At 48.0% G+C, this 57,671-nt stretch carries 47 protein-coding genes (1 of these 47 only partly in view); 36 read left to right on the top strand and 11 right to left on the bottom strand.

Translation table 11 applies throughout. The features are described 5' to 3' along the window. Positions 1–413: 413 nt before the first annotated feature. The 8 genes from H8K36_RS19515 (at position 414) to H8K36_RS16230 (ending at position 9,922) form a co-directional block, all read left to right on the top strand. Positions 414–3,116, top strand: a complete 2,703-nt coding sequence (locus H8K36_RS19515; RefSeq protein ID WP_186917565.1) for a TonB-dependent receptor — start codon at positions 414–416, stop codon at positions 3,114–3,116. Between the two features lie 159 nt (positions 3,117–3,275). Beyond that, complete coding sequence (locus H8K36_RS16260; protein WP_186917564.1) at positions 3,276–4,790, top strand: tryptophan halogenase family protein; 1,515 nt, start codon at positions 3,276–3,278, stop codon at positions 4,788–4,790. Positions 4,791–5,009: 219 nt separating this feature from the next. Beyond that, entirely contained in the window at positions 5,010–5,375 is a 366-nt protein-coding gene (locus tag H8K36_RS16255) for an HPF/RaiA family ribosome-associated protein (RefSeq protein WP_186917563.1), read from the top strand. A 62-nt stretch (positions 5,376–5,437) separates the two neighbouring features. Continuing rightward, positions 5,438–5,944, top strand: a complete 507-nt coding sequence (locus tag H8K36_RS16250) for a tellurite resistance TerB family protein (protein WP_222611252.1) — start codon at positions 5,438–5,440, stop codon at positions 5,942–5,944. 74 nt (positions 5,945–6,018) lie between these two features. Continuing rightward, complete coding sequence (locus H8K36_RS16245) at positions 6,019–6,597, top strand: DUF2062 domain-containing protein (RefSeq protein WP_186917562.1); 579 nt, start codon at positions 6,019–6,021, stop codon at positions 6,595–6,597. Positions 6,598–6,655: 58 nt separating this feature from the next. Beyond that, positions 6,656–7,576: a transcriptional activator NhaR gene (gene nhaR, locus H8K36_RS16240; RefSeq protein ID WP_329604234.1), complete on the top strand. Its 921-nt coding sequence runs from the start codon at positions 6,656–6,658 to the stop codon at positions 7,574–7,576. A 111-nt stretch (positions 7,577–7,687) separates the two neighbouring features. Continuing rightward, complete coding sequence (locus tag H8K36_RS16235; RefSeq protein ID WP_186917560.1) at positions 7,688–9,589, top strand: M28 family peptidase; 1,902 nt, start codon at positions 7,688–7,690, stop codon at positions 9,587–9,589. A gap of 147 nt (positions 9,590–9,736) precedes the next feature. Next, positions 9,737–9,922 carry a hypothetical protein gene (locus tag H8K36_RS16230; RefSeq protein ID WP_186917559.1) on the top strand — a complete coding sequence of 62 codons (186 nt, stop codon included), beginning with the start codon at positions 9,737–9,739 and terminating at the stop codon, positions 9,920–9,922. 53 nt (positions 9,923–9,975) lie between these two features. On the opposite strand, the gene H8K36_RS16225 is transcribed toward H8K36_RS16230, so the two are convergent. Continuing rightward, positions 9,976–11,013, bottom strand: a complete 1,038-nt coding sequence (locus H8K36_RS16225; protein WP_186917558.1) for an OmpA family protein — start codon at positions 11,011–11,013, stop codon at positions 9,976–9,978. A 123-nt stretch (positions 11,014–11,136) separates the two neighbouring features. Here H8K36_RS16225 and H8K36_RS16220 point away from each other — a divergent pair, with 123 nt between their 5' ends. Next, positions 11,137–11,844, top strand: coding sequence for a DNA alkylation repair protein (locus H8K36_RS16220; protein ID WP_222611251.1), 708 nt, complete (start codon positions 11,137–11,139; stop codon positions 11,842–11,844). A gap of 91 nt (positions 11,845–11,935) precedes the next feature. Beyond that, entirely contained in the window at positions 11,936–12,388 is a 453-nt protein-coding gene (locus H8K36_RS16215; RefSeq protein ID WP_186917557.1) for a hypothetical protein, read from the top strand. On the opposite strand, the gene H8K36_RS16210 is transcribed toward H8K36_RS16215, so the two are convergent. Beyond that, complete coding sequence (locus H8K36_RS16210) at positions 12,381–13,115, bottom strand: DUF6445 family protein (protein WP_186917556.1); 735 nt, start codon at positions 13,113–13,115, stop codon at positions 12,381–12,383. The two genes, H8K36_RS16215 and H8K36_RS16210, sit on opposite strands and share 8 nt — an antisense overlap. A gap of 37 nt (positions 13,116–13,152) precedes the next feature. Further along, positions 13,153–14,061, bottom strand: a complete 909-nt coding sequence (locus H8K36_RS16205; protein ID WP_186917555.1) for a glycoside hydrolase family 16 protein — start codon at positions 14,059–14,061, stop codon at positions 13,153–13,155. 643 nt (positions 14,062–14,704) lie between these two features. On the opposite strand from H8K36_RS16205, the gene H8K36_RS16200 reads away from it, so the two are divergent. From H8K36_RS16200 to H8K36_RS16140, 13 genes are all read left to right on the top strand, one after another. Beyond that, a complete protein-coding gene (locus tag H8K36_RS16200; protein ID WP_186917600.1) occupies positions 14,705–15,922 on the top strand; it encodes an ABC transporter substrate-binding protein in 1,218 nt (405 codons plus the stop codon). 21 nt (positions 15,923–15,943) lie between these two features. Then, entirely contained in the window at positions 15,944–16,822 is an 879-nt protein-coding gene (locus H8K36_RS16195; RefSeq protein WP_186917554.1) for a carbohydrate ABC transporter permease, read from the top strand. After that, positions 16,819–17,703 (top strand): carbohydrate ABC transporter permease, encoded by an 885-nt coding sequence (locus tag H8K36_RS16190; protein ID WP_186917553.1) that lies wholly within the window; start codon positions 16,819–16,821, stop codon positions 17,701–17,703. Before H8K36_RS16195 ends, H8K36_RS16190 begins: the two co-directional genes overlap by 4 nt. A gap of 333 nt (positions 17,704–18,036) precedes the next feature. Continuing rightward, on the top strand, positions 18,037–19,113 hold the full coding sequence (locus H8K36_RS16185; RefSeq protein WP_186917552.1) for an ABC transporter ATP-binding protein: 1,077 nt from the start codon (positions 18,037–18,039) through the stop codon (positions 19,111–19,113). 23 nt (positions 19,114–19,136) lie between these two features. Next, a complete protein-coding gene (locus H8K36_RS16180; RefSeq protein ID WP_186917551.1) occupies positions 19,137–20,645 on the top strand; it encodes a tryptophan halogenase family protein in 1,509 nt (502 codons plus the stop codon). Between the two features lie 167 nt (positions 20,646–20,812). Beyond that, positions 20,813–21,847 carry a LacI family DNA-binding transcriptional regulator gene (locus H8K36_RS16175; RefSeq protein WP_186917550.1) on the top strand — a complete coding sequence of 345 codons (1,035 nt, stop codon included), beginning with the start codon at positions 20,813–20,815 and terminating at the stop codon, positions 21,845–21,847. 154 nt (positions 21,848–22,001) lie between these two features. Further along, positions 22,002–23,444 (top strand): glycoside hydrolase family 5 protein, encoded by a 1,443-nt coding sequence (locus H8K36_RS16170; protein WP_230404716.1) that lies wholly within the window; start codon positions 22,002–22,004, stop codon positions 23,442–23,444. A 65-nt stretch (positions 23,445–23,509) separates the two neighbouring features. Next, positions 23,510–24,871: a GH1 family beta-glucosidase gene (locus H8K36_RS16165; RefSeq protein ID WP_222611249.1), complete on the top strand. Its 1,362-nt coding sequence runs from the start codon at positions 23,510–23,512 to the stop codon at positions 24,869–24,871. A 595-nt stretch (positions 24,872–25,466) separates the two neighbouring features. Then, a complete protein-coding gene (locus tag H8K36_RS16160) occupies positions 25,467–28,010 on the top strand; it encodes a glycoside hydrolase family 3 protein (protein ID WP_186917549.1) in 2,544 nt (847 codons plus the stop codon). Between the two features lie 159 nt (positions 28,011–28,169). Further along, entirely contained in the window at positions 28,170–29,489 is a 1,320-nt protein-coding gene (locus H8K36_RS16155) for a sugar MFS transporter (RefSeq protein ID WP_186917548.1), read from the top strand. 40 nt (positions 29,490–29,529) lie between these two features. Further along, on the top strand, positions 29,530–30,870 hold the full coding sequence (locus H8K36_RS16150; protein WP_186917547.1) for a GH1 family beta-glucosidase: 1,341 nt from the start codon (positions 29,530–29,532) through the stop codon (positions 30,868–30,870). A gap of 168 nt (positions 30,871–31,038) precedes the next feature. Next, a complete protein-coding gene (locus H8K36_RS16145) occupies positions 31,039–31,638 on the top strand; it encodes a DUF3267 domain-containing protein (protein WP_186917546.1) in 600 nt (199 codons plus the stop codon). A gap of 254 nt (positions 31,639–31,892) precedes the next feature. Beyond that, positions 31,893–32,060 carry a family 1 glycosylhydrolase gene (locus H8K36_RS16140; protein ID WP_186917545.1) on the top strand — a complete coding sequence of 56 codons (168 nt, stop codon included), beginning with the start codon at positions 31,893–31,895 and terminating at the stop codon, positions 32,058–32,060. A gap of 63 nt (positions 32,061–32,123) precedes the next feature. On the opposite strand, the gene H8K36_RS19405 is transcribed toward H8K36_RS16140, so the two are convergent. The 3 genes from H8K36_RS19405 to H8K36_RS16125 all read right to left on the bottom strand — a co-directional run bounded on the left by H8K36_RS19405 (position 32,124) and on the right by H8K36_RS16125 (position 34,678). Next, positions 32,124–32,930 (bottom strand): class I SAM-dependent methyltransferase, encoded by an 807-nt coding sequence (locus H8K36_RS19405; protein WP_186917544.1) that lies wholly within the window; start codon positions 32,928–32,930, stop codon positions 32,124–32,126. A gap of 444 nt (positions 32,931–33,374) precedes the next feature. Next, positions 33,375–34,049, bottom strand: coding sequence for a hypothetical protein (locus H8K36_RS16130; RefSeq protein WP_186917543.1), 675 nt, complete (start codon positions 34,047–34,049; stop codon positions 33,375–33,377). 8 nt (positions 34,050–34,057) lie between these two features. Then, positions 34,058–34,678, bottom strand: a complete 621-nt coding sequence (locus tag H8K36_RS16125) for a hypothetical protein (protein ID WP_186920458.1) — start codon at positions 34,676–34,678, stop codon at positions 34,058–34,060. Positions 34,679–35,115: 437 nt separating this feature from the next. Here H8K36_RS16125 and H8K36_RS16120 point away from each other — a divergent pair, with 437 nt between their 5' ends. Continuing rightward, complete coding sequence (locus tag H8K36_RS16120; protein ID WP_186917541.1) at positions 35,116–35,943, top strand: substrate-binding periplasmic protein; 828 nt, start codon at positions 35,116–35,118, stop codon at positions 35,941–35,943. A gap of 60 nt (positions 35,944–36,003) precedes the next feature. On the opposite strand, the gene H8K36_RS16115 is transcribed toward H8K36_RS16120, so the two are convergent. The 3 genes from H8K36_RS16115 to H8K36_RS16105 are packed head-to-tail and all read right to left on the bottom strand — an operon-like array spanning position 36,004 to position 37,110. After that, positions 36,004–36,300, bottom strand: coding sequence for a putative quinol monooxygenase (locus tag H8K36_RS16115; protein ID WP_186917540.1), 297 nt, complete (start codon positions 36,298–36,300; stop codon positions 36,004–36,006). Positions 36,301–36,326: 26 nt separating this feature from the next. Continuing rightward, complete coding sequence (locus H8K36_RS16110; protein ID WP_186917539.1) at positions 36,327–36,698, bottom strand: hypothetical protein; 372 nt, start codon at positions 36,696–36,698, stop codon at positions 36,327–36,329. 34 nt (positions 36,699–36,732) lie between these two features. After that, a complete protein-coding gene (locus H8K36_RS16105) occupies positions 36,733–37,110 on the bottom strand; it encodes a hypothetical protein (protein ID WP_186917538.1) in 378 nt (125 codons plus the stop codon). A gap of 339 nt (positions 37,111–37,449) precedes the next feature. On the opposite strand from H8K36_RS16105, the gene hemE reads away from it, so the two are divergent. The 6 genes from hemE to H8K36_RS16075 all read left to right on the top strand — a co-directional run bounded on the left by hemE (position 37,450) and on the right by H8K36_RS16075 (position 46,329). Further along, a complete protein-coding gene (gene hemE, locus H8K36_RS16100; protein WP_186917537.1) occupies positions 37,450–38,535 on the top strand; it encodes a uroporphyrinogen decarboxylase in 1,086 nt (361 codons plus the stop codon). Positions 38,536–38,992: 457 nt separating this feature from the next. Beyond that, a complete protein-coding gene (locus H8K36_RS16095) occupies positions 38,993–41,017 on the top strand; it encodes a primosomal protein N' (RefSeq protein ID WP_186917536.1) in 2,025 nt (674 codons plus the stop codon). 181 nt (positions 41,018–41,198) lie between these two features. After that, positions 41,199–42,059, top strand: a complete 861-nt coding sequence (locus H8K36_RS16090; RefSeq protein WP_186917535.1) for an alpha/beta hydrolase — start codon at positions 41,199–41,201, stop codon at positions 42,057–42,059. A 320-nt stretch (positions 42,060–42,379) separates the two neighbouring features. Beyond that, the gene (locus H8K36_RS16085) at positions 42,380–43,771 is read left to right on the top strand and encodes an MBOAT family O-acyltransferase (protein WP_186917534.1); all 1,392 of its coding nucleotides are present in this window, start codon (positions 42,380–42,382) and stop codon (positions 43,769–43,771) included. A 6-nt stretch (positions 43,772–43,777) separates the two neighbouring features. Next, on the top strand, positions 43,778–45,079 hold the full coding sequence (locus H8K36_RS16080; protein WP_186917533.1) for an SGNH/GDSL hydrolase family protein: 1,302 nt from the start codon (positions 43,778–43,780) through the stop codon (positions 45,077–45,079). Next, a complete protein-coding gene (locus H8K36_RS16075; protein WP_186917532.1) occupies positions 45,076–46,329 on the top strand; it encodes an SGNH/GDSL hydrolase family protein in 1,254 nt (417 codons plus the stop codon). Before H8K36_RS16080 ends, H8K36_RS16075 begins: the two co-directional genes overlap by 4 nt. 50 nt (positions 46,330–46,379) lie before the next feature. Here H8K36_RS16075 and H8K36_RS16070 read toward each other — a convergent pair whose 3' ends face one another. Then, a complete protein-coding gene (locus H8K36_RS16070) occupies positions 46,380–47,054 on the bottom strand; it encodes a YceH family protein (protein WP_186917531.1) in 675 nt (224 codons plus the stop codon). A 300-nt stretch (positions 47,055–47,354) separates the two neighbouring features. Here H8K36_RS16070 and H8K36_RS16065 point away from each other — a divergent pair, with 300 nt between their 5' ends. The 5 genes from H8K36_RS16065 (at position 47,355) to H8K36_RS16045 (ending at position 53,195) form a co-directional block, all read left to right on the top strand. Next, positions 47,355–49,556 (top strand): TonB-dependent receptor, encoded by a 2,202-nt coding sequence (locus H8K36_RS16065; protein WP_186917530.1) that lies wholly within the window; start codon positions 47,355–47,357, stop codon positions 49,554–49,556. A 114-nt stretch (positions 49,557–49,670) separates the two neighbouring features. Continuing rightward, entirely contained in the window at positions 49,671–51,362 is a 1,692-nt protein-coding gene (locus H8K36_RS16060; protein WP_186917529.1) for an alkaline phosphatase family protein, read from the top strand. A gap of 57 nt (positions 51,363–51,419) precedes the next feature. After that, positions 51,420–51,857: a DMP19 family protein gene (locus H8K36_RS16055; RefSeq protein WP_186917528.1), complete on the top strand. Its 438-nt coding sequence runs from the start codon at positions 51,420–51,422 to the stop codon at positions 51,855–51,857. A 138-nt stretch (positions 51,858–51,995) separates the two neighbouring features. Further along, positions 51,996–52,334, top strand: coding sequence for a hypothetical protein (locus H8K36_RS16050; RefSeq protein ID WP_186917527.1), 339 nt, complete (start codon positions 51,996–51,998; stop codon positions 52,332–52,334). A gap of 39 nt (positions 52,335–52,373) precedes the next feature. Next, entirely contained in the window at positions 52,374–53,195 is an 822-nt protein-coding gene (locus H8K36_RS16045) for a VOC family protein (protein ID WP_186917526.1), read from the top strand. Positions 53,196–53,197: 2 nt separating this feature from the next. Here H8K36_RS16045 and H8K36_RS16040 read toward each other — a convergent pair whose 3' ends face one another. Next, positions 53,198–53,788, bottom strand: a complete 591-nt coding sequence (locus tag H8K36_RS16040; protein ID WP_186917525.1) for a GNAT family N-acetyltransferase — start codon at positions 53,786–53,788, stop codon at positions 53,198–53,200. Positions 53,789–54,073: 285 nt separating this feature from the next. Between H8K36_RS16040 and H8K36_RS16035 the strand changes: the two genes are divergently transcribed. After that, positions 54,074–57,671: the 5' portion of a DUF2339 domain-containing protein gene (locus H8K36_RS16035; protein WP_186917524.1), read on the top strand. It continues 320 nt past the right edge of the window; only the first 3,598 of its 3,918 coding nucleotides appear in the window; its start codon is at positions 54,074–54,076; its stop codon lies beyond the right edge, outside the window.

Here is a 57,671-nt window from a genome sequence, read left to right as displayed (position 1 = left end):
GGTGAGAAGAGCTGCACAAATGAAGAAAAACTTGATTGCGCTCGGGTAAGTCATTTGGAAAACCTTCTTGTCGACCTAAAATGTCGCAAAAAAACAGCAATTGGTAACGTTTCCAAAAAAATGTTGACACTTATTTTTAAGGAATGCTATATTCCAACTCACAAATGGAAACGATTCCACATGATGTAAGGTTCTTGGCAGAATTTACCTTATTCTGCAAAAAACATGACGGCACTAGTCGTTGAGCCGACGACCAGACGCTGAGCACTAAGCCTTACCAGGACTTCTCATATTTGTAGAAACACCGAGTGCATAGAGCAAAGAATAAGCAATCCGTAGCAAGAACAAGTAGTGCCAAGAACGACTTGCGCAGATAATACTGAAGCGGGTCCAAGACAACACAAGGAGACCAAATGTTCCATCCGAAAACAAAACGAACCCTGATGAGCGTGGCCGTTGCCAGTGCCTTCGGTTTGATGAATGCGCCTGTCTATGCCCAGCAAGCAGAAGCAGCGAAAACAAATGAGCCTGCCGATGCAAAGAAAGCGGCAGCGAAAAAAGAATCTGATCAAATTCAAGAAGTAAATATTACGGCGACACGCTATTCCACTTCCTTATTGAAAACGCCTTTGGCCGTTACGGCTTTTAGCCAAGATAGCTTGAGTCGCCTCGGTGTGACGAGCGCGAAAGATCTCGCCAATGAAGTGCCGAACGTCACGATCGTACAAACGAATGACTCTGCGATCCAAGTGACGATTCGCGGCATTACATCAAGTAACACAACAGAAATCGGCGATCCTGCCGTTGGCTTCCATGTCGACGGTTTGTATTCGCCACGTCCACAGGGCGCACAAGCACTGATGTTCGACGTTGACCAAGTTGAAGTATTGCGTGGCCCACAAGGTACTTTGTTCGGTCGTAACTCTACAGGTGGTACGATCAACGTGATCTCCGCTAAGCCAGATTTCTCAGGCAACTACGGTCGCAGTGAAGTCGAAATCGGCAATTACAATAAGCGCCAAATGAATGTGGTGCAAAACATTAAAGTGAACGATGAGTTCGCTTTACGCGCCGCATTTACCAAAGTTACACGCGATGGTTACGCAAACCAGATGCAAGACTTTAGCGAAGCGAATCTCCCATCTAAAGGATGGAAACCAGATGGTATTCCAGATTTAATTCAACGTTGGAACCGTAAAGTTGATCCTAGCGATTACTATACTAACCAAAACGAATGGGCGGCACGTATCTCAGCTGCATACAAAGTTAATAAAGACTTGAAGCTGCACGCAACATATGAAGAGTTCCAAGATTCAAGTGCGGGTGGTACAGCGTTTAAAGATTGTGATTCGGTCGCGGGAACTCGTTATGCATGTCCGTCTGGATGGGGCCGTTTTGATTTGAAAATCAACGTTCCAGGCATGACAGACATGAAGATCCGTACACTGCGTGCAGGTGCGAATTGGAACGTCGATAAAGATATGACATTGGACTACAACTTTGCGCTCGCAGATCAACGCCGCAGCCAATTGTATGACAATGACAAAGGTAATATGGCGGCTTTGCCATTCCAAATTACGCAAGACCATCCAAGCATCGCGGGCGGTAACAACTGGGGTACATGGCCATTGGCTGATCAGTATCAACAAACCGTTGATTCTAAGTACCTCTCCACCGTACATGAACTGCAATTGAAACAACGTATTGGCGATCTAAAATATGTTGCCGGTTTGTTCTGGATGCATGAAAAAAATCAAATTAACTATGAAGTGGTTGATTTGTATCGTGCGCCAGTTGGTTTAGCGTCGGGTGCTTTCTACGCACAACCGAATCGCCAAGTGGACGCCAAAGCGATTTTCGCGCAAGCAGATTGGGAATTCCAACCAAGCTGGACAGCGACGGCAGGTGCACGCTTTAGTGCTGATAGCAAAACAGATAAAGACGGTTTGAATCTTGGCGGCTGGTGGGGTCAGAAAGAGTTCTACAATGGCGGCTACGATCCTGGTACACCAGGCACGCCAGGTTACCGTCTGCCTCAAGGCAATGACTTAAATTATGGTCCAGGCGGTAGCGCAGCAGCCTACCATTTGTATGGCACACCAAGTAAGAATGACCATAGCGAAAAATGGCATAAGCTCACATGGCGTTTAGGTTTGCAAACACAAATCAACAAAAACGAAATGGCTTATGCTGCATTGGCAACAGGTTATAAAGCCGGTGGTTTCGGTGACAGAACTCTGGCATGCGGTGGTGATGCCTCTGGTCCAAATATGCGTAAGTGTGCAGATGGTTCACCCAACGTGGAAACCTTCTTGCCTTACAAACCTGAACTCGTGACAAACTTTGAATTAGGGTACAAGGGTAAATTCCTCGATAACACTTTGAGTTTGTCTGCAGTCGCATTTGCAATGAACTACAAAGATCAGCAATTAACAGGTACTTACTTCGTTAGCAAATATGTGCCGCCAGCACCATGTACTGCTGATCAACCGAAGTGCGACGTCTATGAAACATGGCGTACGATTAACGTAGGTAATACGAAGATTCGTGGTTTGGAAGTGGAGTGGGATTACAAACCATGGCCAGGTGCTAAAGTGGGTGGTGCTTTCACTTTGCTCGATACGAAGATTCGTGACTACGGTTCATACAGCGATGATTACAATTGCGACGCACGTACAGAGTTCGGTTTGACGCCATGCGCTCCAGTGTTTAACGGCTTGGGCCCCGATAACGGTAAGCGTCTTTACGATGTGACTAACAATAATTTGCCAAACGCACCGCGTCGCACGATGATGTTGCACTTCTCACAGAAGTTTGATTTACCGAGTGGCTTTGCGTTGACGCCGTATGTGAAATGGAACTGGCGTGATAAGGCTTACTTCGATGTACGCAATGATGAGTTCGCTCACATTGGCCGCTTCCAAAAAGCCTACGCATTGGTAGATGCATCAGTACGTTTGGATGCGCCAGAGGACGCTTGGCATGCTGAGCTGTATGTACGTAATGCGACGGATAGCAAAGCTGCATACTGGCGTGGATCAGGTGTCGGTGCTCAGATGAACTACGCACCAGTGGAACCTCGTATGTTTGGTATTCGATTTGGCTTTAACTATTGATTAGGTACTGATCTTCGCTGCGCTCTCCAGTGTAAAGCGAACATCCTTGAGTCCATGTGCGTTGGTCTACGATCGACTGCACTGGGCTCTTTTTTATTATACGAGTACACTACTGCGAGTGAAGATTGCATCTAACATCGCAACGGTGAAGGAATCAACATGAGTGATAACAGAATTAAAGATATCGTCATTGTCGGCGGCGGTACAGCGGGTTGGATGAGTGCAGCGGCTTTGGGACAGCTGCTACCCAACGGACATCGCATCCGACTCGTCGAGTCCGATATGATCTCAACCATCGGCGTCGGTGAGGCGACGATTCCAAGCATACGTAATTTCAATTTGCATCTTGGGATAGACGAGAACGACTTTCTGCGTAACACTCAAGGTACCTTCAAACTCGGAATTGAGTTTGTCAATTGGGGTGTGAATGGAACCAAATATTTTCATGGTTTTGGTTCGGTCGGGCGTGATCAACCGATGGCTAACTTTTACCATTATTGGTTGAAGATGAATCAATTAGGAAAGGCTGGTGGTCTTGAGCCTTATTCGATCAATACTGTTGCCAGCATGTTGGGCAAGTTCAGTGTTGGTCGTCCCGATTTACCGAATTCACCACTTTCCGATCTTTCATACGCCTATCATTTTGATGCCGGTTTATATGCCAAGTATTTACGACGCTATGCAGAACAACGTGGCGTGAAGCGTACTGAGGGAAAGATTGTCAAAGTCAATTTGCGAGAAAACGATGGTTTTATCGAGTCTCTGCAAATGGAAAATGGTGAGATCGTTGCAGGTGACTTTTTCATTGATTGTTCAGGCATGGTAGGACTCTTGATTGAACAGGCTCTACACACGGGCTACGAAGATTGGAGTCATTGGTTACCTTGTGATACTGCCATTGCAGTGCCTTGCGCTCTCGGCGGATCTGCGCAAGCACATACTCGCTCTACTGCGCATGAAGCAGGCTGGCAATGGCGCATCCCTTTACAGCACCGCATTGGTAATGGCCATGTATTTTCCAGTAAGTATATGGACGCCGACAAAGCCACACAAATTTTGTTGAACAACCTCGATGGCAGGGCGCTTGCGGAGCCTCGTCAGATTAAGTTCACAACGGGCAAACGCAAACAAGCGTGGAATAAAAACTGTGTAGCGATAGGTTTGTCTGGTGGTTTCATGGAGCCTTTAGAATCCACTAGTATTCATATGGTGAAAACGGGTTTGATGCGTCTGCTGACTTTCTTCCCAAATAAAGAATTTGATCAAGTCGATATCGATAACTACAACCGCTTGACTGATAAAGAATACGCGCAAATTCGCGATTTCCTCATCCTTCACTACAAAGTCAATTCGCGCGATGATAGTGAATTTTGGAAGTATTGTCGTGAAATGGATGTGCCAGAAAGTCTGAAGATTAAGTTAGATTTATTCGCGAGCAATGGCCGTATTTTGCGTGAGAATGAAGAGCTGTTTCCCGAAGATAGTTGGCTGCAAGTGATGCATGGACAAGGCATGCGACCACGTCGTTACAGCCCTGTTGTCGATCAGCGTAGTCCAGATGAAATCGCTGGTTTCTTGTACAACACGCAAATGGTGATTCGTAAATGCGTCGATGCCATGCCAACTCATCTCGACTATATACGTGCCAACTGCATGGCACGCGAAGCTGCATAAATTACTAGCATTAGTCAGCACCTTAATTCAGCTAGTTCAGCAAATCCCCCAGCAAGAGTGAGCCTAAGCTCCTCTTGCATCTTCTTTCCAAGTCATCCGTTCTCAAACGCTTTCATCAATCATCGACTTTTTCGAGCTTTCCGCCTCGATTAATCGATTTGAATCTAAGTTCATTCGTACCTACACTAGTTCCATCACTTAAACGAATGGAGAAATGTGATGAACATCGACATACAAGCGCGTGGCTTTGAATTGACTGATGGAATGCGTGAGCACACTTATCGCCGCCTTAAGTTTGCCACAGACTGGGCATTGGACGAGGTCAGAACAATTAAAGTTCGCCTCTCTGATGTGAACGGTCCGCGTGGTGGTGAAGATAAACGCTGTTTGATTCAAATCCCTCTGGCGAAAAAGCAGCAGATCGTCATTCATGACACGGAAGCTGATTTGTATATTGCGATCGATAAGGCGATCAATCGTGCAGAACAACTTCTCGCAAAACGTATTGGTCGCTTCAAAGAGCATGCCCATGTTAAGGCGAATCATTTAGTTTATGAAGAGGAAGAAGAACTAAGTGAGAAATAGCATTTGCAGAGCAAGAGTAGCGAGATACTAATTAAATTTAATCAATCGAAGAAAGAAATGTCATGAGAACGTATCGTGTGAACAGCCCAGAAGCCATGGCTCGTATTGTAGCCTTGTCGATGTTGGTCGATGGTGGACTAGACAAATCAGAGTTAGATGTCGTGCATCGTTATGGCATAGTGGAGCGCCTGGGCCTCTCGGAAGAGCAATTTGAGAAAATCGTCCATCACTTGTGTGAAGACATGTTGCAATGTGCGGATGGCTCTCACTATGGCCAGATAGAGATGGCAAATCCTGCGATCGACAGTATTTTGGAAGAGATTCAGGACCCGCAATTGCGTAAGCAGCTGCTACGCATCATGTTAGCGATTGTCGATGCCGACGATAGACTCAGTGACGGTGAAGCGGTCTTGATCGATCGCGCATTGCAATGTTGGACCTTGGATTTAGTGGCGATTAGCGATACGCCTCTGTCAGCGCAGTTGAGTTCTGAGCTAGAGCACCATCAGATGCAACAGCGTGATTACAGTGCCTCTAAGCCTGTCAACATTCTCGAGACACATTACTAATTGTTGCTCTTGAGCTTGTGCGGTGTTGAGCCTGAAAGAGCTCAGGCACCACGATTTGTGAAGTGAAAGTATGTATGCCAAAAAAGTTTTTAAGAAGGGTACTACCGACTCGGGAGACCATAGAGCGTATCCCGATTAGTCGTCGCTTTACCCATCGCCTTGATAGACCAGGCTTATGGGATGTGGAGCGCGAAGCGGTAGCCTTGGGCTTAGCGATTGGCGTTTTGTGCGGCATGATACCAGGGCCGCTGCAGATGATCGCTGCGGTGACCTTGGCTTGTTTGTTACGCGTGAATTTGCCGATGGCGATCATCGGCACATTTTTGACGAATCCGATTACGATAGTGCCGATCTATATGCTGGCGTACGGCATTGGTCAAAGCTTGAGCGGTACGGGCCAGTGGCATGAATTGCCAGCGTTGCCAGTCACCGATTGGACTCAATTGCTGACCAGTCTACAAGCGTGGATTACTTGGGTGGGATCACTTGGAACACCTTGGTTAGTTGGTATGCTGATTTTGTCTCTGTCATTAGCGGCATTAAGTTATTGTTCGGTGCAATTGGTTTGGCGCGTTTGTCGTTTTTGGAGTTTGCGCTGCCTGCAAACACAAAGAAAACATAGGACTGAGCAAATTAACAAAGCGATGATGTAGAATCCGCTCAAGGCTGTGTTCCTATCGCAAGTTACAAAGGTATTTGGAACAGAAACGTGTGAACAGAAAGGATCTCGCTTTGCCCGCATTGAATTTTAAGCACCTGCGTTATTACTGGATGGTCGCTAAGACTGGTAGTATTGCCAAAGCGGCTGAGCAGTTGCATTTAACCGCGCACGCTGTGAGTGGACAGATCAATGAATTCGAGCAAAGTCTTGGCGTTGAGCTATTCAAAAAGAACGGTCGTAACATCGAATTGACCGATGCTGGCCGACGCATACTGATGTACGCAGATGACATTTTCAATACCGGCGATCAGTTGCTTGATGCTCTGCGCGATCATCTACAAGCACGTCGTCGTACTTTCCGCGTTGGCATTGCCGATGCCGTTCCGAAGGTGATCGCCTATCGCCTGTTACAACCAGCCTTAGAGCTTGAAGAACCCGTGCGTTTAAATTGTCGTGAAGGCCGTCTTGACCTTTTGTTAGGCGAACTTGCGCTACATCGCTTGGATGTCATCATTGCGGATCGACCTATGGGCAACCAAACAAGCGTGCGAGCGTATAACCATCTGCTTGGAAAATGTGGTTTAACAGTATTTGGCACCGCTGCATTGGCAAAAAAACACACCGGAAAATTTCCAGAATGTTTAACGCACGCCCCGTTTTTGATCCCCGGTGAAGATGTGGCAGTTCAGGCCAAGATCTTGCGCTGGATGGAACAGTGCGCTTTGCATCCCACTATCGTTGGTGAATTTGATGACGGAGCTCTCATGAAAGCCTTTGGTCGTGCTGGGGCTGGTTTTTTTCTGGCACCGACTGCGATGGAGAAAGAGATTTGTGCTCAGCACAAAGTTGTCGTCATCGGTGAAGTGCCGAGTATCGTCGAAGAAATTTATGTGATCACTGCTGAGCGTAAGCTCAATGACCCCGCTATCTTAGCGATTAGTCAAACCGCGAAACGCGATATCTTTAATTGAGAATTGCCTCAGATTGTCTTAAATCCCTTATCGTGAGCAATGGAACTTGTACAGGCATTCCGAGTCGAATGCCTTAGCAATGACCTCCCATTCAATATTAACGATACGCGTATGTATAAATTCCCTATGAGCGCCATGGCGCGCAGCATCAGTTTCGCCTTGTTAATGGGCGCCAGTATAACCGCTTCGGCGCAAGATGCGACTTCGAAAAAAATCGTCGAAATTGGCATGCAAGATCCGCAGGTAATGACTTGGCTCGATGTACTGACCAACCGTTTTGGAGGTCGTATGGTCGGTAGTGATAACTACACGCACGCAGCGCGTTGGACGCGTGATCAATTAAGGCAATGGGGTTTGCAGGCCGAGTTAGAAGAGGCCGGGCAGCAGCCAGTCGGCTTTAATCGAGGTCCATGGTTTGGCAAGATCATTACCCCTAGCGAGAAAGCTTTGCGCTTCGGGACCCCGAGTTTCACTGCGGGCACCAAGGGAGCACAACGAGGTTTAGCGGTACTCGGCCCCGCGAACGAAGCTGAAGCACAAGCGCGTATGGCGGAATTCAAAGGCGCTTGGGTCTTGATTCCAGGCGAAAGCCGAGGGATGGGACGTGATGGACGTAAAGAATATAAGCCCGACGCAGTGAGTGTAAAACTGATGGAGGCTGGCGCTTTAGGTACGTTACAGGCGGGTAAAGAACCACTCGCTTTACTCGATGCGAAACCAACCAGTTGGGAACAACTGCCGGCCATGCCTGACATCAAATTGACGGCAGTGCAGTACAACGAAATTCAAGAGCAGTTGAAAAAAGGCGAGAAGCTTGAATTGGAGTTTGATATCCGCAATTGGTTCTATCCAGGTCCAGTGCCTTACCATAATGTCGTCGCCAAAATTACCGGTAGCGAAAAGCCAGATGAATACGTGGTGATCGGTGCCCATCTCGATAGTTTTGATAGCGCTACTGGTGCGGTAGATGATGGTTCAGGCGTATCGCCAACCATAGAAGCGATGCGTCTCTTGGCCAAGTCTGGGGCCAAACCTAAACGTAGCATTGTGATGTTGGCTTCCGCTGGCGAAGAGCTAGGGATCGTTGGCGCTGCTTCCTACACTGAAAAGCATGCCAAAGAACTCGATAAAGTCGTCATGATGCTTAACCGCGATGGTGCGCCGGGAGGCGTTTCAGGAATCACGGTACCAAGTGCGTGGAAAGCGCCGTTTGAACTGGTAGCGAAGAGTTTGGCTGGTGTGAATCCTGACTACGGTTTTGAAGTCAAAGTTAGCGACTATCCACGAATTCGTGCTGAAAGTTTAGCGGGCACCGACGCCTCCGCATTTTCGATGAAGGGCGTGCCGACGCCATCCGCGGTGAATAAAACGGACTTCAATTATGGCCGTACTTGGCATACCCTATTAGACACTTATAACGAGGTTGTGCCCTACGCCAAAGCGCAACAGCATTCAGCGATCGCGATTGCTTTGATGGCCTATGAAGTGGCGAATGCGCCGGAAAATTTAAGTCGTGATGCCTACTATTTACCTTCAGGTTTGTATGTGGAAGTCGGTACCTCACAAGGCAATGTGCTCTTAGAGCTTAATTCTAGCGCAGCACCAGCGAACGTCGCGCGTTTGGTGGGGCAGCTTGAAACCAACTACAAACCAGCGGCTTTTAATCCTGGTGCACCGCGTCCAAGCACACCTGCGCCAGCGATTGGTCAAATGAGCGCGGTTGATGGTCAATTTACTTTAAATTTGAATGGAGCTTGGCCGGAAACAGCGGTGAGTGATGCTCCGGCTGCCGCTCAAGCTGGCTCGTTCTTAGCGATTAATGCGCAAGGGAAAATGCTGATCAGTAAGACGTCTAGCATGACTTTGCCAACCGGATTTGTTGTCATCGGCAGCATCAAAGCCGGTCAAGATGTATTGGACAAATTGGATGCGGGTAGTGAGATTCGTCAAATGCGGGTGATACGCGTCGGTGCAGAGGCCAAAGCTTTTGTCGGTGAAGGACAGAAGAAATAATTTTCGACCTATCTTGCAACGCTAAAAAGGCTCGCTGAACTCAATAGCGAGCCTTTTTTCTTTTCAAATTGATTTTTCAGACTATATTGGTGTCAGTACTTTGTTCATTAATTATATAAAAGTATTTCACCTCTGAAAGGAATCCTTATGCAAGAAAAAGAAGCGATAGAGACAGCCTACAGCGCAGCATTGCAGGCACAGTATAAAGTGATGTTACAAGCTTACATTATGGCCAACGGTGACGCTGCGCTCGAAAAGAATGCGCAGAATGTATTTAAGGCTGGTGCAGACATCGCGCGCCGTGCCCGCGATGCTGCGATAGCCTTGTATTAGACTGGGTTTCCGCTGAAAAGGAGTCACCCCGAAATGAGGGTGACTCCTTCTTTTTATTGCTCGACTAATTCAACACGGCGATTGCGTGCGCGTCCCGTTTCCTCGGCGTTGCTAGCGACAGGTGCTAGATTTGCGTTACCTTTGGCGACCAAACGATTGGCATTGATGCGATACGGTGCCGCGGTTAGCGCGCTGACAACTGCTTGCGCGCGTTGTAACGATAGCGTTTGATTAGCCTCGAAGTTACCGACATTGTCGGTATGACCGACGATGAAAAACTTCCGATTCGGCTGCGCTTGCATCAGTTTCGCCATCTCGTCGAGTTGGGCTTTCGATTCTTCTTTGATCGTTGCTTTACCCGTATCGAAGAACAAACCCTTGAGGGTGACTTTGCCTTCTTCTTGCAAACCATTTTGTAAAGCTGTCGCGTCGACCTCGACCTGGCCTGTTGGCATAGGCTTAGGTTCGGCGACGTGAATATAGGTCAGGCTCAGACCTGTACTATCAAATGCAGCGACTGAGGTGTAGAGCAGAACGTGCGTTTCTTGATCACCGCGCTTGATACTGCCGACGAGCATCATGCCTTTATCTGGTGTGAGGCCAGAACTATGACTGTATCGGCTACTCGTCGGCGTATAAATACTACCTTCCGCCCATTGCATACCTTTGTTCGGCTCATTCATGTCTTTCCACGCCCAATACAGCGCTGTGCATTGCATTTCGCAGACGAAGCGAACTTTGACACCTGCACTTTGTAAGGCTTGCTGGTAGTTACGGAACACTTCAACCGGCATCTTCCCGCGCGGCGCAAGATAAACGATGCGGGTTTGTTTGCCTTCGAGCGTCACTATATCTTGAAACTTTTTGTCTTTACCGAGGACATTCGATGTCGGGAACTTCGTGATATCCCACTCTGCGCTGGAATAACCAGTCAGCCAAGAACCCGCGAAGCGCTTGATGAATGGATGATCGGCACTCTTTGGCACGTCTTTGCCCCAGTACTTGGCTTCATCGCTTTGCGCTTGTACAGGTGTAGTTGTGAGTGCCAGAAACAGGCTAGCAAAAAGTGGAAGCGCGAGACGAAGTTTCAAAGGTGTTCCTTTCGAATAAAGCGGAAAAATTGCCGACGAAGTATCGCCTAATCAAGGTATTTGTGTAAACATAAAGTCTTTCATGAAATGAAAAACGATTCTTCCTTAACGCTGGAGATGAAAATGGGTGCACAAGAAATTTTGAAACAATTAGAAAGTTTAGGTGCCGAGTCTTACCGCAATGTTTTGCGTAAGCACGGCGTGCAAGAGCCTGTGTTCGGCGTCAAGATCGAAGAGATGAAAAAGATCTTGAAAGCGCATAAGGGTGATACCGCTCTCGCGTGCGAGTTGTATGCGACAGGTAATTACGATGCACAGTATATGGCGGGTCTGATGGCCAATGGCAAGGAGATGAGCAAGCAGCAGTTACAGCTCTGGTTAGAGACCGCCAACTGCAATGCCATACGTCGTTACAGCGTTGCATGGGTCGTCGTCGAAAGTAAATTCGCGGTTGAATTGATTAACGAATGGGGTAGTTCTGCGCAGGAAGATGTCGCCGCCACCGCATGGGCGAGCTTGATCACCTATGTCTCAGTCACACCTGATGCGGAGCTTGATTTGGACTGGTTAAAGCGCTTGCTCGAGTTCGCACAAACCAGCATTCATCAACAGCCGAACGAAGTACGTTCTGGCATGAATAGCTTTGTGATCGCTCTAGGCTCTTTTGTCGCTCCCTTGAGTGAGGCAGCGATACAAGCGGGTGAGGCGATTGGCAGTGTCAGTGTTGATGTCGGTGATACTGCCTGTAAGATTCCTTTCGCACCGGACTATATTCGCAAGGTGGCGACGCGTGGCGCGATTGGTAAGAAGCGTAAAGAAATTAAGTGCTAAGTTAAGTGCAAATTTAAGTATTCAGTTAAGTGTGAAATGAAGTTCTATGCTTGTTTGCCTTCGTCTGCAAACACATTATTAGGGGCCCATATTGTTTAGCTTACTTGTACGTATTGTTTTGTTTGTGGTCGGCATTGCGATGATGCTTGACACGACTTTGCCAACTCGCAACGAAGAAGTGAAGGTAGATCTGCATAGAAATTCAACCACAAAGGAACGCACGATCAACGCCGACGGCACCAAGACTGTCGACATTAATAGCCATTACCAGCTCTATTTTATTGGCGGCAAAGTTGATTATTGTAATGTCGGTTACGACGCTTATACACGCTTAAAGGATGGCGATAAGATCTCGGTAAGATCGACTAAAATATTTGAGAAGTGCATACAAATCAGCAAAGAAGATGAGCCGATCAAAGACGAACGCTATTGGCGTATGATGACTTGTATTATCGGTCTGCTGTGCATCGCCGCAGCTTTCGGTTTGATCGATTTCGACAGTGATAATGGTTTTAGCATTGGTACTCAGTCTTCGACTAATTGACACCAGCTTGCTTCTTAAATCGAAAAAACGCATTCAAACACAGTCGTGATTGTGCCACTTGTTCGCTTAGCAAAGTCGCATCGCTAATGTGTGCTGCATGAAAGACTGTGCCTTCGTAGAAAATCGCACGATTCCATTTTGCTGCGACCGTTTGTTTTAGTTCAAACCATGGATTCGATTGATAGCAGTAACTGGATGTTTGCTGAATTTGTTCAGTGAGCAGCGTGTTGTTGCCTTGCGCTGCGAGTCGCAGAAAATCACGTACTTGATCCAAGTCTTGCGCCGGCTGAAAAAAGCTGGTGCCGCCGAGCTCAGGGCGATCAAATAGATAAACTACCGAAGCACCGATGCCCATGCCCGAAGGCAGAGTTTCTGCATCACGATGACAGAGTCTTTGCAAAGGATGAAGCTGATCAGCTTGTAGTGTCGTCATTGAGATGCGACAGGCGCTGCCTAAATTTCGTCTGACTTGAAAATAGGGGCGTAGCTTGAGCATAAAGAACTGTTCAAACTGTATTGCAAAGTGGCGCCCCATATCCATTTCTAGTCCGGGAAAGTAATTATCCTTGTCGTAGCGAAATCTTAATTGACCTTGGCGTGCGAAGTCGACGATCTCCTCTGGATTGAGCAGAAAATCGTCGATCACCACACACTGATGGCCCTCAAACAGCGGCAATACCGTCATCTTCGCCTGGGGATTGAACTGCGCTGAGGGTGGATTTAGCATCAGGTATTTTGCCTATTTCTTGATCTATTTTTTCGATTTACTTTTGATATACGCGCACGTAGTCGATTTCGAATTTGCTCGGAAAGATACTATCATCGACCGCACCACCAAGATCGCCACCAATCGCCAGATTCAATAAGAGATATTGCGGCTGGTCGAATGGCCATTTTTTATAGTCGCCTGTTTTAGCATTAACGAACTGGAAGTAATACTTGCCGTCGACACCGATCGCCAATTGATCAGCGTCCCAATACAATTGATAGTTATGGAAAGCATCACAGGCGTCAGCCACTGTCGTGCTTTTGGTATTGCCAGTGCCGTTAGCCCAGTTGTAGTAGTTGCTATAGGCACTGCCTAAAATTTGTCCTTTGTTTTTGCCTACATGTTCCATGATATCGATCTCGCCATCATCAGGCCAGGCGCCTTTCGTACCCAGCATCCAGATCGCTGGCCAGGTGCCTAAACCACAAGGTAGTTTGGCGCGAATCTCAAAGAAGCCGTAGGTCCAGCTCGCTTTGCCGCGCGACAGCAAACGTGCAGAAGTGTAGGATTGGCCACCGTAGTCGGTGGCGGTCGTTAATTTTTCTTTGAGTGCGGTAATCGTCAGTACGCCTTTGCTGACGGCGGCATTTTCTAAACGGGCACGTGAATAGTACTGCAATTCATTATTAAACCAGCCTGCTTTATTGCGTTCCGTGTCGTAATCCCATTTGCTACTATCGGGCAAACCATCACGGTCGAACTCATCGGCCCATACCAGTTTCCAATTGACGGGAATACCGCCGGCGGGCAGGGCAGGAGTTGGTGTTGTTGGTGTGGTGGTTGGTGTAGTCGATGTCGGCGTGGTTGGGGTGCTGGCGCTAGAAGAGCCGCCACCGCAAGCGCTGCACAGAATGAGGGTGACACCAGCTATCAGTTGCGCTAGGTGTGATCGGGTAGCTACCATGTTCGAGACTCCAAAGTGAAAGGCGGCAAACAAAGTCGACATGGGGGGAGCAGGCCTAGTTCACTCCTAGGTGTTCAGGCCTTGCGTGTGACAATCTTGCGTCGCTAATTGAAAAAAAATGAAAATCACCAGCGAATAAATGGAATCGTTTCCATTTATCGTGTAGTATGGCATTAAGCAAAAATCGCTGTCAATGAATTCTGAGTATTTTTGAATGTCATAGTTGTTAGGTGATCGTTGTTCGTCTGAATTCATGGGGAGCGAAGACGCCTGCGGGGAATGCGCGTTGACACTCAAAAACAGCGAGTGCTATAGTCAGCCAGCGTTTCCGCAGAGCAAACAGTGATGATAGAAAGTTTTGATGAGAGCAAGCAGATCGAAGTTGGCGAGATTCTGATCAAAGTTTTTTATGTGCGGTTTGGTTATTGCAAGATACAAAACTGCGCAGAGACGAATTAGAAAATAAAGAAATCGAAAACAAAGAAGCCCGTGTATCGCTGAGCGAGCGCGAGGATTCAAATAAGGACAGACTCGAGAATCATATTCCGAGTGATCCAAAGGAGACAAAATGCCTTTATTGCAGTACTCTCGTACGAAGCTTTCTATCGCCCTGCGCGGCGCAATCCTCAGCGCATTCTTCGCGATGCCAACCATAGCGTCAGCAGCGGCAGCACCGCAAGCGGCGAAAGCTGCAGCACCTGCAAAAGCCGAGGTCATGCATTGGTGGACATCAAGTAGCGAATCCGCTGCAGTCAAAACGATTGCAGAAGCCTATCGCAAGGCCGGCGGCACATGGGTTGATACCGCTATCGCAGGCGCTGATCAAGCACGCGCGATCGCGATTAATCGTATCGTCGGTGGCAACGCACCCACCGCTGCTCAGTTCAATACCACCAAACAATTCCTCGACTTAGTTGAGCAGGGTATGTTGAACAATATGGACGATGTCGCTGCCGCCGAAGGTTGGGATAAAGTCTTGCCCGAAACGGTGTTGAACGTGATTCGCATTAAAGGCCACTACTATGCTGTCCCAGTCAATTTGCATATGCAAACCTGGTTTTGGTATTCCAAAGCTGCCTTCAAGAAAGCCGGCATTGCTAAAGAGCCAGCTAGTGTCGATGAACTGTTTGCAGCACTCGATAAACTGAAAGCAGCGGGCATGATTCCTCTCGCCCATGGCGGTCAAGCTTGGCAAGAGACCATCGTATTTCAAGCGATGTTGGCCAATGTTGGCGGTAAAGATTTGTATTTGAAAGTGATCCGTGATCGTGATGCAAAGGCAATCAATTCAGATGCCTTTAAAAACGTATTGCTGGCCTTTAAGCGCATGCAATCGTATATCGATGCAGGTTCTCCAGGACGCAATTGGAATGATGCAACAGCGCTGTTGATCAGTGGCAAAGGCGGCGTGCAGATCATGGGCGATTGGGTCAAAGGCGAATTTGCTGCTGCCAAACAAGTGGCAGGTAAAGATTTCGGTTGTATTGCCGGGTTCTCGTCGAATACGCCTTACCTCATTCAAGGGGATGCTTTCGTGTTTCCGAAGACGAGCGCCGAACCTGTCGTCAAAGCGCAAAAACTGTTGGCTAGAACTTTAATGACGCCTAGCGTGCAACTGGACTTTAACAAGCTCAAAGGTTCGATTCCGATTCGTAGTGATGTCGATACCTCGAGTATGGATGTCTGTGCACAAGCGGGCATGGCCATCATGAAAGACAAAACGCGGCAAATGGGTATTAGTGAGGTGTATCTCACGCCCGATCAAAATGGTGCACTTCAAGATATCTTGACGGCGTATTGGAATACCAAGATGCCAGTCGAGAAAGTACAGAAGAGCATCGTCAATGCGCTGAAAGAGTAAACGACTTAAACGCGCACGATCATGCAACTCAAAACCTTTGCCAGAAAGCTGATCCCATTCGCGGCCCTGACACCGATGGCGGTGGTGGTGTTGGTCGCGTATATCGGTACTGTGGTGTGGTCGTTTCGCGTTTCATTGACGAGTTCACGTAGTTTGCCCACCGATGTCTATGTTGGCTTTGCACAGTACAGCAAGCTGTTTGATAACGAACGCTGGATGCTGTCGATAGAGAACCTCGCTTTATACGCTGTGCTGTTTATACTCGCCAGTATGATTATCGGCTTTCTGTTGGCGGTATTCATCGATCAAAAAGTCAAAGCGGAAGGTGTGCTGCGCACTGTGTTTCTGTATCCCTATGCCATGTCTTTCGTCGCCACTGGTCTTGTTTGGCAGTGGCTATTAACACCCGGCATAGGCATAGAAAACGCAGTGCGACAAATGGGCTTCCCCGATTTCGCATTTGATTGGATTATCGATCAAGACAAAGTGATGTACACCATTGTTCTCGCCACTGTCTGGCAAGCGGCGGGTTTGGTGATGGCGATGATGCTTGCCGGCCTGCGCGGCATTGATGAAGAAATTTGGAAAGCCGCACGTCTTGATGGCATTCCTACTTGGCGTGTGTACGTGTCGATTGTCATTCCTATGATGGCGCCGACCATGGCAACGGTCTTTTTGTTATTGAGTACAGCTGCCATTAAGTTATTCGATTCCGTCGTGGCGATGACTCAAGGGGGGCCGGGGACCGCCAGTGAAGTACCCGCCAAATTTATCATGGACCATTTATTCGGTAGAGCAAATATCGCGCTCGCTTCTGCAGCCGCCATCATGATGCTAGTGCCAGTACTGACGCTACTAGCTCCCTACGTGTATGCGAAAAGCCGGAGGCGCGCAGTATGAATCAGATGCTCACACCACAAGTGCGAAAGCCGCGTCGTCTGCCTGTTGCCCGCCTAGGCTTGTATGCGTTCTTGGGCAGTGCTGCGCTCTTTTTCTTGCTGCCTTTGTACGTGATGGTCGTGACCTCGCTGAAAAGCATGGACGAGATTCGCTTAGGGAATCTGTTTTCCTTGCCTCATACTTGGACCATTGAACCGTGGATTACCGCATGGAGTAGTGCCTGTACAGGTGTTGCCTGCGAGGGCATCGGCGGCGGCTTCAGTAACTCCTTGGCGATTGTGATTCCAAGTACGATTATTCCGATTTTGCTCGGAGCTTTGAATGGCTACGCGCTATCTTTTTGGCGACCACGTGGTGCGAATCTCTTATTCGGTATTTTGATGGTCGGCGCCTTTATTCCCGTCCAGGTCATGATCTTTCCGCTAGTGCGCATTTTGGCGGCAGTCGATTTGTATAGTTCTTTGCCGGGCATTGTGATTGTCCATACGATTTTCAGTATGCCGATGATGACTTTACTGTTCCGCAATTATTACGCAGGTATTCCACATGAATTGTTTCAAGCGGCGCGTATCGATGGCGGTGGCTTTTGGCGCATCTTGGTCCAGCTCGTTTTGCCTATGTCAGCACCGATTATTGTGGTAGCGGCGATTATGCAAGTGACGGGTGTGTGGAATGACTATCTGTTGGGTTTGGTATTCGCAGGGCGAGAAAATTTGCCGATGACGGTGCAGCTCAACAATGTGATCAATACCACGACCGGTACCCGTGAATATAACGTGAATATGGCGGCAACGATCCTGACATCGTTGGTGCCTTTGGTTTTGTATTTTGTTTCTGGGCGATGGTTTGTGAGGGGGATTGCCGCAGGTGCCATCAAATAAATACCCCATAAATCCAATGTTGGGGCGCATTGCGTTGTTGCAAATGCTCGCAATACTTGTGTATTGCTGTGCTTTGCGCCTAGCACCGCATCCCCAGCATTGAATTTCTGGGGCATTTATAGTTTTGATGATAGTTGTCGCAATTTTGAAATCGAACAATAGGGAATATCAACGTCGAATAGTCCAATGTTGGGGCGCATTGCTTCGTTACAAAGCCTCGCAATACTTGAGTATTGCTGTGTTTTGCACCTTGCACTGCATCCCCAGCATTGAATTTCTGCGGCATTTATCGCCGCGCGGTTTGAATTGGACAGCAAGAAAGAAGGATCATAAGTGTCGAATGTTTGCATAAAAAATCTTGGAATCACCTTGGGCGGGACCGCGATTCTGCGTGGGCTGGATCTTGCTGTGGCTGAGGGCGAATTTCTGGTTTTGCTTGGGCCTTCTGGTTGTGGCAAGTCGACGCTTTTGCATGCGATTGCGGGTTTGATTGATGCCAATGAGGGCAGTATAGAAATTGGTGGTCACGATATGACCTGGGCTGACCCTAGCGAGCGCAATATCGGTATGGTGTTTCAATCGTATGCCTTGTATCCAACTATGACGGTCGAGAAAAATATGTCGTTTGGTTTGCGTATTAGTGGCACACCGAAGCAAGAGATCGCGCGTCGTATCGCTACAGTGGCTGAGATGTTGCATCTCGAACCGCTACTGCAACGTAAGCCTGCAGCTTTATCGGGTGGACAGCGACAACGGGTGGCGATTGGCCGTGCCTTGGTGCGTGAAGCGGGCGTGTTTTTGTTTGATGAACCCTTATCCAATCTCGATGCCAAACTCCGTTCTAGCTTGCGCCGTGAACTGAAATTGCTGCATCAAAATTTGAAGGCAACGATGATCTATGTCACGCATGATCAAGTTGAGGCGATGACTTTGGCGACACGGATTGTGGTGATGAAGGCTGGCGAGATTCAACAAATCGGCACGCCAGAAACCGTGTATGAATGCCCTGAAAATCTATTCGTGGCGGGCTTCTTGGGTGCGCCAGCAATGAATTTCATTGCTGGACATCTCGATGTACAACAGCAATTCACTTCGGATAAGCTACAAGTGTCCTTAGCGAGCTACGCTTTGAAAGCGCCGATCTCTATCATCGCTGGTGAAAAAATGGCAGTGACCATGGGTGTGCGTCCCGAGCACATTCATCTTGATTCGAATGGTGATGCGCATGGCAGTGTGGTTTTGGTAGAGCCGATGGGAAATCATCTCGTGTTGTGGTTGGACCTTGGTGGACAAACGATTTCGATGATCGTTAATGAGCCTCAGCAGTTCGAACTCGGCAGTACGGTTCGCTTCCGCATCGACGGGCATCGTGTTTCCTTGTTTGATCCCGCAACAGAACAAAGATTGTAAGAACGTTTTTTGAAAGACAGCAGATGCAAGCGCAACAAGCCCTTCAAACTATTGTTATCGTTGGCGGCGGTACAGCCGGATGGATGACCGCCGCTGCTTTTTCTCGCGTACTACCGCAAGGCCATCGTGTGCGATTAGTAGAATCCGATGCGATCTCCACCATTGGTGTTGGCGAAGCAACGATTCCAAGCATCCGCGCCTTCAATCAGTTGGTCGATCTCGATGAAGATGAGTTTATGCGCCAAACACAGGCGACGTTTAAACTCGGCATTGAGTTCGTGAATTGGGGTAAACAGGGTGACTCGTATATCCACGGTTTTGGTTTGATTGGTCGTGATCAAATTCTGGCGAAGTTTTACCAGTATTGGTTGAAGATGTATCAGTTGGGCGAAGCGCCTGATCTAGAACACTTTTCGATTAACACCGTAGCGCCGCGTCATCACAAATTTATGCGGCCACCGAAAGATATGCCGAACTCGCCTTTGGCCGATATCTCTTATGCTTTCCATTTCGACGCTGGTTTGTATGCGAAGTATTTGCGTGGCAAAGCCGAGAAGCAAGGCGTACAAAGAACCGAAGGGAAAATTGTCGATGTGGTCGTACGCGATGCGGATGGCTTCATTGAATCGCTGGTGATGGAAAACGGTGAGCGTATCGAGGGTGATCTCTTTATTGATTGTTCAGGTTTAGCAGGTTTGCTGATTGAGAAAACCCTCAACACCGGCTACGAAGATTGGAGCCATTGGTTACCGGCAGATAGCGCGATCGCTGTACCTTGCGCTTCGGCTGGACCATTGTTGCCGTACACGCGTTCAACTTCCCATACCGCAGGTTGGCAATGGCGCATTCCTTTGCAACACCGCACGGGTAATGGCCATGTATTTAGCAGTAAATTTATGAGTGCCGATGAAGCACAAGCTATCTTGATGAAAAATCTTGATGGTGAGGCTTTGGCAGAACCTCGCCATATTCGCTTTACGACGGGTAAGCGTAAAAAGGCTTGGAATAAAAACTGTATCGCCATAGGTTTGGCAGGCGGTTTCATGGAGCCTTTAGAGTCGACCAGTATCCACATGGTGCAAACGGCGATCATGCGTGTGATTAGTTTGTTCCCCGATCGCGGCTTTAATCAAGTCGATATTGATACTTACAATGCCCAAAATGATGAGGAATACCAACGCATTCGCGATTTCCTGATCATGCATTACAAGCTCAATGAGCGTGAAGGCTCCGCGTTCTGGTCCTATTGCAAAAACATGGAAGTGCCAATCGACGTACAAGAGCGTATCGATTTATATCGTTCACATGGTCGTATTTTCCGCATTGGTGAAGAGCTATTTGCTGACGCCAGCTGGTTGCAGGTCATGCATGGACAAGGTTTGCGAGCCGAGTCTTACCATCCTTTGGTCGATCAACGTAGTAAGGAAGATATTGCTTACTTCCTAGATCAAGTGCAAAAAACCATACGTAAGTGCGTCGATGTGATGCCAACACATGAGGAATTCATCGCAGCAACATGTAAGGCAATGTAGCGTAGGAACGGCAGTAAAGTAGATGTAGAGCGGGACACGGGCTACAATGTAGGTTCCACCCGTAAATTCCTGGCAAGTCAGCCTGGATTGACAGTGAAGTGACATGGCAGTGAAATTGACTGACACTGAAGTAGCGCTGGTGAGAAAGTAAGAGAGAGAACAAGAGTATGGCAACCATCAAAGATGTCGCCCGCTTAGCGGGGGTAGGGCTAGGAACTGCATCACGGGTCGTGAGCGGTAAAGGCTCGGTGTCGCCTGCCACTTTAGAAAAAGTGAGAAAAGCGATTGAGGAGCTCGACTTCCGGCCATCGCACGCGGCGCGCTCTTTGTTGTCTGGCTCTTCGCGCATGATCGGTGTGTATATTCCTTTGCTCAAAGGTACTTTCTATATGCCGATTATGCAGGTCATCGATATGGAACTACGCGCAGCGGGTTTGCATATGGTGGTGGCCTTCGGTGTTGGCGCAGGTAATGTGCGTGAACAAGCGGTGGAAGGCATTAACTTTCTGATCGAGCGTGGTTGTGATGGTTTGATTGTGATGAGCAACGCTCTAGAAGACGCTGATATCGAAGCGATGGGTACGGCAAAAGATAATTTGGTGGTGCTCAATCACAAATATGAAGGTATTGCTGAACAGTGTTTTACGGCTGATCACTTTTTAGGTGGTCGTATGGCAGCGAAGTCTTTGCTGCAGCAGAAACACAAGAAAATCGCCGTCATCGCTGGTCCGGCTTGTGCCCCCGATAACGTCGAGCGTATTAGTGGCTTCATGCGCGAACTGGAACTGGCGGGAATTGATACGCATAAGATGTGGGTTGCCGAAAGTAATTTCGCCCCTGATGGCGGCTGGGCTTCCGCACAAGAGTTGGTTGAATCTGGTTATGATTTTACGGCTGTATTTTGTGCGAACGATGAAATGGCCGTTGGTGCAATGTCCTACTTCCAACACGTCGGCATTAATGTTCCTGTTGATGTTTCGGTGATTGGTTACGATGACACCGTTACCGCCGAATTTACTGCGCCACGGCTTTCATCCGTACACATTGCATGGCGCGAAATGACCTTGAGCGGACTGAACTTTTTGCTCAACCGCTGTTATGACCTCGGTCGACCCGTAGAGCGTCAGTTCCCGGTGAGTATGACTTGGCGTAGTTCGGTCGAAAAACCGGCGCGTATGAGCGCTAAGAAAACCGTAAAATAAAGGGGTTTTTAACTGGTGTTGCTGTTGTAAAAAACCGGAAGGACAAGAAAAGTTGAAAAAGACATGCACACGCATGTTTTTTTTGAGTGTAGAATGGAAACGATTCCATTTATCGAGTATTGTGGAGAAAAATGGATAAAGCGGGAGTAAGCCAATGCAGACAAAGCATCGATTATCAGATCTAAGCACCATCAAACATTTTTCTATGCAGCTTCTTTGGGGCGCGCGTAAGCTCGTTGCTGCAAGCAGTGCAGTGTTGCTGATCGCCTGCGGCTCAGGTACTTCCTCCGCGAGTTCACCTGCGAATAATACGACTACACCGAATAGCGGCGTCAATAGTGGTGTGATTACACCAACACCAAATCCTAATCTGACCCCCAATGAGCCGGTCAGTATGTTGCGCACCGACGGAACCTATTGGCTGCGTGCCAACAGTCGGCCGATTCAGCTTAAAGGTGTGAATCTTGGCAATTGGTTGATACAAGAATTTTGGATGATGGGCCAAGGCAGTGCGGGAATTGATGATCAATGCAAGCTCGAAGCCAAACTTGATCAGCGTTTTGGTTACGCTGAACGCGAGCGCTTATATCGCTTGTATCGAGACAATTGGATAAGCACGCGCGATTGGGACATGATCGCAAAGTTTGGTTTGAATGTAGTGCGTCTCCCTTTCATTTGGAGTGTGATTGAAGACGAAAAAAATCCGGGCAATTTGCGCAGCGACGCTTGGGTCTATCTCGATAAAGCCATCGCTGAAGCCGAGAAGCGTGGCATCTATGTGATTCTCGATCTACATGGCGCAGTCGGTAGTCAAGGATGGGAGCACCATAGTGGCTGTGCGGGCAAAAATTTGTATTGGTCTACACCGGAATACCAACAACGTACGGTGTGGCTGTGGCAGCAAATCGCCGCGCGTTATAAAGATCGTGCGGCCGTCGCTGGTTATAGTTTGCTAAATGAACCTTGGGGCACGAGCGAAGCGGAAATGGCGCGGGTGGTGAAGGGTTTGTATGAGGCTGTGCGTGCGGTCGACACAAACCATGTGGTTATCTTGCCCGGCCATGCTGCTGGCATTAACGCCTACGGTAATCCGGCTCAAGCAGGCATAAAAAATGTCGCCTTTGAGATGCACTTCTATCCTGGCTTTTTTGGATGGAGCCAACCTGGCTTGGCAGTGCATAAAGACTGGCTGTACTGCGGTAGCTCAGGCAACGGCGGCGTATGTGAATGGAATGCGCGGTTAAAAAACCTGAACACGGCTTTCCTCGTCGGCGAATTTCAACCATGGGCGGGTATGGGTGCTGAAGTCGGTGGGCAAGTCACACGAACGACGTACGACGTCTATGCCAGTTACGGTTGGGCATCAACCGCATGGTCCTACAAGCTCATCACTAACAATGGCGGCCAAGGAAATGGGACTTGGGGTTTAGTCACTAACGCGCCCGATAGCAAAATTCCCGCGCTCGATTTCAATACAGCGAGCTTGGCTGACATCGAGGCACTATTTAAACAATTTGGAAGCGTGAACTATGAACCGCAGCAAGCGGCGATGAACTGGATGACGAGCACTACCGCACCGAATCCGTTCAACCGCTGAGCCAGCACTCCAGTTGCCATTCTAAAGAGAGTACCAGCAAAACTAAGCGAAAGCATGAACGATCAATGAATATGCCTATACCGAATCCTATTCCCGAACTCAGCAAGTCTGAATTCCCCGATGACTTTATGTGGGGTTGTTCGACTTCTTCATTTCAAATTGAAGGCGCTGCGAGCGAAGCTGGACGTGTGCCGTCAATTTGGGATCACTTTGCCGAGCAAGCTGGCAGAATACGTGACGGCAGTGATGCACGCGTCGCCTGCGACCACTACCATCGTTGGCAAGAGGATCTTGATATCGCGCAGAAAATGGGACTCAACGCCTACCGTTTCTCGATATCATGGCCACGCGTCATTAGCGATGCCACTGGTACGATCAATGAAGAAGGTCTTCAATTTTATTCCGATCTGGTGGATGGTATGTTGGCGCGCGGTCTGCAACCCTGGGCCACACTGTATCACTGGGATTTGCCTCAGTACTTGCAGGAGCAAGGCGGTTGGGAGAATCGCGCTACGGTGTACGCTTATCTGAACTTCGCTGATGTCGTGAGCCGTCGCCTTGGTGATCGTATCAAAAACTGGATTACGCACAATGAACCGTGGTGTACGGCGATGCACGGCAACTGGGATGGCATGCATGCACCGGGAAATCGTGATTTCAAAATTGCACTTCAAGTTTGCCACCATGTTTTACTTTCCCATGGTTTGGCTGTACCCTTATTACGTCAGAATGTCAGCGATGCTAAGGTCGGCATTGCCCTCAGCTTGCATCCATTGCGTCCAGCGACGACCGCATCCAAAGACGTGGAAGCCACTCGTCGCCATGATGGCTTACGCAACCGCTGGTTCTTAGACCCACTGCATGGCCGTGGCTACCCCCAAGATATCTGGGACCTAACAGGGGCGGCAGCACCTCAAGTGCAGAGGGGGGATCTGGAAGCTATTGCAGCGCCATTGGATTTTCTCGGTGTGAACTACTACTTCCCAGAAGTGATACAAGACGCCCCCGAAAAACCTCCACTGGCCACCAATGTAGTGCATGATCCTGATTGTGAGCGTACTGCCTTCGGTTGGGAAGTGGCTCCTCAAGGCATGGCGAGTCTATTACGCCGCATCCAGCGTGACTATCAACCGGTGCCTATGTATTTGACCGAAAATGGTTGTACCTACGATGATGTGGTCGAGGCTGATGGCAGTATTCATGACGCTAAACGACGTGATTACTTTATTCGCCATTTAGCAGTCTTACGCGAGGTGATCCGTGAAGGTATTGATGTACGCGGCTATTTCGCTTGGAGCCTGATCGACAACTTTGAATGGGCTGAAGGTTATCTGCGTCGTTTCGGCTTGGTCTATATCGACTTTCAAACTCAGCAAAGAACGCTTAAAATGAGCGGCCATTGGTACCGCGACTTCTTACGCGGATAGCCATCGCGTTCAACGCCCTCGCGGCGACAGTTTTGTAGTGCCTCACTTTTCCCGGGGGGGAGAAGGAAGGATTGGGAAGGGGCGGTCTCGAAAGCGAGTGTTTACACTGTGAGTAGAGATCGCCTTGGCTCCTAAGTATTTACCTCATCGGCTAATGCACAGTGCCCTTCGCGCGCTGCATCTGTTCAGCACGCCGCAAATAACCTTGTTTTGCAAAGATCCGCAAAAAACTCCGAAATTTTTATTGACAAAGAAAATCACAAGAAGCATTATTCAACACTAAATTGGTAACGTTTCCAATTTGAGCTGCAGCAGAGAGAAAACGGTCTTTGTTTGAGTGATTTCTGTCTCAAGTGCAGCATGTTAAATTGAAAACGGAAAGCGCATTAAAACGCATCGAAACTGTCATGATCTTGTCAGCTTACAAAGTTGAAGGGTCAAAGTATCAAAAACCCGCTCGTAGACCTGATGGAGGTTGAACTGAGCAGGAGAGTAAACGCTTAGCAACGTGGACAGAACAGCAAAAAACTGTATCGCCCGTGACATCAACATCAACAACGGAATACCTCAAAAAGACTGAGAAAGACGAGACATCATGATCAAAAGAAAGCCATTGCAAATTGCCGCACTCACCCTCATCGCCAGCTTAAGCGTACAAGCCTACGCAGGCCAAGCTACGGGTGAACTTAAAGATTGGCCAAAAATTAAGAGCGCTGTCAGTAAAGATGCCGCGATGGAGAAGAAGATCAAAGACATCGTTGCGAGCATGAGCTTGGCGCAAAAGGTAGGTCAAATGACGCAAGCCGAAATCAAGTTCGTGACGCCAGAAGATGTGAAGAAATACTACTTAGGTTCTGTGTTGAACGGCGGTGGTAGCTGGCCGAAAATGAACAAATACGCGACGGCTGCTGATTGGTTGGCGCTGTCAACGGCTTACAATGATGCCTCAATGTCGACCGACATGAAAACGCCAGTGCCTGTGATTTGGGGTATTGATGCGATTCATGGCAATAGTAATGTTGTTGGAGCCACGCTGTTTCCCCACAATATAGGCCTAGGCGCTGCGCATAATCCACAATTGGTTGGCAAGATTGCGGTTGAAGTCGGCCGAGCGGTGCGCGCGACAGGTATCAATTGGGTCTTCGCACCAACGGTAGCGGTAGGCAAAGATGCTCGTTGGGGCCGCTCTTACGAGAGCTTCTCTGAAGACGGCAAGCAAGTTCGAGACTATGCGGGTGTCTATGTCAAAGGATTGCAAGGCAACTTGAAAGGGGATGCCAACGTCATCGCCACGGCCAAGCATTTCATCGGTGATGGCGGCACTGAAGCGGGTGTTGACAGAGGTGTTAACAAATCTAGTTTTAGCCACATGATCAACAGCCAGGCACAGGGCTATTACAGCGCCTTCGAAGCTGGCGCACAAACGGTGATGGCTTCTTACAATAGCTGGCATGACCCTGTTTCTGGCGTGAACTACGGCAAAATGCACGGGAGCAAAGCGCTGTTGACCGATGCGCTCAAAGACAAAATGGGCTTTGATGGTTTCGTGATTTCTGACTGGGATGGCATCGCCGAAGTGGCGGGTTGTTCCAACGACAGCTGCCCCCAAGCGATCAATGCCGGTGTCGACATGATCATGGTGCCCGACAACTGGAAAAACTTCATCAAGAACACCATCGCTCAAGTCGAAGGCGGTCAAATTCCTATGGCTCGTATCGATGATGCAGTAACGCGTATTCTGCGCGTCAAACTGCGTGCGGGCATGTTCACCACTAAACCAGCCGATAGCAAATTTGCGGGCAAACAAGAAGCTATGCAAGCAAAAGCTTTGGCTCGCCAAGCAGTGCGGGAATCATTGGTGCTGCTCAAGAATAATCACAATGTATTGCCATTGGCTCGTGGTCAAAAAGTTTTGGTGGTTGGTAAAAGTGCCGATAGCATGATCAACCAAAACGGTGGATGGTCGATTACGTGGCAAGGCACGGAAAACATCGAGAGCGACTACCACGGTGACACTTTGTTAGCAGGCTTCCGCGAAGCGCTAGGTGCAAGCAATGTGCAATACAGCCCAACGGCTGAAGGTGTCGATGTCAGCAAATTTGATACCGTGATTGCGGTGATTGGCGAAACGCCGTATGCGGAAGGCTTCGGTGATATCCCGCTAGCGCAGAGCTTAAGCCATAGCCAACGTCATCCAGAAGACCTCGCAGTATTGAAAGCGGTATCGGGCAAAGGCAAACCTGTTGTCACCGTATTGTTGTCGGGTCGTGCCGTGTACACCAATGACTTGATGAACTTGTCCGATAGCTTTGTGGCCGGCTGGTTGCCAGGCACAGAAGGCAAAGGCGTTGCAGACGTCTTGTTCAAAGACGCCAAAGGTAAAGTCGCGCATGACTTTAAAGGACGCCTCTCGTTCAGCTGGCCAAACGCCGCGTGCTTAAGCGGGCCTATCGCACAAATGGATAACAAGCATCCAGAAAAATTATTTGGTTTGGGTTATGGCTTGTCTTACGCGGGGAATAAAGCTTCACAAAAAGATCTAGCGCCCTTAGCAATGGATACGCGTACAAGCTGTGCAGATGAATCACGCATGGCAATTAACACCGTTAAAGACAGTACGCATTTCCCAGCCCTTGCCACTATCGCCACGCGTCAATTCACCTTGGCGAAAGATCTCAATGAGAAGGAAATGGGTGGTGCAATTGGCGTCAGCAGCAAGACTCTGGCCAACGGCATGCCAGCACGTGTCGTAACTTGGAATGGCCCTGCGAAGTTCGAAGCAACTGCGCCATTTTCCACGATGGTGCCGGTCGGTGTGGTGAAAGACGGTGTTCTACAGTTTGTGGCCGAAGTGACTAAAGCGCCGCAAGGTAAAGTGAATCTGGCGATGGAATGTGGTGACAACTGTGCTGCGAGCTTGGATGTGACTAGTCTGATGCAAAAACTCTCGGGCGGTGCAGCACGTACCGTCAAGATTCCACTGTCTTGCTTTACAGCGAAAGGTTTCGATCCTAAAAAAATCAAATCTGGCTTCGTCATGAGTAGCACAGCAGCATTCAGCGCCGCGATTTCTGAGATTGAACTCGTCGGTGGTAAAGCGAAGGACGCTGATGTGACAGCATGTAGCGAATTGAATTAAGCCAGTAGCAACGCACTGTGGTGGTGAATACACCCCACAGTGCGCTAGAAAAGACAAACAGAATAGTGGGATAGCGGTCGTTGAGCATTAAAACGCCCGCCGCAATTGCAAACCAAATTGCAAACGCAAAGCACCCAACAATAACAAGGAGGAGACAGCATGGCCAATCTCGCAGGTAGTACTAGCGGCGTCGTCAATGACGCTGTATCTGATCAAACAAGTAAGTCGAACACCACGCCACTGGTGATCGTAACGATCTTGTTTTTCATGTGGGGTTTATTGACCTCATTGAATGATGTGTTGATTCCGCATCTGAAAGCCATCTACACGCTCAGTTATGTGCAAGCGATGTTAGTGCAATTCTGCTTCTTCGGTGCTTACTTCATTATCTCCTGGCCCGCTGGGATGTTGATCAAGCGCATAGGCTATCAACGTGGTGCGGTCACTGGTCTGGTGATTGCGGCCAGCGGCTGTGCCTTATTTTATCCAGCATCGACCAGTGGTTATGCGGTCTTCTTGCTTGCTTTCTTTGTACTCGCCTCCGGCATCACGATTTTGCAAGTGGCCGCTAATCCCTATGTGACGGTATTGGGCGATGCCAAAACAGCGTCTAGTCGTTTAACACTGACGCAAGCCTTCAACTCTTTAGGAACGACGATCGCGCCAGCGCTTGGAGGCCTATTGATTTTATCTGGCGCAGTGTTAAGCGCTGAACAGTTCGCCGCTATGCCTGCGGTCGAACAAGCCGCACACAAAGCGAAAGAGGCGGCAACAGTGCAAGGTCCTTATCTCGCGTTGGCTGGTGCCTTGTTATTGCTTGCAGTGTTATTTGCATTTGCACGCTTACCTAAAATCGAGCATAGCGATAGCGCAAGTACGAGTAATACATCAGGTCAATCCGTGTTTGCCCATCGTCATTTAGTCTTGGGTGCGATTGGTATCTTTTTGTATGTCGGCGGTGAAGTCAGTATCGGTAGTTTCTTGATTAACTTTCTCGGTGAGAGTCAGATCGCTGCATTAAGCGCAGCCGATGCAGCCCATTATGTGAGCTACTACTGGGGTGGTGCGATGGTCGGGCGATTCATCGGTTTCGCGGTGATGCGTTATGTGAGTCCAGGCAAAGCATTGGCCTTTAATGCGGCGTGTTCGATGGCATTGATCTTAACCGCCATCTTCAGCCAAGGCGCGGTGGCGATGTGGGCCATCATTGCGGTGGGTTTGTGCAACTCCATTATGTTCCCAACGATTTTCAGTATGGCTTTACATCGCTTGGGTGCGTTGACGGGACAAGGCTCGGGCGTACTGTGTATGGCGATCGTTGGTGGCGCGATTGTCCCATTCGCCCAAGGCTTCTTGGCCGACCACATCGGCTTGCAAATGTCTTTCTGCATTCCCGCAGCGTGCTATGCCTTCATTCTGTTTTTCGGTTTGAAGTATGCCGGTATGTATAACAACGACCAACAGAGCACGGCAGCTTAAGCGCTCTTGGCTCTCGACGACACATAAGAATAGAAACAGTATGAATGCAACCGATCTCGCTTTAGCGAAACAGTTTGGGGAATCGTTTTTTTGGGGCGTGGCCACCAGCGCTTACCAAATCGAAGGCGGTGCCGCAGATGGCGGACGTGGCCCATCGATTTGGGATACCTTCACCCACACTCCGGGCAAGATTCTCGATAGCAGCACTGGTGATGTGGCCTGTGATCATTATCATCGCTATGTCGAAGACGTGAGTCACATCGCTGACTTGCAAGTGTCTGCATATCGCTTTTCGATTTCATGGTCGCGTGTACAGCCTCTGGGTTATGGCGCTTGGAATGAGGAAGGCTTTGATTTCTATTCGCGTCTGCTCGATGAGTTAGCCAAGAAAAATATTCTCGCGCATATCACTTTATATCACTGGGATTTACCTCAGGGTTTGCAAGAGCAGGGCGGTTGGCTCAACCGCGATACCGCACATCATTTTGCCGCGTATGCGAAAGAAGTCGCACGTCGTTTCGGCGATCGCGCAGCGAGTATCGCCACGCATAATGAGCCTTGGTGTACTGCTAATTTAGGCTATGGTAATGGCCAATTTGCACCGGGTGTAGTCGATACGGTCGCCGCATTGCAGGTTTCACATCATCTATTGCTTTCGCATGGCTTGGCGATGTCAGCGATGCGTGATCAACATGTCAGTGCCAAACTCGGTATTGTCCTTAATCAATGGACTGCAGAACCCGCCACTAATAGCGCGGCAGATATCGCCGAAGCTCAATGGGAATATGCGCGCTCGGTACAATGGTTTATGGACCCTATCTTCAAGGGCAGCTATCCACAAATCGCGCTGGATCGTATGGACATGAGCCGCTTCCAAGTAGAAGCCGATGACATGGCCATCATCCATCAACCGCTTGATTTCCTCGGTGTGAATTACTATTTCCGCGCTTACGTTAGCACTGAAAACCCACCGCGCAAACCCGAAGCGAAATTGGGTCTTACCGACATGGGCTGGGAAATTTATCCACAAGGTTTGCGTGATCTCTTAATCGGCATACACAAAGAATACGCAGCACACGGCCTCCCCGAAATCTACATCACCGAAAACGGCGTCGCTTTCGCGGACAAAGTCGAAGACTCCAGAGTCCACGACCAAAATCGTATCAACTTCGTGCGCGCTCATCTCAATGCAGTCGCCGAAGCCAAAACCGCGGGCGTCAATATCCAAGGCTATTTCTATTGGAGCTTGATGGATAACTTCGAATGGAATTCAGGCTACTTGCGACGTTTTGGTTTGTACTACGTCGATTACCTTACGCAGCAGCGTATCCCGAAAGACAGTGCGCTGTGGTACCGCGATTGGATACGGGTTTGTGGGTAAGTTTTTAGAATGCAGCGGTCAGATAAAAGCGAGCTTCGGCTCGCTTTTGTTTTATGAGGTGTTGGGAAGAGGTTCTCTTGCTCGGTTTTTTGTTGCTCTTTCGATTGGGTGTCTGTTCTAATAATACTACTATGTCGAGAATTTCTAAAAAAGGTTTCTGGAGAGAATATGTGGTTTAAACAAAATTTAAGGACAAATCCAAATTTTCAAACTGAAATTCTTGTGCAATCAGGGTGGAAGGAACTTTCTATAGTTAGCAGTTTGTCTCACAGAATTAGTTTTGTTATTGGGTGCGTAGTTCTATGTTTACTTGCTTCTGCTGGAGTTTCATCTGTTTTCTTAAGCATTTTTGGCTCTAGTATTCTGACTAGCTTTGGACCAATATTTTTAGGATTGGTTTTTGTAGGTGTTTTGCCCCATGAGTTAATTCATCTTTTGACTTTTCAAAAACAAAAAGGGAAAGAGCGGATTGTCGATTTTTGTCCTGGCTTGTTTTGTACAGTCGTCGTGAATGATGGTGCTTTGAACAAAGTACGTCTGTTATTAAGTTTGCTCGCCCCACTTTTCATTTTGACGGTGCTGTTTTTAGTAATTGCGTTTTTGTTTCCTACAGTGGCGGGGCACATGATGCTCCTGGCATTTGGGAATGCAGCTTGGTCAGGTGTTGATCTATATATTGCGTTGTTTCTTTTTATGCATGTGCAGGAAAATCAAAATTTACACCTCGCTTCATTTACGACACCGGGGGTATTTGTAAAGGAAATCTAAGACGTGATGATTGATCTTGTCCAGCCCGCGTAGTGCCAATAAAGCCGACAAACAGTAGGTACGAATAGCGCGAGCGCATTCGTACGAATGTGAGCGGGCCCAAGCTGCAATTTGGTCGAATTTTGACAGTCTCCCAAGCGAAACACAGAGACCTTCACTTCAAAAAGAAATAAATTACTGACTTATCCGGCGAAATGAGTAGATCCCCAATCCAAAAAAAGAAGCACCTTTTATGCTCCTATATATAGGCATAGATGCTAACTCTCGAAAGCCTACGTTCACTTAATTTGATAAATCATCTCGAATGGAATTCAGACTATCTACGCCGCTTTGGTTTGTACTATGTCGACTATCTCAGCCAACAACGGATCCCGAAAGAGAGTGCGCTGTGGTACCGCGATTGGATGTGGGTTTGCGTGTAAGCTGAATATGTGAGATTAGATTCGTATGAAGATCGTTTAGTGCTTCTCAATCTACGAACGACTTCAGCTATTCAAGGCTAGCGCTACTTTTTCGAAATCGTTTTCCGAAGTATTGATCGTTGTTCGAAGCGTAGGCAGATAGTCACTCAGTTGGTAACTCATCGCTTCCGCCACTATTTCATCGTAATTATCAAAGAGAATGTTTGAACTTGGGTCGAGTCGCGATGCCACGCCTAAGCCACTGTGCAGGGTGGGAATGGCCATTAGCTTTAGATCTGGACGATATTTCTTAAGAACAATTAGAACCTTCCAAGTGTCTCCTACCCAAAAATAGGTGCTGCGTTCGCGATTGGCAGTTTCTGGAATTACTGGAATTACATCATGAAATAAAACGATGGTGTCTCTATGCGCATTCCTTTCGACATTGATGAAGTCCATTAAGGCTTGATCGAAAGTATGTAGGCCGTCAATAAAAGCCATATCAATTTTTTGATGATCGAAAGCCTCATTCAAATCGACATCACTGAAAAAGCTATCGCTCGGTAATTTATAGAGCTTGGTGGCGGCTTTGAAGTTGTGACTAATTTTATAGTTTGGATCAACACCAATCGCTAATGTTGGTGGGTTGGCGAACGCCAATGCCTTGCCAGTCTCGATCCCAATTTCTAAATAGAGATTGGGTTTCACGAAATGATGAAACCATTGTAACCATTCGTAATAGCTAGGCCCAGGAAACGCATCATGAACGATCTTGGTATGTTCGATCAACTCTTGTTCGTGAAATGGTGTGACTACGAAGGTATTGTCTGATTTGGGCGACTCTTTTGGTTTAGAAAAAATGTTACGCAGAACAAGAGAAAGAATCGACACAGCTGCCTCCAAAAAAATATAAAAACTTTATACGTAAAACTTGTGTAATGAGGAAAGGGTTTGCTACTAATTTTCTCGCAAAGAACAATGCTTACTCTCATTCTAACGAATTCGCGAAAATTCTTAAGATCCTTATTACCTGCCGCTACAGCTGAACCAGCACCCTAAAGGTTTAGTTAAGTATAGCTCTAAATGGCACTTTTCTTACTCAAAAGAAAATCGTTTGCAAGTGTAATTCGAATATGCTGGTGATCCCTATTCACTGCAATTTTTTAACCTGTTGTTTTGATTTGCGCTTCTTTTTTTGGGATGTCTTTTTGAGGATCTTCTCCAATTCAATGGCCAGCCCCATGAGTATGGGTGCCATTCAAAAAGAGCTAGGTATTTGTGCAGCCTGCCTTATTTGATAAATCATCTTTCAATTCAGATTGAAAGGTTCTAACGTCAGCAACCCTGCGTAGATAATGCGGCAACCTCTGCAGCGTGTTGTTTGCCTTTAGCCGCTGTCGACAACATTAAAATCGTATCCGAATTGTTATAGCGCGATTTTTCGATGATGAAGTCTATCTTGCCGTCACGGTCAAGGTCCCCCGCCCATAGCACGCGAATGGTCTCAGAGAATTCGCTGTCATCAATCAAACTTGCATCGCCTAAAAACTGCGAGAGGCCATTACCAATGAAGTAAACCTTACAACTTTTGGCGCCAGACTCTTTATTTTTGCTGCCACATTTGTACTGGACTTGGTACGTGATATTCTCAAACTGTATGGTTTGCCCATCATCTTTATGAATAAGTTGGGCTTGTTTAAGGACGCCTGCTTCAAGGCCAGTCCTACGCATTAAGAGTAGTGGTGCAGGGCCTTTGAGGGAGACTTCTTTGCCGGAATACGACGCTTTGTTACTCTCATCATCATTGATGCCATCAAACACAGTTTTGATACGTGGTGTCGTGGGCCTCAATTCTGCTTGGTCGCCATTTACATACAGCCCGAACCAATTTTTACCAGCCACGCTTGGCACTTCACCATTGTGAAAAGTGCCAACCCGCATAATCGTAGTGGGTGGGTTATCAATCGCAGATGCGAGTGTAGTCGCCACACCCAGTAAAACGGAAATCATTAATTTTTTCATGGTGTTGAGTTAGTACTAGAGCCGATAGTTGTTGCTACTTTCTTTGTTCCCGCGATGATGAAGCCTACGCCAATGAGGACGATGGCGAATAGAACTCCAATCACACCTATCGCTAAACCAAGCGTATGCGACAAACTAAACTCCGAAAGAGAAAATATACGTAGCTTATTACTGTCGACTTTGATGAGCAACTTTGTCGGTATTGTGTTCGTCTCATTAATTTCTATATAACCTATACTCGATCGTTTATCGCCATTGTTACTCACGCTGAATGATCTGTCGGTGACGAATGGGATTAACTTTCCAGTGTGGTCGCTGACCACAATAGAGACGTCGTCCGTCAGTGTTTTCGAGTCGTAATACATTGTGCCCTTAAAAATAGTACGACTGTGATTCCATAAAAAATAACGCCCAGGTTTTGTGATCTCAGTGGAATAGCTACCTGGTGTCGCAAACTTGTTGTCGTCCGAATTCGGAGAAAATACGGTAATCAGTAAGATCGCCGGAATCACAAGGGCGCCCAGTATTGCGATGACAGCACCGATGATAATCAGTCGTAGGCCGGGCTTTTGCTTACCTTTGGTTTGGGTTTCGAGAAAGGTATGTGTATCCGTCATTTGCCTGCCATTTCCTTTACGCGGTGCTTGGATCGTTGCAATATGAATGTCCTCCATCATGGCCCGCAATGACTTTTGTCAAGACGATCGGCGTAATTTGCTGCGACACGTCTCCACTTATCTTTGCACCAAACGCATGCACTTTCTTGTCGGTTATTCATGCCGTAGGTCTGCCGGTTGCACGCGGTCTTAGTGCTGAAACCCATTTAGCAATGAAGGAATCAAAATATAAAAACATCTAGGTAAAACATTATCCTGATTTTGCGGAGCCGCGCAAGCTTCAAAAGAGTGCGTTAATGAACCGCAATCGCGGATGACCCGACTTCTGTCTCTTCGGTGCGCAACTAGGCAATGTGCTATTGCAAGTTTAGATAAGTATCAGTAATCTCGCACAGATATTGTATCGCCATGCTATCGAACTCGTTCTTCGACGATTGATGTTTCGTAAAAAAATACCAGACCGCCGATTTGATATTTACGCATACTCCTCAAAATTGACACCCCTCGATTTTTGGAAGTGGCTTGCTTTGCCTTTGCTCGGATTGGCGATGGTCACACCCCAACTCGGGTTTGCAGTTACACCTGCAGTGCTCAATGCCATCACTAGCGATGTGAATTTTCCTTACAATTTCGTGAAGGACCAGCAGGTCCAAGGCTTGAGTGTCGATGTCGCAAAGGAACTCGCTCACAGATTGGGGGCCGAGTTAAAGATCGAAGTCGTGCCATGGACACGCGCTCTCATGACCGCTCAAACTCAAGCTTCAGTGATGGTCTTTACACTCGCTAAGATTCCCGAACGAGAACACAATTATCATTGGATAGGACCGATTACACATAGCGAAGAATGGCTGTATAAGCTGAAACGTCGTAGCGATGTACAAGTAAAAACGATAGAAGATGCGCGTCGTTATCTTGTGGGTGACGAAGCCAGCAATGCGAGTATTCCTTCGTTCGCCAAGCTCGGTATCAAAGTCGACACCGCACCATCCATGGTCTCGAACTGTAAGAAGTTCAAGTTAGGACGAGTAGATCTAATTCCTTTTGATCCTGATGGTGTCGCTGCATTTGCCAACGAGTGTGAACTAACAGCCGATGAGATCGAGAAGACGGTTCGTGTTCACCGAGATACTGCTTTGTATTTTGGCTTTGGAAAGAGCACCCCACCCGAGTTGATTCGCCGAGTGCAAAAAGCGTTCTCCGATATGGTGAAAGATAAAACGCTGAATCGGATCAATAAAAAATGGAAAGCAGAAACAACTCGGTAACCTTGCGTTGGCACAACTCAATGCTAGATGAATAGGAACTCTAGCTTCTTCAGGAAATCCTTATTTCCCTAAGCCTTGACCACCAAGCGGTGTAGTTTCAAAGCGTTCGCCAAAACCAGCAATGAGCGGTCTCCCGAGCGCAATTGCATGCTGGACCGAGGGCAGCGCAAGTGAAGCCCTATGGCTGTCTTGCGTATCCCACACCTCAGTAATCCACAGAGAATCAAGATCGGTCGGGTCTTGCGCAACAATGTAACTCAAGCATCCAGGCATGTCTTTAAGACCCTCGAGCAAGATGGCCGCGAGAGCCTCACGTTTTCCTGACGTGGCTTTCATTTTTCCGATAATTCCGTACATGTTTTTCCTTATTTTAGTTGAGGGTATTAAAGGTCGAGGCCGATAGTATCGTTGTTTTCCTTGATGACTATTGGCTCATTTAAGGCCTTAGATCTGACGAGAAAGACAGATGCCAGTACACAAAAAACTCCAAAGCCACCAAGTATCCAAGAATTTGAGCTGGGCACGCCAGAACTAAATGCGTTGATTCCAATCACACCACCTAGAACATATAAGGTAGCGAGCACAAAGCGAGCCCATTGCACACGTTTGATGGTAAGGAAAAACAAATAGCCAAGTAAAAGAATTCTTACTACCGGTTTATCCGAAAAGCCTTGCACTGAGATGTTGTATGTTTCAAGCATAGCGGTGCATAGAAAGATGATGAGAAGCCAGCGTGATGTTGTGATTCGGTTCATGATGTTATGAATAGGTGCCCGCAGTTTGGCGGATTCATTGGTAGAAACTAGAGTTCAAAGTCTGACGTACGCCGACCACCCAAAAGACGATTGCGGAGATCATTCCGACGCCAATACACAGTGGTGCTAGAGGAGTTGCAATAGCAAAGCTGGTGACGGTGCCAAACCCGATCAAAATCAAGATGGGAATAAGTAGACCGGCCAGTAAACAATCAAGAAGTTGAATCGGCTTGTGGTGTCTTATCAAGTAAAAGATCGGCATCGATATGAGCACGGCTGGCCCGGTAATGGAGAGCGAAAATAAAAAGGCCTCAATTCCTCCATTAATTTTGTAGACATATTCAGTGAAGATGAAGACAGTGGTAGGAAACCAGAGGGCTGCGTAGATGAAGCCGATGAGAATTCTAAGCATATAGGGATAAATCTTGATTGTTTTACTTATTGGGGAGCGGTGCCCCAACACGCCCTGACTTAACCGCGCTAGAGCGTTGCTTGACTACACAATGTCAAAAAAGTGATACATACCAATTAAGCTAAGCGCATTCTATCAACAAGCATCATCTAGTCAAGAAATCAATTTTTTGGAGCTCTGAGCGGCCTTTTTGGGGGTGTTTTTTGCCTTTGGCAAGTTATACCGGAACGATTTAACGAGCTGTCTATAAAGCACAAGCTTGATTTTTTACATAGGCGGTTTAACGCGAGATCGGGGATAATAGCGGATTACTGAATTCTTGCTATACGAAAGCATCCCATGTCTAACACTTTTGCTCCTCTCAAAAACGATACCTTTTTGCGCGCCTTGTTGCGTCAAGAAACTGAATACACACCTTTGTGGTTGATGCGTCAGGCGGGACGTTACTTGCCTGAATACCGCGCAACACGCAAAGGTGCGGGTTCGTTTATGAGTTTGGCGAAGAATCCTGATTTTGCGACGGAAGTGACGATTCAACCTTTGGATCGGTTCAAGCTCGATGCGGCAATCTTGTTTTCAGATATTTTGACCGTGCCAGACGCGATGGGTTTGGGTTTGTACTTTGAAGAAGGCGAAGGGCCAAAGTTTGAACGTCCGTTGAAAGACGAAAAAGCGATTATGGCTTTGGAGGTGCCGCCAGAAGGTAGCCTGCAATATGTGTTTGACGCAGTCACCCAAATTCGTAAGACCTTGGATGGTCGCGTGCCTTTGATTGGCTTTTCTGGTAGCCCATGGACCTTGGCTTGCTATATGGTCGAAGGCCAAGGTTCGCGTGAGTTCCATGGCATCAAAGCCATGATGTACAAGCGCCCAGATCTCTTGGAACGCATTTTGACGCTGAATGCAGAGGCGGTAGCAACGTATTTGAATGCCCAAATCGATGCTGGTGCGCAAGCGGTGATGATTTTTGATAGTTGGGGCGGTGCCCTGGCTGATGGCGCATATCAGCGTTTTTCATTGAAATACATGCAAGACATCGTCAACAAGTTACAGCGTGAAAAAGATGGTCAGCGCATTCCATGTATCGTATTCACCAAAGGTGGCGGATTGTGGTTAGAGCAAATCGCGGATATCGGTGCTGATGCTTTGGGTTTAGATTGGACAGTCAACTTGGGCCAAGCGCGTGCGCGCGTGGGCGACAAAGTGGCTTTACAAGGTAATTTGGATCCAGCGGTTTTGTTTGCGGAACCCGAGCAAATTCGTCAACAAGTGACAGCTGCCTTGCAATCCTATGGCAAACCTAGCGCGGGTCATGGTCATGTGTTTAACCTCGGCCACGGCATTTCCCAATTTACTTCACCAGATGCAGTAACCGTGTTGGTAGAAACGGTACATGAAGTAAGCCGCCAGCAACGTCAAGCCTAAGTTAGTAAGTATTAAGACATGACGGTTCAAAGCAGCATAAAAATATGCGTTTTGAACCGAAGTGGATGGCAATAGGCGCAAATCAAGCATGTTGCTTTGCAAAAGCTAGAGCCCATGCGGCTTGGCGAGTAAAAGTCGGTAGAAATCGCGATGAATAGCGGTGGATAAGTGGCATATTGGCTACCTAATTCCAGTACTTATTCACAAAAAACGACAAACAAAAAAATTCCTTGAATATTTGTTTTTCGCCTAAAGTATGCATTTGTAAGTTATTGATTTTAAATGAGTTTTTTTGTGCATCGCAAATGTGCAATCTATTGAAACCCGCATCAAATCTAGGCCTGCCGCGTGTCAAGACGTGCTTGTCCACAAAGTTATCCACAAAAGCTGTGGATAGTATAAAAAGACCATATGAAACCGATAGTTAGCGCAATATCTCAAGCCTTACATTAAGTTCGTGGAACCCTTTTACCTCACTATTGCTCTCGATACCCCACTTGACAGACTCTTCGATTATCGTTGGCTGGCGGTGGCGGACGAGCCACGCCCTGAGGTCGGTCAGATCGCTTTAGTGCCATTTGGACGGCAAGAAATAGCGGGTTTGATTGTGGCGGTCAATCGAAGCACAGAGGTGCCCGCCGATAAAATCAAAGACGTATTGGCAGTTCGCCAGCAATGCCCCGCCTTATCAAATCAGTGGATAGACCTTTGCCGTTTTGCGGCCGACTATTACCAACGGCCATTAGGTGAGGTGGCGATTCCCGCACTTCCTAAGAATTTGCGTGCCCTAAAGCCCGTGTCGTTGGACCGCAATTTGAAGAAGCTGACTAAGCTTAAGTTGGACGCGGCGCCAGAAGTTTTGCAAGAGAAACAATTAAATGCTGAGCAACACGCCGCGGTAGAGCAGATTGTGGGGCAGCCAGGCTTCGCTGCTTTTTTATTGCATGGCGTCACCGGCAGCGGTAAGACCGAAGTGTATTTGCAGGCCACCGCTAAAATCTTGGCGCGTGACAATACCAGCCAAGTGCTCATTTTGGTGCCAGAAATTAATTTAACGCCGCAACTCGAAGCGAATATCCGCCAACGCTTTGCGGGAATTCAAATCTCCACTTTGCATAGCGGGATGGCTGAAGGTGAGCGCCTACTCCACTGGCTAGCCGCGCACACTGGTCAAGCGAGGATTATTCTCGGTACACGTCTGGCAATTTTGTCATCGTTGCCGCATCTGCAAATGATCGTCATCGATGAAGAGCATGACCCTTCTTATAAGCAACAAGAAGGTTTGCGTTATTCGGCGCGTGACCTTGCAGTTTGGCGAGCGCATCAGTTAGCGATTCCTGTGGTTTTGGGCTCTGCGACACCTTCTTTAGAGACTTGGCAACATAGTAAAGCGGGGCGTTACCGCAAGTTGGAGTTGCGGGAACGAGCGGTGAAAGATGCTGTTTTACCGGTGGTGAAGATTATCAATACCGAGCGTGAGAAGCCGTCTGAAGGCTTAACCCAAAGATTGGTAGCCGCAATACGTCAGCGTTTGGAGAAAGGTGAGCAATCACTACTGTTCCTCAATCGACGCGGATATGCACCGGTCCTGCATTGTGATTCATGTGGTTGGATTAGCAACTGTACACGATGCACGGCGCATATGGTTTTGCACAAACCCGATAAAAAATTGCGCTGCCATCATTGCGGTTTGGAGCAACGGATTACCCGTGCTTGCCCGACTTGCGGCAACATTGATTTACAACCATTGGGTCGTGGCACACAACGCCTGGAAGAAGGGCTACACAGCGTCTTTCCTGATGCGCGAATCTTTAGGATCGATGCAGATTCGACCCGATTGAAGGGTAGTGCAGAGGCCGCCTTTGATACGGTGCACCGTGGCGAGGTCGATATTTTGATCGGTACCCAAATGGTAGCAAAAGGACATGATTTTAAGAATCTGACTTTAGTCGCTGCTTTGAACCCCGACAGCGCTTTGTTTTCGCAAGACTTCCGTGCCAGTGAGCGTCTATTTGCCCAATTGATGCAGGTTGCTGGTCGTGCAGGAAGGGCTGCGCAAAAAGAGGGCGGCAATGCGAGCGAAGTCTTGATTCAAACCCGTTATCCCGATCATCCTCTGTATCATGCATTGATGGCTCACGATTACCACCGTTTTGCTGATGACTTGTTGGAAGAACGTCAACAAGCGGCAATGCCACCGTTTATATATCAGGCTTTGCTACGGGCAGAGGCGAGAGAGTTGGAAACGGCGATCGCTTTTCTGCAGGAGGCTGCTCATTGCACCATGCATCACGGCATCACCATCAACGATCCCATCCCCATGACCATGACCCGTGTTCATAATATGGACCGAGCACAACTGTTGGTGGAGTCGACCTCGCGTCCTGCTTTACAAGTCTTCCTCAAGGAATGGATTTCCACGCTGCGGGCGATGAAAACCAGAGTGAAATGGGGCGTGGAAATCGATCCGGTTGATATCTAAAACTGCACTGATCATTTAGATGGGGATGAACTTGGCGACGTATGTGATGAAATGGGCTTGAAAAATCTGTAGATCATAATGAAAATGCTAGCTTTTTATTGCAGTTTTGTTTTGCTGCTGGCAATAACAAAGGCAACAATAAAAGAGATCCCATTTTCATGAAGTCTACAAGGAGAAATTCATGCGGCAAATTCACACTACTGCTATAGCGCTTCTAATGGCAAGCAGCTTGAGTGCATGTATATCTGTCAACGTCGATGAAAAGCAATTTATTCGACCAGATAAATTAACGGGTTATCAGCGTAAAGCACCGTTGACGAATGAAGACCTGCAAAAAATTAAGCCAAACACACAGCTAGTTGAGAAATCCATTCCGGTCGAAGCTGAGCTTAGCCTGAATGGTTTGCAAATGCGCGTCGATGGTAATAGTCCAACCATCCTGTATTTTGGTGGCAACCTATCTCATGCGGACGAAAGCTTAAAGAGTCTTGTTCGCCAAACCAGCGCTTGCACGCCAAACATTGTGAGTTTTGATTACCGCGGTTATGGTCGCACCAAGGGTGAGCCTACGATTCAGAGCCTGCAAGAAGATGCTCTGCGTATTTACGATGACGTACGCAAAAATACGAATGGCAAACTCTATCTTCATGGGCAATCTCTCGGTAGCTTTATGACGGGCTATATCATGCAAAATCGTAGCGTGGATGGCGTAATCCTCGAAGCGACCGCGACCACCATCCCTGACGTGGTTGACTACAAAACACCTTGGTATGCCGTGCCTTTCGTACGATTTAGCTTCGAGCCGTCTACCTTATTGGTCAATAATGCCAAAGCGGTATCGCAATTCCAGCAAAAAAGTCTGGTGATTGTTGGTGAAAACGATGACTTGTTCGGACCTGAACTCGGAAAGAAAGTCTTCGATGCGATTCCTTCTGCGAAAAAGCAATTAGTGCTAGTCAAAAATGGCCCCCATTCCGGCATGATGAACAAAGCGGAAGTGCAGAGAGCTTTTTGCAGTTTCATCAACGATTCTCCACAATAACGCATCGCTCAGCTGAATTTTGAAGCCGTGATACTCGCTTTTGAAAAAAAGCGAGTAAACATGCGACATTCAAGGCGATTAGCTATTGCAAAAAGCAGCGCAATACTGCAAAGTTCAGCTCTTCGTTTGTAGCAAAGTACAAATGAAAAAACTTTAAGTTTTTGCTAGATCAATTGGTAGTCAAAATAGCAGTCAGACTGTTGTGAATTCTTTGGCAGGAACGCGTTTTTTCATTATCGTTGAAGCCCTATTCATCCGAATGGGGCGTTAGATTCGGCCTTGCAGTAGAACGTCCCGTACTTTGTCTTTTAGAATTCAGCATGAGTTATCTGTCACCCGAGTTTGCGTTTACCTTTTTGGTATTTCTTATTTTGTATTGGTCACTGAACCGGTGGACCACCCTACAAAAGATCAGTTTGCTATTAGCCAGTTACGCTATCTATGCGTCTTTGGACTTGCGCTTTGGTGTGATTTTAGCGATCTACACCACCTGTATGCTGGGTTTGCTGAAATGGGTGCAGTCGCAGCCCCAACAGCGGAAATTCATCTGTGGACTCGGGATTTTTGCTTCCGTATTGAATTTGGCGGTATTTAAGTATTTTGATTTTTGTCGCGATGGTTTTTTGGCTGCCGCAGAATACTTCAAACTCTCATGGTCGATTCCTGCTTTAGATATTCTGCTTCCTGTTGGGATTTCTTTTTATACGTTTCAAGCCATCGCCTATTTGGTGGCAGTTGCACGCGCCGAACGCGAACCGGCAAAGCCGCTCGATAGCGCACTCTACCTCGCTTTTTTCCCGACCCTGTTTGCTGGCCCAATTTGCCGTGCAAGCGATTTACTGGCGCAGATCGAACTGCCACAAACGCGCAAATTGGTGAAGGGCGATTTGATTTTCTGGTTATTGATTTCCGCACTGGTTAAAAAAGTATGGCTAGCCACTTGGATTTCCGAGACCTGGGTCAACCCTATGTTCGCTAATCCCGATGCTTATCAAGCGCCAGAGCTGCTGATGGGAGCCTATGCGTTTGCCATTCAAATTTATTTTGACTTTAGTGGCTATTCCGATTTGGTCATCGCGATGGCCTTGCTACTGGGCTATCAGTTGAAAGACAATTTTAACTTCCCCTACCTTGCCGTTAATTTGCGAGAGTTCTGGCGTCGTTGGCACATTTCTTTGTCGAGCTGGATCCGCGACTACGTGTACATTCCCATGGGTGGCAGCCGTGGCGGTTGGTGGATGACGCAAGTGACGATATTGAGCTCAATGGTGATTAGTGGAATATGGCATGGCGCTAGTTTGAAATACATTATCTGGGGTGCTTTACACGGCATGGGTATGGTAGCGCAAAACATCATCGAAAAAGTCTTAGGACGTCAGGTTAAAGGTTTGCTGAGTGGCATTATCACTTTCCATTTTGTGTGTTTCGCTTGGATCTTCTTCCGCGCCGATGGTTGGCAAGAGGCGATGAATTTCATCCGCGGCTTTGGCCGTTTGGATGCGCCGATGACCGTCGATGTGGTGGGTGGTGCTGCTCTGATGTTGTTGTTCTTCTGGCTCTCTGTCTATGCAGAATCATGGAAGCAACGCAGCCTTTGGTTGATGGAGCGCACACCGATCTTGATTAAGCCAATCGCTCTCACGGCAATCGTGCTGTTGATTCATTTGTTGGGACCTTCTGGCGTTCCATCGTTTTTGTATTACTCGTATTAGGAGTTGATGATGCGAGACGGATACGAAAACCAAAAGCACTCTAAAAAACATCGTCAACACACAAAAGAGTCTAAGAAAGCTTTACTCGAAACGCCTATGCCAGCGCAGTCTTTACGATCGCAACCACCTGAAATGGAAACCGAAGTTCAGGTGACGTCGCGTCATTGGCAAACTTTAACGGTGTTAGCAAGCAGTCTGGCACTGCTGTTCTGGATGCGCCAAGATGCGCTGGACCAATACTGGCAACAAACCAGGCATCTCGAACTTGGGCTATCAAAGGCTGTCGCCCATCCCGCTTGGCAGAGTGGGGCTAAGTTGAGCAAAGATCTTGATCAACAATTGAGTGAGCAACTCAAGCCTAGACAAACGGTCAAGGAACGTTTGATCCAAAGTTTCAATGTTTTGTTGTTTGGTTTGCCGGAAGATACTACTCACGATACCAAGGTATCGCAGCAAAATGCGCCGCTCAGTTTGAAGAAATCAACTACGGCCTCAAATAATGTGGACGCTAGTGCCGCCGCCGCTCCGAAAGTCGGAACTAAACTTGGCACCGATGCCGCGGCCGACGGTATGGCCCTTAGTTTGAGTAAGGCCGCGGGTACCGACGACGCTAAAATAGAAACACCTTTGACTCAATTCGTTCCTTTGAATGAAGAGGGGCGTATGGTCTTGGGGCCACAAGATAAAGTCTTACTCGTCGGTGACTCTATGATGCAAGGGGTCGCGCCACATGTCGCACGCGCTTTGCAAAATGTGCATGTGAAGTCGGTTGACCTTAGTCGTCAAAGCACAGGCTTAACCTATCCTGGCTACTATGATTGGCCAGCAGTCATTAAGAAGACACTAGAAAAAGATCGCATATCGGTTTTGGTGGTGTTCCTCGGCGCGAACGATACTTGGGACATGATACTAGGCGGTAAATACGAAAGCTTTGGTACTGAACGCTGGCAAAGTAATTACTTAACGCGTATCGAAAGCATCATACAAACCGCCCACCAACAGCATGTACGTGTGATTTGGATGGGCGCACCAAATATGGGTCGCGACAAAATTAATCGTGGTGTGAAAGTACTGAATAGCCTCTATGCGAAAGCGCTTGGAGAAGGTGAGTCACGTTATATCTCTACCCGTGAATCCTTAAGTGACGACGTCAACGAATATCGGAAGACAATCACAAAAGAAAACGGTAAGAGCGTGGTAGTACGTACTGAAGATGGCATTCATTTTACTCGCGATGGTCAAACCATCTTGCGCGACTTAGTGCTGAAACAATTTGAATTACCTGTGATCAGCAAAGTGAGCCCATGATCTTATCCAATACATTGTCAAGTTTGACTAAGATCGAACCACTCAGAGGTTTGTTTGCGATTAGCCTTACCGCATTGAGTTTGGCGATGACACCAGAGGTAGCGAGCGCGGGCGCTGCGGTTCACGATTATGGTGACCCGAATGCCTCGCGTTTATGGCGTCAGTTGGCTGCTTTAGAACGTAAAGAAGGTAGCGAAGTTGTGCACATTATGCAGCTTGGTGATTCGCATACGGGTGGCGATTATTTTACCCAAGCTTATCGCGAACAAATGCAAAAGCGTTTTGGTAACGCGGGCATAGGTTGGCTATCGCCAGGCTACATCAAAAATCAACGTTCGGCGCAAGTTTTGATGCGTATGAATGGTAATTGGAAAACTCGTGTTAGTCGCAATAACCCTGAGAACTTTCCATTGGGTGGATTTGCGAATCAACCTGACCCTGGTGCTTCGATCGAGATCGTTCCTAAACAGCCACTCTTTGGTTTGCAGCGTGTCACAATTTGGACGCGGCGCAATAATGATGATGCCTCAGGGGGATGGAAGCTGAGTTTTCCCGACGGTGAAGTGCGCGACTTGCTGCCACCACTCACGTCGAATTGGCAATCAACGTATGTCATGGGCAGCGCTATCGATTTGAATAGTTTCACTTTGCGTGCTGAACATAATCCGCCTGAACTTGGCGCGATTATTATCGATACTTTAGCGCCAGGCGTTACCGTCGATTCACTCGGGATCGTTGGCGCCACTCAACGTGTCATTGCGCGTTGGCAAACCGAAGCAGTGCGCGAGCAATTGCAATGGCGACGCCCAAGTCTGATCGTACTTGCCTATGGTACCAATGAGGCCTTTGATCCAAATCCAGATTTTGATTTGTATAAGCAAGAACTACAAAACACCATACGCCAATTGCGCGCCGCAGCCCCTGATGCGGCCATACTCTTAATCGGCGCACCGAACTCGGCCAAGAAAAAAGGCGCGGGTGAAAATGTAGGCTGTCGTTATCGTCTGCCTGCCGGTTTAAAGACGGTACAAAATATTCAGCAAGATGTCGCGATTAGCGAGCATCTTTTGTTTTGGAGTTGGGAAGCGGCGATGGGCGGACGTTGTTCTATGCAGCGCTTTGTCGACGCCAACCCACCATTGGGTCGCCCCGACTACGTCCATTTCACTGAGGAAGGATATGCCCAAGGTGGCAATGCTTTCTTTGAAGCCTTGATGAGTAAATATCAGAAGAGCCGTCCGAAGCGCTAATTACTGACGGGATCGATTGCCGCAGTAATTAGCGACAAAATGAGCAGCGCTCATTCAAACTGCTTTTTGAATTCCGCAAACTGTGTCTGTAAGTCTTGTACTTGTGCGCGCAAGCTTTGTACTTCTTCTTCCAACTGCGCGATGCGGTCTTTGTTATGGCTAGAAGCTGCGTGGCTTACGTTGTTCAAGGATTCTAGATTCAAACTTGATTCATCGCCCGAGAGTAAATGTGCGTAACGTGGCTCTTTGGTGCCCGGTGCTATCGGCAAACGCGCTACGACAGGTGGATATTTATCGATCAAAAAGTCTAGGCATTGTTCTACTTCCGCCACTGACGCGAATTCATGTAGACGGCCGACGCGGGTACGGATTTCCCCAGCAGTTTGCCAGCCGCGCAGCATCAATACCGTGAGCACAGCGAGCTTGTTTTGCTCCAACATCCATTTCACGCGCATCTTGTGTTCGTACTTCGCGACACGCGCTCCAGCTTGATGAATCACGCTGGCTAGCTTCTTTTGCACCAATTGATCGAGCGCTTCGCTAATCTCGGCCTCAGAGAGATTCATCACGGGGTCGCGGCTAGTGAGCTGATTGCAGGCACTGACTAAGCCGTTCAAAGACATAGGATAGTTGTCGGGCGTAGTGGCTTCTTTTTCTGCAAGCGCACCCAGTACGCGGATCTCAACTGCGGACAATAAATTCGATGGGGTGTCGATTTCACTCATAAGTCAATTTCTTTCATTTTTGTTCTTGTAGTGGTCATTGCTGGACCACGATAGATAGCAACATTATGCGGGAAAAATCCTAAGAACGTGAATGAAATCGATCGACTGTTCACCACACCTTACTAACGAAATCTTATGACCTCGCTATGACATTTCATAGAGATTCACTTCTAGAGACTGTAATTCTTCGGTCACAACATTTTCATAAGATGCGCTCGCCTCCACCGTGTCTCAGCGAATGACTTGACAGCGCGGCTTGCGAGCCTAAGCCCTACAACAATACAAAATTTCGAGAAAACTATGAAACCAAGATATTTATTGAAACCGATTTGTCTTTGCTTGTTACAAGCCTTCGCGATGGTCGCAATGGCCGAAGATAATGATGGAAAAGTTGAAACAGTGACGGTATTGGGTGAAGGTCAGAGCCGTCAAGTTCAAAACATTACGCGTAAAGACTTAGTGCAGGCGACGCCAGGTACAAGCCCTTTGAAAACCTTGGAAAAATTACCGGGAGTTTCGTTCCAGTCGGCAGACCCTTTTGGATCTTATGAGTGGTCCAGCCGTTTTAGCATCCGTGGCTTTAGTCAGAACCAATTGGGCTTTACTCTCGATGGCGTGCCTCTCGGAGATATGAGCTATGGCAACAACAACGGCTTACATATTAGTCGTGCTATCTCCACTGAAAATATTGGTCGTGTCACGCTCTCTCAAGGCGCAGGTTCTCTGGCGACGGCGGCAAGCAGTAATCTCGGTGGTACGGTGCAATTTTTCTCGTCTGAACCGAGCGAAGAATTTGCACTGACAGGTGAACAGACTTTCGGTAGTAATAAAACTTCACATACTTTTGCGCGTGTTGATACCGGCATGTTTGGTACGGGCACAAAACTTTATCTGAGCGCAACACGCCACCGCACTGAGAAAACGAAGGGCACGGGCGGACAAGACCAAGATCAGTTCAATGCAAAGTTAGTGCAGAACTTGGGCGAATCTCGTTTGAGTATTTTTTGGAATACATCTGATCGTAAAGAAGTCGATTACCAAGATATGTCCTTGGAAATGACGAAACGTTTGGGTTACGACTGGGATAACTATGCGCCCGATTGGAACCGCGCCGTCAACGCTGCAAAAGGTATTTACACCGGCGGTGTCAATAACTTGGATGATGCTTACTATCAAGGAAGCGGTCTGCGTAAGGATAGTTTGGCGGGTGCTACATTGAGTTTGAATTTGGCAGATGGAATCGAGTGGAAAACGGTGGCTTACCATCATAGTAATGAAGGACAAGGGCATTGGTACACACCATACACACCGACTTCAGCTAGTGTACCCATCTCGATCCGCACCACGGAATACACGATTTCACGCAATGGCATCATTAGTGATATCAATATCGACGCTGGCGCGAATTTCTTGAAAGCCGGTGTGTGGGTAGAAGATAGTAACCATACACTGACGCGTAATTTCTATGCCGCGGTTGATGGCCGCGATACGAATTACTTCTTACGCGATCCGTTTAACACGGGATTTAAACAAAATTTTGATACCAAGACGACCCAATTTTATGTACAAGATACTTTGGAGTTGTTAAACGGCGCTTTGGCTTTGAATTTTGGCTTCAAAACACCGAAGATCGAGATTGGGTCGGTGAACGTCGTCGGTAGTCGTGCGGCAGGAAATTTGACAGCGAAAAAGTCCTTTTTGCCTCAGGTCGGGGTGAAGTTTAATGTGACGAAAGACGATGAATTGTTTGCGTCTATCACCGAAAATATGCGGGCATTTCAACCTGGTGTGAGTGGCCCATTTTCTCAGTCTCAAACCGCATTTAACTCCAGTGTAAATAGCTTAAAGCCTGAAACTTCGACATCGTTGGATTTGGGTTATCGCTTTAAACGTAGCGACTTCCAAGGGTCCGTAGCCTTGTACCACGCTGATTTCGATGATCGTTTATTGAATGTGGCGAATTGTCCAGGTATCGTCGGTTGCCCAAATACCTTTGTGAATGTGGGTAAAGTCTCGACCAATGGCTTGGAAGCAGTCGGCATTTTGAAGTTGTCCAAGGAATGGTCTTGGTTTAATTCTTACACCTACAACGATTCTCAATACAAATCCAATTATTTGGACAAAGTCGTGGTCGCTGTCGCTGGAAAGCAAGTTGTCGATGCACCAAAGACGATGTTCAATACCGAGCTTGCCATTGAAGATGGTGCATGGTTTGCTCGATTGGGTGCGAAGTACACGGGTGAGCGCTATTACACATACTTGAATGATGCTAGCGTTCCAGCATATTGGGTATCCAATTTCGCTGTTGGTTACAAGCAAAAATCATTTGCGGGTTTGAAAGACGTTTCTGTTCAACTTAACGTCACCAATTTGATGAACAAGCAGTACTACAGCACGATTGGTTCAAATGGGTTTGTAGCGTCCGACCCAAAAGGTGAGTATGCAACTTTGTTGACTGGTGCTCCGCGTCAGTTCTTCATTAGTTTGAGCGCAAAACTCTAATATTTTATTTGTCGAGGTAGGACGACAGCTAAGCGCTTGCTTAGCTGTTTGCATTTTCGGAGAACCTATATGTATAAGTCGTTGACGCTTATTTCCTACGCTTTGTGCAGTGTAATGATTGCATCACAAAGTCATGCACAGAGCGCGAAGGAAGTTTCTACTAGTACACCGATCAAACACCTTATCGTTGTGGTCGGTGAGAACCGAACCTTTGATAATTTGTTTGGTACCTATCAGCCCCAAAAAGGTCAAACGATTGATAATTTATTGTCTAAGTCGATTGTGAAGGCCGATGGCTCACCAGGTAAGAATTTTGCATTGTCAGCGCAAAAAATCGCGACTAACTTCCATCAATATTCAGCTACTCCAGAAGTCATTGGCCGTTATGAACACTTACCCCAGCCCTATGCTGCAGGCGCATTCGGCCAGCGTCGTGATATTCCCGATGCAAGGTTTCCAGCAGCTATGCCAAATGGACCATTTCCGATTACCAAATATGTGAGCTATGGTGCACATACCGGAGATCCAGTTCATCGTTTCTTTCAAATGTGGCAGCAAGTCAATGGTGGAAAGAATGACCTATTTGTTTGGACCGCAGAAAGTGTGGGAGTAGGGCCAAGTAACGCTCCCGCACCTTTTGCTCCAGGACGTACCTACCAAGGAGCGATCGCGATGGGTTTCTATAACATGGCGCGTGGCGACGCACCCTACTTCAAGGCCTTGGCTGATCGTTATGCAATTTCCGACAATCATCATCAACCCGTGATGGGCGGCACGACCGCCAACTATTTCGCGTTAGCGACGGCGGATGTGGCCTACTACACCGACGCAGGAAAACCTGGCATGCCGCCAAAAAAACAAATCGAGAATCCTGACCCGCAGCCCAATACCAATAATTGGTACACCGAAGATGGTTACCGTGGCGGAACCTACGTGAAATGTGCGGATGCTACTGAGGCTGGAGTGACGGGCATCATGAAGGTGCTCAAGTCGCTGCCTTATCGCGCATTTAACGATGGCAACTGCGCACCGAATACCTACTATATGGTGAATAACATGGATCCTAGTTATAACCCAATGGGAGACTTGCTGCCCCTCGGTGAAGACAAGTTCGTGATTCCACCACAGACAATGCCACACATTGGTGATTCATTGAGTGCTGCCGGTGTTACATGGAAATGGTATAGCGGTGGTCGCAATGACGGGAAAAATCCTGATAAAGAATACTGTGCTATGTGTGATACGCCGAGTTTCTTTACTTCCACAATGACAGGGCCTGATCGCCAAAAATTGCAAGATTTGAGTCAATTTTACGTCGATGTCAAAGATGCGAAAAACTTTCCTGCAGTTTCCTTTGTCGCCCCTTATGATAGCCTTTCCGGCCACCCCGGTTATGCGACGGCACCCAGCTTTGACGAGCTAGTGAAAGATATCGTTGAACGCGTTCAAGCGAATCCTGAACTGTGGAAAGAGACAGCGATCCTCGTCACGTTTGATGAAGGCGGTGGCTATTACGATTCTGGATATGTACAGTTGATCGATTTTTTTGGAGATGGTACCCGTATTCCCTTGATCGCCGTGTCACCTTTCGCGAAACGTGGTTATGTCGATCACACCTATTACGATCACGCCTCGATCATTAAATTTATTAATCGTAATTGGAAACTGTCACCCTTAAGCCAGCGCAGTCGTGATAATCTTCCAAATCCTAAGCACGACAAACACAGTCCCTACGTTCCATTAAACCGTCCAGCGATCGGTGATTTGCTCAATTTGTTTGACTTTAAATCTCCATCGGTGAAGTAAGGAAGATTGGCGTGGGAAGCCCAACGCATTCAAATAGCAACGATACACAGGTTTGCCATGCCAATTGACATCATCCTTGATGAAAGCAAGAAGCGTTTGCAAGAATTGTTCGAGCAGAGCAAAGGCTTTGATTGCGAGGTATTTCTAGAAAAATCGGGTAAAGAATTATTTTTGCTGTTGGCGGCGCGTTTTGATCATGACCTGCGGCAAGGGGGCTTTGCCCAGTTTTTCTATAACATGAACGGCAATTTTTTAGCGGATGTTGAAGATATGCTGATTCAGTTCAATGCCATTGTTGCCCATGAATTTTATGTACAGGCAGTCAAAGCCTGCATAGCGAACAAAAAGGATTACGAGGCTTTTCTACAGTCTGACTATGTCAGTGAAAACGCCTTAAAGAATGATCTGCATGCGATTTCGCTTGATTATCTGGCCTGTCATGTCGATTTTTCGTTTGAGGTTCGAGACGCCATTTGCGGTTCAAGTGCAGATTAAGTGTTGAAGATTGTTTCATTGGGGCAATTTGGCGAGTACTAGCCCGCTACTCCCGATAAAATTTGGCATAATGACGACATGGGCAGGTTGCCCTTTGTCTCAGACTTATTTACTTAGCAGAATTTAATCGGTTTTTATATGAGTGACGCTCGTTCAGCTCCCCGTATCAATGTAACTTGGCGTGGCGCTATTCAAGTCAGCCAAGGCAAGATCATTGCGATTAAAATAGTTAATTTCTCGTCAAGTGGCGTGCAATTTCTTTGCCCCCAAATCGTGGCCGAACGTGGCACCTTTCAAATGATGATTGAGATACCTGATCGTCGTGATGCTTCGCGTCGTACACAGGTAGTTTGTAAGGGAATGGCTTTATACTGCATCTTAAGCGGTAGCGAGTACCGCGTTGGTATGAAAATTTCCGACATCCCGCCGCAGCATAATGACTTGGTTAACAGCTGGGCTGGCGCTCCTTCTAAATAATCTCTTTTGCCGTTGGTACTTGCTACCGCGCTTTTCTCAATGATGAATACCACGCATATACGCCCGAGTGAGCAAGTTTTATTGCAGCGTGTACGTAATCAGTTGATCGATTATTTGGAAGTGGCCTCCTCTTTCGCTGAGCAACGTCGATATCAAGCGAAATCGCCTCAGCTTCAGGTGCCGACCGAGATCATTGAGCAATGGGCTGATTGGGTTGGACCCGATTGGCGCGAGAGTTTCAAAGCGCCGGTTTTCTCGACAGACGAATTGCAGGCGATTGAAAAATTTCAAACAGTTTGGTCTGGGTTGCATCCTCGCTTGCCGCAGCCACTGCCTAGTTTAGAATTGATTCAAGCAGAGGCGTTGTGGGAAGAACTACGTCGTGCAGCTGCGCTTACTTACGCTTGTTTTTTGCGTGTCGGTAAGATGTCAGAAAGTGTGGAATTTGTGCCGTCGATACCAAGTCACGCTGCTGTCGTGAACGCAGGCGTCATGATTTATGCCAAAGATGCGCAGTGTCTCGTACAGTTTTATGCGGCTGTTTTGCAATTAACTGAATGTCCCGAACAGTCTCAACCAGAGCACGGTTTGCTTGTCTTGCAAGGAGCTGGATTACAAGTCGTCATTCACGCCATACCTAGTGCATATGCGGTTGATATTGAAATCCAATCACCACCGGTGCCGCGTGAAGACAGCGCCCTCAAATTTTTCTTCAGCGTGCGTGATTTAAGTCATGCCCGTGACGTGGCGGTGGAGTGGGGTGGAAGTATTGCGGAACAAGTGTGGGAAGCGCCCGGCTATCGATATTGCAATGGCTTAGACCCTGAAGGGAATATTTTTCAGCTACGTCAACACCAATAGTCTCAACATTCCAGTTCTTTTACGTGTGCGAAGATATCTAGCTTGCGGAAATGCGTATTAAGTATGCCGTAATAGTCTAGATCAACGAAGCGATCGCGTTTCCATGACACCTGGCGTCGGCGGCCTTCATGTTCGAAGCCTAATTTTTTTAATAGCTTGCTGCTGCCAATATTATCAATCTCCACTTCGGCTTCGACGCGATGTAGTTCCATCGTATCGAAGGCATACAACAAGACTTCTTTCAGGCATTCCAACATCACACCTTGTCCCCAATACGCAGGTAATAGCCAGTAGCCGATATCGGCATTGCGATTATAGTTATCGAGCTCATACACACCGCAAGCACCGATTAATTGTTCAGGGTGATTTAGTGGACAAATGGCCCACCACATACCTGAACCCTCCTTTTCTAAACAGCGATACCAGTCTATTTGTTCTTGTGTCGCGATTTCACTCTCATACCAAATACCATAATGGGCAATCACCTTGGGGTGAGACAAACCGAAAAAGATAGCGGCCAAATCGCTTTGTTGAATTTGGCGCAGCAGAAATCGCTCACTGCGTAATTCGGGAAAAGTACTCGCATCTTGCATGGCTGACCTAGCTCAGGGATTAGATTTTTTAAGTCTACCTGAAATCAAGTGTCTGCCAAGAGAAAACCCAGAATGCGTTTTGCAAGGTGTTGTGTGCTTCTACCGATTAAGTACAAAACCTGCTACTCGTCGGGTTTTTCTTGTCAATTACACGCTTTCTCCTTACAGTTGCCAACGATACAAAATATTACGTGCTGTTTGTTGCAGACCTACTTAGTCTGATCCATCTTAGATGAACGGCGACGCGGGTTTGCAGTGCTTTCATTGAGTGAAATGGAGTTGAGAATGTGGTGGATAGGAGCTCTCATCGGCTTAGCCCTAGGATTGGCAAGTCATTATGGTTCGGCTATTTGGTATACCGTATTTGGCGGTGTCTTCGGCTTATTGGCCAAGATTAGCCTAGATTCTCAGTTTTCCGCGCTCAAAAAAGCAAATATGGCGCTGCACGAACAGGCAGCCGCGGCGATGAATGAGGTGAGGGCCACGATCGCGCGCTTAGAAGCCAAGATCAAATCGCTCGAAGCTGAATTGCAAGCAGTGCGGGCAGCGAAAAGCGTCTCGGATCACGTGCCGCTTGCAGACGTCGATCCTGCCAAATCGATGAAGACAGTCGTCGCGGCATCAATGCAGGCCACAAATGCTACCGCGACCAGTGTCTTAACGACAGCGCCTGAAACAGAGCCGATGGCACTTGAACCATTGATGCAACTCGACGCCGAAGAGGGTGTTGATAGTCAACAGGCCCTGGCACCGAATGTGCCTTTAGTCAATTTGGACTTGCCACAGCTAGAAAAGAATACCCAAACGGCACTGAGTATCAAAGCTGAGCAAACGGTGGCGAATGTTTCGGTGCCCGTACCAACCAGCCTGCATACCATCGTCACACCTGAAATCGAAGCGCCAGCACCGGTCCGTAAGCGTGCACGCTTGCCGGCTCCGCCCCCTCCGTCAAAACCTTTACGTGAACGTTTGCCTGAGCCGATCGCGAATTTCATTTTCGGTGGCAATTTACTGGTGAAAGTCGGTGTTTTGATTCTCTTCCTCGGCCTGGCCTTCTTGCTTCGCTATGCGGCGGAACGCGTCACGGTACCGATCGAATTGCGGTATGCCGGCGTACTCGGAACAGGTTTAGTGTTGTTAGCCTTGGGTTGGCGCTTACGTGAGAAACGGCGTGACTACGGCTTGAGCTTGCAAGGGATGGCAATTGGCGTGTTCTACTTGGCAGGGCTATCCGCGGTGAAGGTGCATCAGCTGATCACGCCGGAAACGGGTTTTGCCTTTTTGTTCGTCGTCTCAGTAATGAGTGCCGCACTTGCGGTTCTACAAAAGGCACCGGTGTTAGCCATTATCGCTGCGCTCGAAGGTTTCGCTGCCCCAGTGTTGACCTCGACAGGAGCCAATCGCCCCCTAGGACTGATGACCTACTTAGCGGTACTCGATGTCGGTATTTTCTTGGTTGCGTGGTTCAATGCTTGGCGCGTCTTAAATGTGATCGCCTTCGTCGGCACCTTCACCTTGAGTCTAGGTTGGGCCAATAAGTTTTACACACCTGCTGATTATGGATTGGTGCAACCCTTCTTGATTTTCTTCTTTGTTTTGTTTGCAGTGATTGGTGTTTTGTTCGCTCGCAGAACTTTGCTTGAGGCCCGTTATGCTGCCACCCTCGATGAGGCAAGTCGATCTGGTGAAGCGAACCCGCTGATGGGCATCAAGCTCGTCGGGCGTGTTGATAGCGCTCTCGTATTTGGTAATCCTTTGACTGCTTTCGGTCTGCAATATTTGTTGGTGAAACATACAGAATATGGCGCAGCCTTCTCTGCTTTAGCGATTGCCGCCTTCTATTTGTTTTTAGCACGCTTTATCTTCTCCAAAGAAAAACATGGCTTGGCCTTGCTGGCTGAGGCCTATGTCATTGTTGCGGCTATTTTCGCGACTTTGGCGATACCTTTAGGCCTAGAAGGCACATGGACTAGTGCGGCCTGGGCAGTCGAAGGCGCTGGTATGTATTGGTTGGGTTGCCGTCAACAAAGACCATATGCGCGAGCTTTTGCTTACGTGGTGATGGCGGGTGCGACCTATAAACTCCTGAATGCCATCAGCATTAATACGGGGGCATTGCAGCCACTCTTGCAGGGTTCATTGTTAGGACCGGTCTTACTCGGCAGCAGCGCACTCGTGATGTGGTTCTTGCATCGTCGTCGCGAAAGTGAAAGCTTGGCGTCGTGGGAACTGCCAGCGAGCCGCGCATTGCCATGGTTGGGTTTCGCTGCCTATACGATTTTGCCTTGGATGTTGCTACTGCCTTCATTCGCATCCGCTGCCTGTGCAGTATTTGCGTTGGTCGTTGGCGAGATTGGTCGACGTCGCGTCTTGCCTGAATGGCGCCCGATTGCGGCAAGCATACAGGTGGCTTCAGTTCTCAGTTTCCTTGCCGGACTCCATGTCGATACCAGCTCGCAATCACAAGCTTACTTGCAAGACGGTTGGCGCGGCATGGTCCCCGCAATCATTATCGCATTCAGTATTTTGTTGAATGCAGGCCGTCGCATGTTGGCGATTAAACGCGAAGCGGAAGCGCAAGGCTTGCCGCCATCGTGGACAGCTTTTGATGGTTTAGCTTCGATTACTGGTTTCGCGCTATTGCATCTCGCCATGTTGTTCGCCCTAGATTTGTATCAGGTTGCAGCGATTTGGCCGATCACTTCCTTTTTGGTCTTAGTCGGTGCTTTGTATATGGCGCAGACGCCACTGGCCGTGTTTGCGCTGGCTCTGCAAGCAGTATCAGGGCTCGTTTATTTGCAAAGCCACCAGTCCAGCGCAGCGGATCTTTACTTGAATTGGAATTTCGCTACCCAAATCAGCTTGGCCCTAGCGGCGTTCTTGAGTGCAGATCGGTTACGTCATGAAGCCCAGCGTTTTGCTGCGGCTTTACGTGAATTGTCGACACCCGCAGGACAAAGCACACAACAAAGAGCGTGGTTGAATCCTTGGTGCAATCAAGCGCTGATTCAATGGCTGCCCTTGGTTTGGGCTTTGATCTGGTGGTTAATCTCTTGGGGTTTCGAGAACAGTATGGCCTTGAACCGCGCAGGCGAGCGTCATACGATCCCGATGGCGGAGGTGATGCTGGCGACGGTCAGTGCCTTGTTGTTGATCGCGATTGCCGCTTGGCGTCGTTGGCCACAAGTCGCTAAATTGAGTGCAGTCAGTCTACCTTTGTATTTGTTGGCGACCGCCTACGCGTGGTTCGATGGGCCAGTGATCTTCACGCCATCATTGCATTGGGGATGGTTCGTTTGGCCTTTATCAGCCTTCAGTTTCTACTTCGTTTTGCGCAATCAAGAAGCTTATTTTGGCTTGCCTCATAAGCTTTTGAGTCTTCAACATGTGCTTGGTGCTTGGTTATTTTTGTTCCTGATTGCGGCTGAGTTGCGCTCTCATATGTTGAACATGAACGGTATCGGTGAAGCTTGGGTGATGTTGGCGACGGTTGCTGCACCGGCCTTGCTTCTGTTTGGACTAGGTCGAAACTGGGGAGCAAAAGCCTGGCCTATGCTGACCCATCGCTCAGTTTATGCGGAGTCGATGGCCGCACCGATCGCGGCGCTTCTACTGTGGTGGTGTTGGGGCGCGAATATGGGTTCCGCTGGCGACGCGAGTCCTTTACCCTATTTACCGTTATTGAACCCGCTTGAACTTGGTATTTGTTTGGTCTTGTTCTCCTTATTCATCTGGTGGCGCCATTTACCGAAAACAGCAGCAGTACGCCTGCCTGATCGTGCTACAGCGGCAGTCTTTGCTATCAGTGGCTTTGCATTATTAACGGCTGGCGTCTTACGAGTCGTGCATCACTATGCCGGTGTGGCATGGAATGCTGACACCC

Origin of the sequence: Affinundibacterium nitidum, assembly GCF_014284155.1 — a bacterium.
In the GTDB taxonomy this organism is placed as follows: domain Bacteria; phylum Pseudomonadota; class Gammaproteobacteria; order Burkholderiales; family Burkholderiaceae_D; genus Undibacterium; species Undibacterium nitidum.
Note: the sequence above shows the minus strand (reverse complement) of the source record. Positions and strands in the feature narration are given on the sequence as shown.

Bases quoted from the DNA above. Each gene is read 5' to 3' on its own strand.
- H8K36_RS19515 (WP_186917565.1), top strand. From the start codon at position 414: ATGTTCCATCCGAAAACAAAACGAACCCTGATGAGCGTGGCCGTTGCC.
- H8K36_RS16260 (WP_186917564.1), top strand. From the start codon at position 3,276: ATGAGTGATAACAGAATTAAAGATATCGTCATTGTCGGCGGCGGTACA.
- H8K36_RS16255 (WP_186917563.1), top strand. From the start codon at position 5,010: ATGAACATCGACATACAAGCGCGTGGCTTTGAATTGACTGATGGAATG.
- H8K36_RS16250 (WP_222611252.1), top strand. From the start codon at position 5,438: ATGAGAACGTATCGTGTGAACAGCCCAGAAGCCATGGCTCGTATTGTA.
- H8K36_RS16245 (WP_186917562.1), top strand. From the start codon at position 6,019: ATGCCAAAAAAGTTTTTAAGAAGGGTACTACCGACTCGGGAGACCATA.
- H8K36_RS16235 (WP_186917560.1), top strand. From the start codon at position 7,688: ATGTATAAATTCCCTATGAGCGCCATGGCGCGCAGCATCAGTTTCGCC.
- H8K36_RS16230 (WP_186917559.1), top strand. From the start codon at position 9,737: ATGCAAGAAAAAGAAGCGATAGAGACAGCCTACAGCGCAGCATTGCAG.
- H8K36_RS16220 (WP_222611251.1), top strand. From the start codon at position 11,137: ATGGGTGCACAAGAAATTTTGAAACAATTAGAAAGTTTAGGTGCCGAG.
- H8K36_RS16210 (WP_186917556.1), bottom strand. From the start codon at position 13,115: ATGCTAAATCCACCCTCAGCGCAGTTCAATCCCCAGGCGAAGATGACG.
- H8K36_RS16205 (WP_186917555.1), bottom strand. From the start codon at position 14,061: ATGGTAGCTACCCGATCACACCTAGCGCAACTGATAGCTGGTGTCACC.
- H8K36_RS16200 (WP_186917600.1), top strand. From the start codon at position 14,705: ATGCCAACCATAGCGTCAGCAGCGGCAGCACCGCAAGCGGCGAAAGCT.
- H8K36_RS16195 (WP_186917554.1), top strand. From the start codon at position 15,944: ATGCAACTCAAAACCTTTGCCAGAAAGCTGATCCCATTCGCGGCCCTG.
- H8K36_RS16190 (WP_186917553.1), top strand. From the start codon at position 16,819: ATGAATCAGATGCTCACACCACAAGTGCGAAAGCCGCGTCGTCTGCCT.
- H8K36_RS16180 (WP_186917551.1), top strand. From the start codon at position 19,137: ATGCAAGCGCAACAAGCCCTTCAAACTATTGTTATCGTTGGCGGCGGT.
- H8K36_RS16175 (WP_186917550.1), top strand. From the start codon at position 20,813: ATGGCAACCATCAAAGATGTCGCCCGCTTAGCGGGGGTAGGGCTAGGA.
- H8K36_RS16170 (WP_230404716.1), top strand. From the start codon at position 22,002: ATGCAGACAAAGCATCGATTATCAGATCTAAGCACCATCAAACATTTT.
- H8K36_RS16165 (WP_222611249.1), top strand. From the start codon at position 23,510: ATGAATATGCCTATACCGAATCCTATTCCCGAACTCAGCAAGTCTGAA.
- H8K36_RS16160 (WP_186917549.1), top strand. From the start codon at position 25,467: ATGATCAAAAGAAAGCCATTGCAAATTGCCGCACTCACCCTCATCGCC.
- H8K36_RS16155 (WP_186917548.1), top strand. From the start codon at position 28,170: ATGGCCAATCTCGCAGGTAGTACTAGCGGCGTCGTCAATGACGCTGTA.
- H8K36_RS16150 (WP_186917547.1), top strand. From the start codon at position 29,530: ATGAATGCAACCGATCTCGCTTTAGCGAAACAGTTTGGGGAATCGTTT.
- H8K36_RS16145 (WP_186917546.1), top strand. From the start codon at position 31,039: ATGTGGTTTAAACAAAATTTAAGGACAAATCCAAATTTTCAAACTGAA.
- H8K36_RS16140 (WP_186917545.1), top strand. From the start codon at position 31,893: ATGCTAACTCTCGAAAGCCTACGTTCACTTAATTTGATAAATCATCTC.
- H8K36_RS16130 (WP_186917543.1), bottom strand. From the start codon at position 34,049: ATGATTTCCGTTTTACTGGGTGTGGCGACTACACTCGCATCTGCGATT.
- H8K36_RS16125 (WP_186920458.1), bottom strand. From the start codon at position 34,678: ATGACGGATACACATACCTTTCTCGAAACCCAAACCAAAGGTAAGCAA.
- H8K36_RS16120 (WP_186917541.1), top strand. From the start codon at position 35,116: ATGTTTCGTAAAAAAATACCAGACCGCCGATTTGATATTTACGCATAC.
- H8K36_RS16115 (WP_186917540.1), bottom strand. From the start codon at position 36,300: ATGTACGGAATTATCGGAAAAATGAAAGCCACGTCAGGAAAACGTGAG.
- H8K36_RS16110 (WP_186917539.1), bottom strand. From the start codon at position 36,698: ATGAACCGAATCACAACATCACGCTGGCTTCTCATCATCTTTCTATGC.
- H8K36_RS16105 (WP_186917538.1), bottom strand. From the start codon at position 37,110: ATGCTTAGAATTCTCATCGGCTTCATCTACGCAGCCCTCTGGTTTCCT.
- hemE (WP_186917537.1), top strand. From the start codon at position 37,450: ATGTCTAACACTTTTGCTCCTCTCAAAAACGATACCTTTTTGCGCGCC.
- H8K36_RS16090 (WP_186917535.1), top strand. From the start codon at position 41,199: ATGCGGCAAATTCACACTACTGCTATAGCGCTTCTAATGGCAAGCAGC.
- H8K36_RS16085 (WP_186917534.1), top strand. From the start codon at position 42,380: ATGAGTTATCTGTCACCCGAGTTTGCGTTTACCTTTTTGGTATTTCTT.
- H8K36_RS16080 (WP_186917533.1), top strand. From the start codon at position 43,778: ATGATGCGAGACGGATACGAAAACCAAAAGCACTCTAAAAAACATCGT.
- H8K36_RS16075 (WP_186917532.1), top strand. From the start codon at position 45,076: ATGATCTTATCCAATACATTGTCAAGTTTGACTAAGATCGAACCACTC.
- H8K36_RS16070 (WP_186917531.1), bottom strand. From the start codon at position 47,054: ATGAGTGAAATCGACACCCCATCGAATTTATTGTCCGCAGTTGAGATC.
- H8K36_RS16065 (WP_186917530.1), top strand. From the start codon at position 47,355: ATGAAACCAAGATATTTATTGAAACCGATTTGTCTTTGCTTGTTACAA.
- H8K36_RS16060 (WP_186917529.1), top strand. From the start codon at position 49,671: ATGATTGCATCACAAAGTCATGCACAGAGCGCGAAGGAAGTTTCTACT.
- H8K36_RS16055 (WP_186917528.1), top strand. From the start codon at position 51,420: ATGCCAATTGACATCATCCTTGATGAAAGCAAGAAGCGTTTGCAAGAA.
- H8K36_RS16050 (WP_186917527.1), top strand. From the start codon at position 51,996: ATGAGTGACGCTCGTTCAGCTCCCCGTATCAATGTAACTTGGCGTGGC.
- H8K36_RS16045 (WP_186917526.1), top strand. From the start codon at position 52,374: ATGATGAATACCACGCATATACGCCCGAGTGAGCAAGTTTTATTGCAG.
- H8K36_RS16040 (WP_186917525.1), bottom strand. From the start codon at position 53,788: ATGCAAGATGCGAGTACTTTTCCCGAATTACGCAGTGAGCGATTTCTG.